49 protein-coding genes and 1 riboswitch (2 of these 50 cut by a window edge) are annotated in these 56,868 nt (G+C 67.7%); of the genes, 20 read left to right on the top strand and 29 right to left on the bottom strand.

Translation table 11 applies throughout. The features are described 5' to 3' along the window. The 6 genes from CVUC_RS07885 to CVUC_RS07860 all read right to left on the bottom strand — a co-directional run. Positions 1–1,199 carry the 5' portion of a 3-hydroxyacyl-CoA dehydrogenase NAD-binding domain-containing protein gene (locus tag CVUC_RS07885; RefSeq protein WP_096032133.1) on the bottom strand. Its footprint begins 1,003 nt before the window's first position, so 1,199 of the gene's 2,202 nt are visible here — the first part of the coding sequence; it begins with the start codon at positions 1,197–1,199; the stop codon falls past the left edge of the window. A 24-nt stretch (positions 1,200–1,223) separates the two neighbouring features. Continuing rightward, a complete protein-coding gene (locus tag CVUC_RS07880) occupies positions 1,224–2,429 on the bottom strand; it encodes an acetyl-CoA C-acetyltransferase (protein ID WP_096032134.1) in 1,206 nt (401 codons plus the stop codon). Between the two features lie 66 nt (positions 2,430–2,495). Beyond that, the gene (locus CVUC_RS07875) at positions 2,496–2,879 is read right to left on the bottom strand and encodes a hypothetical protein (protein ID WP_010917967.1); all 384 of its coding nucleotides are present in this window, start codon (positions 2,877–2,879) and stop codon (positions 2,496–2,498) included. Next, positions 2,876–4,051: an acyl-CoA dehydrogenase family protein gene (locus tag CVUC_RS07870; RefSeq protein ID WP_096032135.1), complete on the bottom strand. Its 1,176-nt coding sequence runs from the start codon at positions 4,049–4,051 to the stop codon at positions 2,876–2,878. Before CVUC_RS07870 ends, CVUC_RS07875 begins: the two co-directional genes overlap by 4 nt. Positions 4,052–4,053: 2 nt before the next feature. Then, a complete protein-coding gene (locus tag CVUC_RS07865) occupies positions 4,054–5,847 on the bottom strand; it encodes an acyl-CoA dehydrogenase C-terminal domain-containing protein (RefSeq protein ID WP_096032136.1) in 1,794 nt (597 codons plus the stop codon). Between the two features lie 102 nt (positions 5,848–5,949). After that, positions 5,950–6,429 (bottom strand): MerR family transcriptional regulator, encoded by a 480-nt coding sequence (locus CVUC_RS07860; protein ID WP_010917970.1) that lies wholly within the window; start codon positions 6,427–6,429, stop codon positions 5,950–5,952. Positions 6,430–6,622: 193 nt separating this feature from the next. On the opposite strand from CVUC_RS07860, the gene CVUC_RS07855 reads away from it, so the two are divergent. Then, complete coding sequence (locus CVUC_RS07855; RefSeq protein ID WP_096032137.1) at positions 6,623–7,264, top strand: S24 family peptidase; 642 nt, start codon at positions 6,623–6,625, stop codon at positions 7,262–7,264. A gap of 34 nt (positions 7,265–7,298) precedes the next feature. Here the strand turns inward: CVUC_RS07855 and CVUC_RS07850 are convergent, their stop codons facing one another. The 3 genes from CVUC_RS07850 to pgm all read right to left on the bottom strand — a co-directional run bounded on the left by CVUC_RS07850 (position 7,299) and on the right by pgm (position 11,217). Continuing rightward, the gene (locus CVUC_RS07850; RefSeq protein WP_010917972.1) at positions 7,299–7,508 is read right to left on the bottom strand and encodes a hypothetical protein; all 210 of its coding nucleotides are present in this window, start codon (positions 7,506–7,508) and stop codon (positions 7,299–7,301) included. Positions 7,509–7,755: 247 nt separating this feature from the next. Then, on the bottom strand, positions 7,756–9,414 hold the full coding sequence (locus CVUC_RS07845) for a lysine--tRNA ligase (protein WP_096032138.1): 1,659 nt from the start codon (positions 9,412–9,414) through the stop codon (positions 7,756–7,758). Between the two features lie 162 nt (positions 9,415–9,576). Next, positions 9,577–11,217 (bottom strand): phosphoglucomutase (alpha-D-glucose-1,6-bisphosphate-dependent), encoded by a 1,641-nt coding sequence (pgm, locus tag CVUC_RS07840; RefSeq protein WP_205685761.1) that lies wholly within the window; start codon positions 11,215–11,217, stop codon positions 9,577–9,579. Positions 11,218–11,481: 264 nt separating this feature from the next. Then, positions 11,482–11,562, top strand: a riboswitch (ZMP/ZTP riboswitch). A gap of 25 nt (positions 11,563–11,587) precedes the next feature. Here pgm and purH point away from each other — a divergent pair. Both purH and CVUC_RS07830 read left to right on the top strand, forming a co-directional pair. Further along, the gene (purH, locus tag CVUC_RS07835; RefSeq protein WP_096032140.1) at positions 11,588–13,177 is read left to right on the top strand and encodes a bifunctional phosphoribosylaminoimidazolecarboxamide formyltransferase/IMP cyclohydrolase; all 1,590 of its coding nucleotides are present in this window, start codon (positions 11,588–11,590) and stop codon (positions 13,175–13,177) included. 121 nt (positions 13,178–13,298) lie between these two features. Continuing rightward, positions 13,299–14,051: a dienelactone hydrolase family protein gene (locus tag CVUC_RS07830; RefSeq protein WP_096032141.1), complete on the top strand. Its 753-nt coding sequence runs from the start codon at positions 13,299–13,301 to the stop codon at positions 14,049–14,051. A 53-nt stretch (positions 14,052–14,104) separates the two neighbouring features. Here the strand turns inward: CVUC_RS07830 and CVUC_RS07825 are convergent, their stop codons facing one another. Further along, positions 14,105–18,928 carry an NAD-glutamate dehydrogenase gene (locus CVUC_RS07825; protein ID WP_096032142.1) on the bottom strand — a complete coding sequence of 1,608 codons (4,824 nt, stop codon included), beginning with the start codon at positions 18,926–18,928 and terminating at the stop codon, positions 14,105–14,107. A gap of 337 nt (positions 18,929–19,265) precedes the next feature. Then, entirely contained in the window at positions 19,266–20,375 is a 1,110-nt protein-coding gene (locus CVUC_RS07820) for an AI-2E family transporter (protein ID WP_096032143.1), read from the bottom strand. 103 nt (positions 20,376–20,478) lie between these two features. Here CVUC_RS07820 and CVUC_RS07815 point away from each other — a divergent pair, with 103 nt between their 5' ends. Continuing rightward, a complete protein-coding gene (locus CVUC_RS07815) occupies positions 20,479–22,023 on the top strand; it encodes a helicase HerA-like C-terminal domain-containing protein (RefSeq protein WP_096032144.1) in 1,545 nt (514 codons plus the stop codon). 79 nt (positions 22,024–22,102) lie between these two features. Here the strand turns inward: CVUC_RS07815 and CVUC_RS07810 are convergent, their stop codons facing one another. The 7 genes from CVUC_RS07810 to CVUC_RS07780 all read right to left on the bottom strand — a co-directional run bounded on the left by CVUC_RS07810 (position 22,103) and on the right by CVUC_RS07780 (position 29,968). Then, entirely contained in the window at positions 22,103–24,532 is a 2,430-nt protein-coding gene (locus CVUC_RS07810) for a bifunctional diguanylate cyclase/phosphodiesterase (RefSeq protein ID WP_096032145.1), read from the bottom strand. A gap of 64 nt (positions 24,533–24,596) precedes the next feature. After that, on the bottom strand, positions 24,597–25,580 hold the full coding sequence (gene galE / locus CVUC_RS07805) for a UDP-glucose 4-epimerase GalE (RefSeq protein ID WP_096032146.1): 984 nt from the start codon (positions 25,578–25,580) through the stop codon (positions 24,597–24,599). Positions 25,581–25,784: 204 nt separating this feature from the next. Beyond that, positions 25,785–26,678: a DMT family transporter gene (locus CVUC_RS07800; RefSeq protein WP_096032147.1), complete on the bottom strand. Its 894-nt coding sequence runs from the start codon at positions 26,676–26,678 to the stop codon at positions 25,785–25,787. After that, on the bottom strand, positions 26,675–27,565 hold the full coding sequence (locus CVUC_RS07795) for an SDR family NAD(P)-dependent oxidoreductase (RefSeq protein WP_096032148.1): 891 nt from the start codon (positions 27,563–27,565) through the stop codon (positions 26,675–26,677). Before CVUC_RS07795 ends, CVUC_RS07800 begins: the two co-directional genes overlap by 4 nt. Positions 27,566–27,663: 98 nt before the next feature. After that, on the bottom strand, positions 27,664–27,873 hold the full coding sequence (locus tag CVUC_RS07790; protein WP_012639876.1) for a hypothetical protein: 210 nt from the start codon (positions 27,871–27,873) through the stop codon (positions 27,664–27,666). A 72-nt stretch (positions 27,874–27,945) separates the two neighbouring features. Continuing rightward, entirely contained in the window at positions 27,946–28,866 is a 921-nt protein-coding gene (locus tag CVUC_RS07785; RefSeq protein WP_012639877.1) for a WecB/TagA/CpsF family glycosyltransferase, read from the bottom strand. A 103-nt stretch (positions 28,867–28,969) separates the two neighbouring features. Continuing rightward, positions 28,970–29,968, bottom strand: coding sequence for an NADPH:quinone oxidoreductase family protein (locus CVUC_RS07780; RefSeq protein ID WP_096032149.1), 999 nt, complete (start codon positions 29,966–29,968; stop codon positions 28,970–28,972). A gap of 89 nt (positions 29,969–30,057) precedes the next feature. On the opposite strand from CVUC_RS07780, the gene CVUC_RS07775 reads away from it, so the two are divergent. The 4 genes from CVUC_RS07775 to CVUC_RS07760 all read left to right on the top strand — a co-directional run bounded on the left by CVUC_RS07775 (position 30,058) and on the right by CVUC_RS07760 (position 32,766). Beyond that, positions 30,058–30,936, top strand: a complete 879-nt coding sequence (locus CVUC_RS07775; protein WP_096032150.1) for an isoaspartyl peptidase/L-asparaginase family protein — start codon at positions 30,058–30,060, stop codon at positions 30,934–30,936. 53 nt (positions 30,937–30,989) lie between these two features. Further along, entirely contained in the window at positions 30,990–31,448 is a 459-nt protein-coding gene (locus CVUC_RS07770; protein ID WP_096032151.1) for a hypothetical protein, read from the top strand. Between the two features lie 525 nt (positions 31,449–31,973). Then, positions 31,974–32,270 carry a hypothetical protein gene (locus CVUC_RS19700; protein ID WP_125469908.1) on the top strand — a complete coding sequence of 99 codons (297 nt, stop codon included), beginning with the start codon at positions 31,974–31,976 and terminating at the stop codon, positions 32,268–32,270. Then, positions 32,263–32,766 carry a hypothetical protein gene (locus CVUC_RS07760; RefSeq protein ID WP_096032153.1) on the top strand — a complete coding sequence of 168 codons (504 nt, stop codon included), beginning with the start codon at positions 32,263–32,265 and terminating at the stop codon, positions 32,764–32,766. Before CVUC_RS19700 ends, CVUC_RS07760 begins: the two co-directional genes overlap by 8 nt. Before the next feature lie 54 nt (positions 32,767–32,820). Here CVUC_RS07760 and CVUC_RS07755 read toward each other — a convergent pair whose 3' ends face one another. From CVUC_RS07755 to CVUC_RS07740, 4 genes are all read right to left on the bottom strand, one after another. Then, entirely contained in the window at positions 32,821–33,102 is a 282-nt protein-coding gene (locus tag CVUC_RS07755) for a hypothetical protein (protein ID WP_096032154.1), read from the bottom strand. A 5-nt stretch (positions 33,103–33,107) separates the two neighbouring features. After that, positions 33,108–34,838 carry a heparinase II/III family protein gene (locus tag CVUC_RS07750; protein ID WP_096032155.1) on the bottom strand — a complete coding sequence of 577 codons (1,731 nt, stop codon included), beginning with the start codon at positions 34,836–34,838 and terminating at the stop codon, positions 33,108–33,110. Positions 34,839–34,847: 9 nt separating this feature from the next. Beyond that, positions 34,848–35,507: a ribulose-phosphate 3-epimerase gene (gene rpe, locus CVUC_RS07745; protein ID WP_012639879.1), complete on the bottom strand. Its 660-nt coding sequence runs from the start codon at positions 35,505–35,507 to the stop codon at positions 34,848–34,850. A 106-nt stretch (positions 35,508–35,613) separates the two neighbouring features. Beyond that, positions 35,614–36,903 (bottom strand): RsmB/NOP family class I SAM-dependent RNA methyltransferase, encoded by a 1,290-nt coding sequence (locus tag CVUC_RS07740; protein WP_096032156.1) that lies wholly within the window; start codon positions 36,901–36,903, stop codon positions 35,614–35,616. Positions 36,904–37,019: 116 nt separating this feature from the next. Here CVUC_RS07740 and CVUC_RS07735 point away from each other — a divergent pair, with 116 nt between their 5' ends. Both CVUC_RS07735 and ggt read left to right on the top strand, forming a co-directional pair. Further along, a complete protein-coding gene (locus CVUC_RS07735) occupies positions 37,020–37,244 on the top strand; it encodes a DUF1674 domain-containing protein (protein WP_096032157.1) in 225 nt (74 codons plus the stop codon). Between the two features lie 87 nt (positions 37,245–37,331). After that, positions 37,332–39,029 carry a gamma-glutamyltransferase gene (ggt, locus tag CVUC_RS07730; protein ID WP_164468033.1) on the top strand — a complete coding sequence of 566 codons (1,698 nt, stop codon included), beginning with the start codon at positions 37,332–37,334 and terminating at the stop codon, positions 39,027–39,029. Between the two features lie 127 nt (positions 39,030–39,156). On the opposite strand, the gene pyrF is transcribed toward ggt, so the two are convergent. Continuing rightward, positions 39,157–39,858, bottom strand: a complete 702-nt coding sequence (gene pyrF / locus CVUC_RS07725) for an orotidine-5'-phosphate decarboxylase (protein WP_096032159.1) — start codon at positions 39,856–39,858, stop codon at positions 39,157–39,159. A 97-nt stretch (positions 39,859–39,955) separates the two neighbouring features. On the opposite strand from pyrF, the gene CVUC_RS07720 reads away from it, so the two are divergent. After that, entirely contained in the window at positions 39,956–40,654 is a 699-nt protein-coding gene (locus CVUC_RS07720) for a MarC family protein (protein WP_010917995.1), read from the top strand. 47 nt (positions 40,655–40,701) lie between these two features. Further along, complete coding sequence (locus tag CVUC_RS07715) at positions 40,702–41,967, top strand: UbiH/UbiF/VisC/COQ6 family ubiquinone biosynthesis hydroxylase (RefSeq protein ID WP_096032160.1); 1,266 nt, start codon at positions 40,702–40,704, stop codon at positions 41,965–41,967. A 115-nt stretch (positions 41,968–42,082) separates the two neighbouring features. Here CVUC_RS07715 and CVUC_RS07710 read toward each other — a convergent pair whose 3' ends face one another. The 4 genes from CVUC_RS07710 to CVUC_RS07695 form a co-directional block, all read right to left on the bottom strand. Next, on the bottom strand, positions 42,083–42,280 hold the full coding sequence (locus CVUC_RS07710) for a Trm112 family protein (RefSeq protein WP_096032161.1): 198 nt from the start codon (positions 42,278–42,280) through the stop codon (positions 42,083–42,085). Positions 42,281–42,289: 9 nt separating this feature from the next. Beyond that, positions 42,290–42,967, bottom strand: a complete 678-nt coding sequence (locus CVUC_RS07705; protein ID WP_096032162.1) for an LON peptidase substrate-binding domain-containing protein — start codon at positions 42,965–42,967, stop codon at positions 42,290–42,292. Between the two features lie 15 nt (positions 42,968–42,982). Further along, positions 42,983–43,882 carry a thioredoxin gene (gene trxA / locus CVUC_RS07700; RefSeq protein WP_096032163.1) on the bottom strand — a complete coding sequence of 300 codons (900 nt, stop codon included), beginning with the start codon at positions 43,880–43,882 and terminating at the stop codon, positions 42,983–42,985. Positions 43,883–43,991: 109 nt separating this feature from the next. Beyond that, the gene (locus tag CVUC_RS07695; protein WP_010918000.1) at positions 43,992–44,498 is read right to left on the bottom strand and encodes a prolyl-tRNA synthetase associated domain-containing protein; all 507 of its coding nucleotides are present in this window, start codon (positions 44,496–44,498) and stop codon (positions 43,992–43,994) included. A gap of 76 nt (positions 44,499–44,574) precedes the next feature. Between CVUC_RS07695 and CVUC_RS07690 the strand changes: the two genes are divergently transcribed. The 4 genes from CVUC_RS07690 (at position 44,575) to CVUC_RS07675 (ending at position 49,740) form a co-directional block, all read left to right on the top strand. Then, positions 44,575–45,321: a DUF6065 family protein gene (locus CVUC_RS07690; RefSeq protein ID WP_096032164.1), complete on the top strand. Its 747-nt coding sequence runs from the start codon at positions 44,575–44,577 to the stop codon at positions 45,319–45,321. A gap of 122 nt (positions 45,322–45,443) precedes the next feature. Continuing rightward, positions 45,444–46,016, top strand: a complete 573-nt coding sequence (locus CVUC_RS07685; protein ID WP_096034708.1) for a hypothetical protein — start codon at positions 45,444–45,446, stop codon at positions 46,014–46,016. 2 nt (positions 46,017–46,018) lie between these two features. Continuing rightward, positions 46,019–46,324 carry a winged helix-turn-helix domain-containing protein gene (locus tag CVUC_RS07680; RefSeq protein ID WP_096034707.1) on the top strand — a complete coding sequence of 102 codons (306 nt, stop codon included), beginning with the start codon at positions 46,019–46,021 and terminating at the stop codon, positions 46,322–46,324. 86 nt (positions 46,325–46,410) lie between these two features. Beyond that, positions 46,411–49,740 carry an amidohydrolase family protein gene (locus tag CVUC_RS07675; protein ID WP_096032165.1) on the top strand — a complete coding sequence of 1,110 codons (3,330 nt, stop codon included), beginning with the start codon at positions 46,411–46,413 and terminating at the stop codon, positions 49,738–49,740. Positions 49,741–49,878: 138 nt separating this feature from the next. Here the strand turns inward: CVUC_RS07675 and glmM are convergent, their stop codons facing one another. Further along, complete coding sequence (glmM, locus tag CVUC_RS07670) at positions 49,879–51,225, bottom strand: phosphoglucosamine mutase (RefSeq protein WP_096032166.1); 1,347 nt, start codon at positions 51,223–51,225, stop codon at positions 49,879–49,881. A gap of 161 nt (positions 51,226–51,386) precedes the next feature. Here glmM and glmS point away from each other — a divergent pair, with 161 nt between their 5' ends. The 4 genes from glmS to CVUC_RS07650 are packed head-to-tail and all read left to right on the top strand — an operon-like array spanning position 51,387 to position 56,425. Next, positions 51,387–53,207: a glutamine--fructose-6-phosphate transaminase (isomerizing) gene (gene glmS, locus CVUC_RS07665; protein WP_096032167.1), complete on the top strand. Its 1,821-nt coding sequence runs from the start codon at positions 51,387–51,389 to the stop codon at positions 53,205–53,207. A 10-nt stretch (positions 53,208–53,217) separates the two neighbouring features. Then, positions 53,218–55,461: a tetratricopeptide repeat protein gene (locus CVUC_RS07660; RefSeq protein WP_096032168.1), complete on the top strand. Its 2,244-nt coding sequence runs from the start codon at positions 53,218–53,220 to the stop codon at positions 55,459–55,461. Then, positions 55,449–55,910, top strand: a complete 462-nt coding sequence (locus tag CVUC_RS07655) for an SAM-dependent methyltransferase (RefSeq protein WP_010918009.1) — start codon at positions 55,449–55,451, stop codon at positions 55,908–55,910. Before CVUC_RS07660 ends, CVUC_RS07655 begins: the two co-directional genes overlap by 13 nt. Beyond that, a complete protein-coding gene (locus tag CVUC_RS07650; protein ID WP_096032169.1) occupies positions 55,907–56,425 on the top strand; it encodes a GNAT family N-acetyltransferase in 519 nt (172 codons plus the stop codon). The genes CVUC_RS07655 and CVUC_RS07650 overlap by 4 nt, the downstream gene beginning before the upstream one ends. Here CVUC_RS07650 and CVUC_RS07645 read toward each other — a convergent pair. Next, on the bottom strand, positions 56,422–56,868 hold the 3' portion of the coding sequence (locus CVUC_RS07645) for a hypothetical protein (protein WP_096032170.1). It continues 12 nt past the right edge of the window; 447 of the gene's 459 nt are visible here — the last part of the coding sequence; the start codon falls outside the window, past its right edge; the stop codon is at positions 56,422–56,424. The two genes, CVUC_RS07650 and CVUC_RS07645, sit on opposite strands and share 4 nt — an antisense overlap.

The raw sequence follows: 56,868 nt of genomic DNA, 5'->3' as shown, positions 1-56,868 counted from the left end.
ACGTGGGCGTAGTCGGTGGTCGGGGTGATCAGGGCCAGGACCGCGTCGGCCTTGTCCTGAGTCATCTTGCCGCGCGACACCGCCTTCTTCAGCAGGTTCTCGGCGTAGCCCTTGCCCTTCTCGGCCGCCTCTTGGCTCTGGTCGATCAGCACGGTCTCGATGCCGGCCATGGCTTGGACATAGGCGATGCCCGCGCCCATCATGCCCGCGCCCAGCACGGCGACCTTCTTGGCTTCCGACGGCGGCACATTGGCCGGACGGCCCGAGCCCTTGCCCAGTTCCTGCAGGGACAGGAACAGGGTGCGGATCATGCCCTTGGCCTGCGGCGACATCATCGTCTTCAGGAAGTAGCGGGTCTCGATGCGGATGGCCGCGTCGAACGGCACCTGCGTGCCTTCATAGACCGCCTTCAGGATGTTCAGCTGGGCCGGATAGTTGCCATAGGTCTGCTTGCGCAGCATGGCGTTGCCCATGATGAACACCTGGCCGCCGGTCGGGGTGTAGGGACCGCCGCCGGGCAGCTTGAAGTCTTTCTTGTCCCACGGCGCGACCGGATCGCCCTTGGTCTTGACCCAGGTCTTGGCGGCCTCGACCACCTGGTCGACCGGCACGACCTCGTGCACGACCTTGTTGGCCAGGGCCTCGGCCGGCTTCATCGACTTGCCTTCCAGCAGGTACGGCGCAGCGGCCATCACGCCCATCAGGCGCGGCAGGCGCTGGGTGCCGCCGGCGCCGGGCAGGAGGCCGACCTTGGCTTCGGGCAGGGCCAGCTGGATCTTCGGGTGGTCGGCGACCACGCGATAGTGGCAGGCGAGCGCGATCTCGAGACCGCCGCCCATGGCCAGGCCGTTGATCGCGGCGGCGACCGGCTTGCCGCAGGTCTCCAGGCCACGGAAGGCCTTGTTGAGGGCGAAGCCGGCGTCGAAGGCCGCCTTCAGCGCCGCTTCACCGCCCGCCGCGCCGCCGGCCATGCCGCCGCCGCCGCCCAGTTCGCCCAGGTCCGCGCCGGCGCAGAAGCCGGTGGTCTTGCCCGAGGTGATGACGACGCCCTTGATCTCGGCGTCGGACTTGATGCGCTCGACGATCTCGCCGATTTCCTTGATGACCGACGCGGTCAGGGTGTTCATCGAACGGCCGGGCACGTCGAAGGTGACGAGGGCCACGCCGTCGGAGTCGACCTCGATCTTGAAGTTTTCCATGTGACTAGTTCCTGATCGAGAGGTTTAGACGCGTTCGATGACCGTGGCGGTGCCCATGCCGGCGCCGACGCACAGGGTGATCAGGGCGGTTTCCTTGTCCGAGCGCTCCAGCTCGTCGAGGACGGTGCCCAGGATCATCGCGCCGGTGGCGCCCAGCGGGTGGCCCATGGCGATGGCGCCGCCGTTCACATTCATCTTGTCGTGCGGGATGTCCAGCGCCTGCATCATGCGCAGCACGACCGAGGCGAAGGCTTCGTTCAGCTCGTAGAGGTCGATGTCCTTGACCTCCATGCCCAGCTTCTTGAGCAGCTTTTCGCTGACCAGGGCCGGACCGGTGAGCATGATCGAGGGTTCCGAGCCGATCGAGGCCGCGCCCTTGATGCGGGCGCGGGCCTTCAGGCCCAGGGCCTCGCCCATCTCCTTGGTGCCGATCAGCACGCCGGCGGCGCCGTCGACGATGCCCGAGCTGTTGCCGGCGTGGTGCACGTGGTTGACGCGCTCGACCTGCGGATAGCGCTGGGTGACCACCGCATCGAAGGCCATCTCGCCCATGCCCGTGAACGAGGGGTTCAGCGAGGCCAGGGTCTGCATGGTGGTGGAGCCGCGGACCGTCTCGTCATGGTCCAGCAGGGTCAGGCCCAGCTGGTCCTTGACCGCGATGACCGACTTCTTGAAGCGGTTGTCCGCCCAGGCGGCGGCGGCGCGCTTCTGGCTCTCGACGGCGTAGGCGTCGACGTCGTCGCGGGAGAAGCCATACAGGGTGGCGATCAGGTCGGCCGAGACGCCCTGCGGGGCGAAATAGGTCTTGAAGGCCGAGGAGGGGTCGGTCGGCCAGGCGCCGCCGTCGCTGCCCATCGGCACGCGGCTCATGCTCTCGACGCCGCCGCCGATGGCGAGGCCCGCTTCACCCGAAGCGACCTTGGCCGCGGCCATGTTCACCGCTTCCAGGCCCGAGGCGCAAAAGCGGTTGATCTGCACGCCGGCGACGCTCTCGGCGTAGTCGGCGGTCAGGACGGCGGTGCGGGCGATGTCGCTGCCTTGCTCACCGACCGGCGAGACGCAGCCCAGAACGACGTCATCGACCTTGCTGGTGTCCAGGCCGTTGCGGTCGCGCAGGGCTTCCAGCACCTGGGTGGCCAGCGACAGGGCGGTGGTCTCGTGCAGCGAGCCGTCCTTCTTGCCCTTGCCGCGCGGCGTGCGCACGGCGTCAAAGATGTAAGCGTCAGCCATGGGATGGCTCCTTCCTGCGAAGCGTTGTTCGTGTTCGTGGCGCGGCCCTAGAAGCGGGTCGCGTGGTTATGGTTTCCAGTTGCCGATCGGGTACTTGCCGATCGGTTCGCACTTGAGGCCCCGCGCCGTGACCTTGGCGCGGTAGTAGAGGCGCGAGCCGAACTCCGGCGGCGGCAGCTCGCACGCGGTGAAGCCCGGGGTCCTGACCTCGAGCTTCCACTCGGCGACCTTGGAGCGCAGCAGCGTGTTGCAGATGTCCTTGCCCGCCGGCTGCAGCGGCAGCTTGAACGCGCCGGGCTGCGGCCGCTTGCCCACCAGCTCGCCGGAGAAGTTCAGAGGGCGTGGGCCCTGGACGGCGCGCACACAGACCACGGCCGAGCGGGCGTCCTTAGCCGCGGGCTCAGCCGCGGCCGAGCCGGCCAGCAGGCCGACCAGCAGCGTTACGATCATAGCGTCCTCGCGATCAGGAGTTTCATGATCTCGTTGGTGCCGCCGTAGATGCGCTGGATGCGGCTGTCCTTGTACATGCGCGCGATCGGGTACTCGTTCATGAAGCCGTAGCCGCCGAAGAGCTGCAAGCAGCGATCGACGATCTTGTTCTCCAGGTCGCTGACCCAGTACTTGGCCATCGAGGCGGTGGCCGCGTCGAGCTTGCCCTCAAGATGCTGGCCGATGCAGTGGTTGACGAACACCTTGGCGACGGTCGCCTCGGTCTTGCATTCCGCCAGCACGAACTGGGTGTTCTGGAAGTCGATGATCGCCTTGCCGAAGGCCTTGCGGTCCTTGACGTAGGCGATGGTCAGCTCCAGCGCCCGCTCGATCGTGGCCATGCCCTGGACGGCGATGTTCAGGCGCTCCTGCGGCAGCTGGCCCATCAGCTGGAAGAAGCCCTGCCCCTCGTCGGTTCCGAGCAGGTTCTCGGTCGGAACCTTCACGTCGTTGAAGAACAGTTCCGAGGTGTCCTGGGCCTCCTGGCCCAGCTTGTCGAGGTTGCGGCCGCGCTCGAAGCCTTCAAGAAGGCCATCTGGGCCGTCGGTCTCGACGAAGATCAAGGACGTTCCGCGCGCGCCGCCGGCGGGATCGGTCTTGGCGACCACGCAGATCAGGTTGGCGGTCTGGCCGTTGGTGATGAAGGTCTTGGAGCCGTTGATGACGTACTGATTGCCGGCCTTCTTGGCGGTGGTCTTGATGCCTTGCAGGTCAGAGCCGGCGCCCGGCTCGGTCATGGCGATGGCGCTGACCAGCTCGCCGGTGGCCATGCGCGGCAGCCAGCGCTGCTTCTGCTCCTCGGTGCCGTAGTGGACGATGTACGGCATGACGATGGCGTTATGCAGGCTGGCGCCGAAACCATCGACGCCCTTCTTGCCCAACTGCTCCATCAGCACGACCTCGTGCCGGTAGTCGCCGCCGGCGCCGCCGTACTGCTCGGGCGTGGAGAGGCCGAGCAAGCCCGCCTCCCCCGCCTTGGTCCACATGTCGCGGTCGACGCAGTGGTTCTTGCGCCACGTCGCCACGGTCGCTTCAGAAGCGTGCTCGTCGAAGAATTTGCCGACCGCGTCCTCGAAGATCGCGATGTCTTCCTCGGCCATGAAGGCCGGCTTTTCAACGTTGAGCACGCTCATGATCAGAAAGCCTCCGCAGGCAGCGCCATCAGGGTCGCTGAACCGGTCTTCAGCTTGGCCAGATGCGACGCAGCGTCAGGCAAGATGCGTTCGATGAAATAGCGACCGGTCGTCAGCTTGGTCGTGAAGAATGGGTCGGACGAACCGGCCGCGATCTTGGCGTTGGCGGCCTTGGCCATCAGCGCCCACATGTAGGCCAGGCCCGCCAGGCCGAAGAGGTGCATGTAGTCGGTCGAGGCCGCCCCGGCGTTGTCGGGGTTCTGCAGGCCGTTCTGCATCAGCCACATCGTGCCGTCCTGCAGCTGGGCCTTCACGCCGCCCAGGGCTTCGATGAACGGCTTAAGGGATTCGTCAGAGTCGTTCTCGCCGATGAACTGGTCGATTTCCTGGAAGAAGGTCATCACCGCACGGCCGCCCTTGGCCGCCAGCTTGCGACCCACCAAGTCCAGGGCCTGCACGCCGTTGGTGCCCTCGTAGATCAGGGCGATGCGGCAGTCGCGCATGAACTGGCTGACCGGGAAGTGCTCGGTGAAGCCGCTGCCGCCATGCACCTGCACCGCGTTGGAGCAGACCTGGAAGCCCTTGTCGGTCAGGTAGCCTTTCAGCACCGGCGTCATCAGGCCCATATAGTCAGAGGACTTCTCGCGCACCGCCGGGTCGGGGTGAACGTGCGAGAGGTCGCCGTGCAGGGCGGTCCAGAACAGGAAGGCGCGGCCACCCTCGATCAGGGCCTTGCTCTCCAGCAGCATGCGACGCACGTCCGGGTGGACGATGATCGGGTCGGCCGGGCCTTCGGCGTTCTTCGGGCCGGTCAGCGAGCGGCCCTGCAGGCGGTCCTTGGCGAAGGCGACGGCGGCCTGATAGGCCGCTTCGCCCTGGGCCACGCCCTGCATGCCCACGCCCAGGCGCGCCTCGTTCATCATGACGAACATGATCTTGAGGCCCGAGTTCTCCTCGCCGATCAGGTAGCCGACAGCCTCGTCATACTGCATCACGCAGGTGGCGTTGCCGTGGATGCCCATCTTCTCTTCGAGGCCCACGCACTTGGCGCCCGCGTTGCGCGGACCCACCGAGCCGTCGGCGTTGGGGATGAACTTCGGCACGATGAACAGGCTGATGCCCTTCACGCCGGCCGGCGCGCCTTCGATGCGGGCCAGGACGAGGTGGACGATGTTGTCGGCCATGTCGTGCTCGCCGGCCGAGATCCAGATCTTCTGGCCGGTGATCTTGTAGCTGCCGTCGGCCTGCGGAACCGCCTTGGTGCGCAGGAGGCCCAGGTCCGTGCCGCAGTGCGGCTCGGTCAGGTTCATGGTGCCGGTCCATTCGCCGGACACCATCTTGGGCAGGAAAGTCTGCTTCTGCTCGTCCGAACCGCCGACATGGATGGCCGAATAGGCGCCGTGGGCCAGGCCCGGATACATCGAGAAGGCCATGTTGGCCGAGCTCGACATCTCGCTGAACGCCAGGTTCACGACGTGCGGCAGGCCCTGGCCGCCATAGGCGGGGTCAGAGCCGATCGCGGTCCAGCCGCCCTCGCACATCTGCTTGTAGGCGTCCTTGAAGCCCGGCGGCGTGGTGACGGTGTTGGTGACCGGATCCAGCTTGCAGCCCGTCTTGTCGCCGACCGTGTTCAGCGGCGCCAGCACCTCGCCCGTGAACTGGGCGGCGGCCTCGAGGATCTGCTCGACCACGTCGAACGGCGCGTCGGAGAAGCCCGGCAGATCGCCGTGTTGATCGATATTGAGCACGTCGCGCAGGATGAAGGCGTGATCGCGAACGGGCGGCTGATAGGTCATGGAACGGTCCTGCCAGGGAACTTAAGAGGAGTGATCGGGAGGAAGAAAGACGGGCGGCCGCCGCGCGCGCCTTGGCGGCGGCGTCGGCGGCGCGAAACGGCCCTACTTGCCCAGCATCGCTTCGGCGTGGCCGTCGAGGCGGGCGCGCAGCACCTGCTCGTAGTCGGCCGCGCGGGGCAGCAGGTCGGGGCGGATCTCGGTGAGCCGCCGTTCGAGGCGGTTGCAGGCCTCGCGCAGCTCGATCAGGGCGTTGTCGATGTCGTCGCGCTGTTGCTCCAGCGCGGTGGCGCGTTCGCGGAACTTCTTCAGCGAGCGGGCCATCTGCGCAGCGCCCTCGTCGTTCTCGTCATAGAGGTCGAGGAGCTCGCGGATCTCGGTCAGCGACAGGCCCACGCGCTTGCCGCGCAGGATCAGCTGCAGACGGACGCGGTCCTTGTGGGAATAGACGCGGTTGAGGCCTTCACGGGCGGGGTTCAGAAGCCCCTTGTCCTCGTAGAAGCGCAGGGCGCGGGGCGTGGCTTTGAATTCATTGCACAGCTGGCGGATCGTGAAGGTCCGCTCGGGGCGTCGCAGGTCGGCCATGGATGGAAACCTCCCAAGGAAGAGGGCCCGGCTACTGCGGCCCGGCCGCTTTGTTATCGCTGATCACCCTAAACCCGATCTCGTGACGTCGTCAACGCTTACGTAAACGTCAACTGTAAGGCGGGCGATAGGTTTACTTTCCTAGCCCCGCTGGCGTACCCTTCCCGGCGAAGGCCGACTGGAGGAGGAGCCGATGGCGACCCTGTCTCACGGCGAAATCTGGCGCGCGATCGACGCCCTGGCCGAGCGTTTCGACATGACGCCCTCGGCCATGGCCAGGATGGCGGGCCTGGACCCCACCAGCTTCAACCGCTCCAAGCGCGGTTCGGCCGAGACCGGCCACGCGCGCTGGCCCTCGACCGAGAGCCTGTCCAAGCTGCTGGAGGCGACGGGAGTCAACTTCTCGGAGTTCGCCGCCCTGACCGAGCGATCGCCGGTCCGCACGCCCGGCCGGCGCGGCGCGCCGCTGATCGACCTGGCCCAGGCGGGCAAGGACGGCTTCTTCGATGAGGCGGGCATGCCTGTCGGCGCGGGCTGGGACGAGGCGCCGGCCCCGGATCTGGGCGAGGGCCTTTTCGCCCTGGAGGTGACGGGCGATGACCTCGCGCCCGTTTATCGTGACGGCGACCGGCTGCTGGTCTCGCCCACGCTGGAGCCGCGCAAGGGTGACCGCGTGGTGACGCGCACCCACGGCGGGGAGGTTCTGGTGCGGGAGCTGGGCCGGGTCACCGCGCGGAGCATCGAGCTCTTGGCCCTGGACCGCGTGAGCGGCGAGCGCCTGCTGTCACGCGACGAGGTCGCCTGGATCGCGCGGATCGTCTGGGTCAGCCAGTAGGCCGACCCGACAGATCGCTCAGGTCAGAGAGAGATCAGGTCCGCGGGCAGCTGGCGTGGCTGTCCAGCAGCCAGGCGATCAGCGGGCCGGCGGCCGGATCGGCGCACGACACGTCCACGCGATAGGAGTTCCAGGTGTCGTTGTGCGCAGCCTCGACCTGGGCGTCGGGGAACTGTTGCACGATGCCGCCGAGCAGGGAGTCGAATTCTTCGCGGTCGGACGGGCGCAGGGTGAAGGAAGCCATGGGACTAAACCTTGAGGACTAATCTTGGTTCTGATGGTTCCAGCCTAGACTCCGAAACGTGGGCATACCCTTAATCCCGGCTTCAGGCGGGGTTCATCCTCGCGGACACGGTGTCGCAGGTCGCGCGGATTCATCCAGCGCGGGCACGCGGGGGCTTTGGGTGTTCGCGTCACGTGAGTCCTTCTCCCCTTGCGGGAGAAGGTGTCGACGCCAGGGCCCCCCTCTCCCACAAGGAGGGGGGCCATGATCAGCCCAGCTTTTCCTCGATCAGCGCCACCGTCCGGTCGATCCCGAAGATCGCGGCGAACGAGCCGAAGCGCGGGCCTTGGCTCTGGCCCAGCAGCACTTCGTACAGGGCCTGGAACCAGGCGCGCAGCGGGTCGAAGCCGTGGGTCTTGCCGACTTCGAACACCTCGTTCTGGATCAGCTCGGCGTCCTGGGTCCCGGCCGGCATGGCCTTCAGCTTGGCCAGCAGGTCCAGCATGGCCGCGCGCTCCTGATCGGTCGGGGCGCGGAACACCTTCGAGGGCTTCACGAAGTCCTCGTAGTAGTTGATCGCATAGCCGGCCAGACGGTCCAGCAGCGGCTGGGTCTCTGGGCTGGCGCCCGGAATGTAGCGCGACAGGAAGCCCCAGAGGATTTCCTTGGTCGAGGCGTCGGCGGCCGAGACGAGGTTCAGCATCAGGCTGAACGACACCGGCGAGCCCTGCTGCGGCGGCTTGCCGCCGTGGATGTGCCACACCGGATTGTCCAGCTGCTTGGCCGGCTCCTGGCGGCCAAAGCCGTCCAGCTGCTGCAGGTACTCGTCGCTGGCCTTGGGGATGACGTCGAAATAGAGCTTCTTGGCCGACTTGGGGCTCTGGAACATGTAGTACGACAGGCTCTCGGGCGCGCCATAGCGCAGCCAGTCCTCCATGGAGAGGCCATTGCCCTTGGACTTGGAGATCTTCTGGTTGTTCTCGTCCAGGAAGAGCTCGTAGTTGAAGCCTTCCGGCGGAACCCCGCCCAGGGCCTTGCAGATCGCGCCCGAGGCCTTGACCGAGTCGATCAGGTCCTTGCCGCTCATCTCGTAGTCGACGCCCAGCGCCGTCCAGCGCATGGCCCAGTCGGGCTTCCACTGCATCTTCACGTGGCCGCCGGTGACGGGGACCTCGACCTTCGAGCCGTCCTCGTCCTCGAAGACGATCGTGCCCTTCTCGACGTTGCGCTCCAGGGTCGGGACCTGCAGCACCTTGCCGGTCGAGGGGCTGATGGGCAGGAACGGCGAATAGGTCGCCCGGCGCTCTTCGCCCAGGGTCGGCAGCATGACCTTTTGGATCGCGTCGAAGCGCTCCAGCGCCGTCAGCAGGGTCGCGTCGAACAGGCCGCCACGATAGCAGTCGGTCGAGCTGACGAACTCGTACTCGAAGCCAAAACCGTCCAGGAACGCGCGCAAGCGGGCGTTGTTGTGGGCGCCGAAGCTGTCATGGGTGCCGAAGGGGTCGCGGACGACGGTCAGCGGCTTGCCCAGGTCCTCGATCAGCGGCTGCTTGTTCTCGATGTTGTCGGGAACCTTGCGCAGGCCGTCCATGTCGTCGCTGAAGGCGATCAGGCGCGTGGGTATGGCCTCGTCGGTCAGGGCGCGGAAGGCCTGACGCACCATGGTCGTGCGCGCCACCTCGCCGAACGTGCCCAGGTGCGGCAGGCCCGACGGCCCATAGCCGGTCTCGAAGATCACGGCCTTGGAGAGAGCCGGATAGGCTTTCACCGCCTCGTCCGTCTTGCCGGCGTCGATCAGGGCCTTGGCGGCTTCCTGGTCGGCGCGGTCGGTGAGGCGCACGCGCAGGACGCGGGCGATCGTGGCGCGCGCCTGCTCGAAGGGCCAGGAGCGGGCGTCACGGGCGAGGGGGGAGAGGCCTTCAAACATGCCGGGCGTATAAACCGCGCGAGGGCGGAGGGCTAGGGCGGAGCCGATACTGTCATCCCGGAAGCCTCGCAGAGGCTATCCGGGACCTCGGAAAGCGCGGCGCTTGCGGCGGTCCCGGCTCGACGCGCTGCGCGCTTGGCCGGGATGACAGTTTCAAAGGCCTCAGCCTTTCAACGCCCCCGCCACCACCTCGCGGGCCTCGGCCTGGACCTGTTTCAGGTGATCGGGGCCCAGGAACGACTCCGCATAGATCTTGTAGACGTCCTCGGTGCCCGAGGGCCGCGCGGCGAACCAGGCGTTCTTTGTGCAGACCTTCAGGCCGCCGATCGCCTCCCCGTTGCCGGGGGCGGCGGTGAGGATGTCGGTGATCGCCTCGCCGGCCAGAGTCTTGGCCGAGACGTCGCTGGGGCTGAGCTTGGACAGGCGCGCCTTCTCCTCGCGGCTGGCCGGGGCGTCGACGCGGGCATAGGCCGGCGCGCCATACTGATCGGTCAGGCCGGCGTAGAGCTGGCTGGCGCTCTGGCCCGTCACCGCCTGGATCTCGGCGGCCAGCAGGGCCAGGGTGACGCCGTCCTTGTCGGTGGTCCACACACCGCCGTCGTGGCGCAGGAATGACGCACCCGCCGACTCCTCGCCGCCGAAGCCGACCGAGCCGTCCAGGAGGCCCGGCACGAAATACTTGAAGCCGACCGGCACCTCCAGCAGGCGGCGGCCCATCCCGGCCACCACGCGGTCGATCATCGAGGACGAGACCAGAGTCTTGCCGACGGCGGTGTCTGCGCCCCAGCCGGGACGATGGCTGAATAGGTACGAGATAGCCGCGGCCAGGTAGCGGTTGGGGTTCATCAGCCCACCGTCGGGGGTGACGATCCCGTGGCGGTCGGCGTCGGCGTCGTTGCCGGTGGCCACGTCATAGAGCGCGCCGCCCTTCATGATGCCGATCAGATTGGCCATGGCGCTGGCCGACGAGCAGTCCATGCGGATCTTGCCGTCGGTGTCGAGCGGCATGAACGCCCAGCGCGGGTCCACCGCCTCATTGACCACGGTCAGGTCCAGGCCGTGGCGCTCGGCGATCGCGCCCCAATAGGCGACGGCCGCGCCACCCAGCGGGTCGGCGCCGATCCGCACCTTGGCTGCACGGATGGCGGCCATGTCGATCACCGCCGGCAGGTCGTCGACATAGCGGCCCAGGAAATCATAGGCGCCGACGGCCTTGCGGGCGGCCTCGAAGGGAACGCGCTTAACGCCCGAGAGGCTCTGCGCGAGCAGTTCGTTGGCCCGCGCGGCGATGGCGGAGGTGGCGTCGGAACCCGCCGGACCGCCCGACGGCGGATTGTACTTGATGCCGCCGTCGCGCGGCGGGTTGTGCGAGGGCGTCAGCAGCAGGCCGTCGGCCTGGCGTCCGCCTTGCCGGTTGTGGGTCAGGATGGCGTGCGACACCGCCGGCGTCGGGGTGAAGCCGTCGCGGGAGTCGACCAGGGCCTCGACGCCGTTGGCCGCCAGCACCTCCAGCACCGAGCGCCAGGCGGGCTCGGACAGGCCATGGGTGTCACGGCCGACGAACAGGGGACCGGTCACGCCCTGGGCGGCCCGGTATTCGACGATCGCCTGGGTGACGGCCAGGATGTGCGCCTCGTTGAACGCGCCGTCCAGGCTGGAGCCCCGATGGCCCGAGGTGCCGAACACGACCTTCTGCGCGGGATTGGAGACGTCCGGCTTGATCTCGAAATAGGCGCCGATCAGCGCGTCGAGATCGACAAGATCTTCGGGAAGAGCGCGAAGGCCGGCGCGGTCGTGCATCAAGTCACCAGGTAGAGTTTGGACGTATCGATTAGCGTGAAGTCCTAAAGCGCGCGGGAGACAATTTCACGAACTATCTGATTTCGCTCCTTCCCCGGAGAGGGAGGAGATGTGAGCGAAAACCCCCCCGTGGGGGAGGTGGTCCGAAGGACCGGAGGGGGGAGGGGCAAGCTCGGCAGGACTTCCCCCTCCGTCGGCTTCGCCGACACCTCCCCCGCTGGGGGGAGGATCGTTGATTGACTCCCCCGCCCGCCCTCGTATTTTCCGCCGCGTTCGCGTGACTGGCGCTAGTGATGGGGAACCATCGGGGAGCGTGGACATCATAAGCCGCGCGCCTGGGCTCCCTTTCTGAAACACACCAGAGGAGTCCGCCGTGCCCGCCGCCCCCGACTATCCGTCCGCCCCTGATCTCGTCGCGCCCAAGCGCGCCCTGCTGTCGGTCTCCGACAAGACCGGCCTCGTGGAGGCCGCCCAGACGCTGCACGAAGCGGGCGTCGAGCTTGTCTCGACCGGTGGCACCAAGGCCGCCATCGCCGCCGCCGGGATCCCGGTGAAGGACGTCTCGGACCTGACGGGCTTTCCCGAGATGATGGACGGCCGCGTGAAGACCCTGCACCCGGTGGTGCATGGCGGCCTTCTCGGCGTTCGGGATGCGCCCGAACATGCGCAAGCCATGGCCGACCACGGCATCGGCGGCATCGATATCCTCTATGTGAACCTCTATCCGTTCGAGGCGACCGTCGCGAAGGGCGGGTCCTATGCCGAGTGCGTCGAGAACATCGACATCGGCGGCCCGGCCATGATCCGCTCGGCGGCCAAGAACCACGGCTATGTCGCCGTCTGCACCGATCCATCGGACCTCGCCGAGGTGCTGGAAGCCCTGAAGGCCGGCGGGACGACGCTGGCTTTGCGCCAGCAGCTCGCGGCCCGCGCCTATGCCCGCACGGCGGCCTATGACGCGGCGATCTCGGCCTGGTTAGCGGAAGCCCTCGGCCAGGACTTCCCGGCCCGCAAGAGCATCGCCGGGACCCTGCGCCAGACCATGCGCTACGGCGAGAACCCGCACCAGAAGGCGGCCTTCTACACCTTCCCGAACCCGCGTCCGGGCGTGGCCACGGCCACCCAGCTGCAGGGCAAGGAACTCAGCTACAACAACATCAACGACACCGACGCGGCCTTCGAGCTGATCGCCGAGTTCGACCCGGCGGCCGGTCCGGCCGTGGCGATCATCAAGCACGCCAATCCGTGCGGCGTGGCGGTGGGTTCGACCCAGCGCGAGGCCTATGAGCGGGCGCTGGCGTGCGATCCGACCTCGGCCTTCGGCGGCATCGTGGCGGTCAATTCGCGCCTGACCCGTGAGGCGGCCGAAGCGATGGTCGAGATCTTCACCGAGGTGGTCATCGCCCCCGAGGCCGACGAAGACGCCATCGCTGTCTTCGCCGCCAAGAAGAACCTGCGCCTGCTGGTCACCGGCGGTCTGCCCGATGCGCTGTCCACCGGCGACACTTTCAAGAGCGTGGCCGGCGGCTTCCTGGTGCAGTCGCGCGATGACGCGCGGATCAAGGCTTCGGACCTGAAGATCGTCACCCAGCGCCAGCCGACCGACGAGGAAGTCCGCGACATGCTGTTCGCCTTCACGGTGGGCAAGCACGTCAAGTCGAACGCCATCGTCTACGCCCGCGCCGGCCAGACCCTGGGCGTCGGCGCCGGCCAGATGAACCGCAAGGACAGCGCCCGGATCGCGGCCCTGCGCGCCGCCGATTTCGGCCTGGACCTCAAGGGCTGCGCCTGCGCCTCGGAAGCCTTCTTCCCGTTCGCGGATGGTCTCATCCAGGCGGCGGAAGCGGGGGCCACGGCGATCATCCAGCCGGGCGGCTCGATGCGCGATCCGGAGGTCATCGAGGCGGCCGACAAGCTTGGCCTTACAATGGCCTTCACGGGTGTGCGAGTGTTCCGCCACTAGAGCATCGTGCGGAAAAGTGGGAACCGGCTTTCCGCAAAAACGATGTGAAAACAGAAAGCTAGAGCGAGATGTGCGATTCATGAATCGCGCATTTCGCTCTAGATGATCCGATGAGGGACTGATGGACAGCGCCGCCTGGGGTGAAAAGGTCGCCAAGCACTCGCGGGTGTTCAAACCTGCGGGGCCCGGCCCTTTCCCGGTGGCGCTGATCCTGCACGGCTGCGGCGGCAAGACGCCGTTCCTCGAAGAGTACGCCCGCGTCGCTGTCCAGGCCGGCTGGGCGGCCGTGGTGGTCGACTCGCTTAAGCCGCGGGGGATGTCGACGCTGGACGCCAAGCTGTTTGTCTGCACGGGCGTGGCGCTGCACGGCCTAAAGCGCGCGGCCGACATCTTCGCCATGCTGGCCTGGCTGGAGACCCAAGGTTGGGCCGACGCCAACCGCGTCTTTCTGGCCGGCTGGAGCCATGGCGGCTGGACGATCATGGACAGCTACGCGGTTGGCCGGAGCGCCGCGCGGGGAACGACCCTGGTCGACGCTGATCCCGCCAAGTTGCGCGCCCGGGTCAAGGGGACGCTGCTGGTCTATCCCTATGCCGGCTATGGCTCCCTGACCTCAGCGCGCGGCTGGGATCAGGGCGGTCCGCCCGTCTGGTCGGTGCTGGCGGGCAAGGATCAGGTGGTCGGCTGGAAGGCGCCGGCCAAGGCGCTGGATCGGCTGGCGGCCGATGGGCTCAAGGTGGATCGCGTCTTCCACGCCGACGCCACCCATGCTTTCGACGATGACCGCGCCAACGATCCAAGAGCGCGCTACCGCCCGGATCTCTTCCAGGCGGTGCAGGGCTATTTCGCGGGGGCCTTGGGCCGCTGCAGCTAGAGCGTTTTCCGATCTGATTGAGTCAACCAGATCGGAAAGGGCTCCAGGCAGCCTCAGGCGGCGCTGGACAACTCGCGCAGGGCCGCGTTGGCGATCGTCAGCTTGGCGAAGGTCCAGCCACCGCCGGCCTGTTCGATGTCCTCGATCGTGCGCTTGACGGCGCGCGGACGATCACCGCGCAGGGCGGCCCAGGACGAGATGGCGGCCTTGGCCGCCGCCTCGTCCTCGCCGGCCTGGGCGTTGGCGGCGAACTTCAGGACCTGCTGGGTGATCGAGGTCTGCTCGGTCAGCATATCCTCGATCAAGCGACGCACCGCCAGACGCTCGAAGGCGTCGCCGCCCACGAACGAGCCGGCCGCGCCGCGCAGACGATCGAAGCCGAACGCCGCGCCGACCTGATGATAGAGGCGCGCGACATTTTCGACGCTCCAGCTGGAGGCGTTGGCGAGGTCGACAAGGTCGGCGGCCGTCGTCAGCGGCTGAAGAGCAGCGACGCTCAGGGCCAGCGCTTCCGGGGCGCCGTCGGCGACATAGGCCTTCACCCGCTTGGACACCGCCTTCTGCTCGAACGGCGACAGGATCGCCGGGGCCAGGGCCTTGAGCGCGGCGACCGACGGGCCATAGGCCTCAACCAGGGTCTGGACGTTGGCGGCGTCGCGCTGGGCGCGGCGCGCCAGCCAGAAGGTCAGGCTGCGCAGGGCATAGGCCAGCGCCTTGTAGAGCGCGGTCTGGCCCTCGGCGGAGGCCTTGTTGTCCAGGCCGTTGACTTGATCCCACAGACCGTCGATCCCGAGGATCTCGCGGGCGGCGGTGAAGCCGACCACCACGGCGTTGACGTCGGCGCTGGCGGCGGCCTTCAGGCGGCTGACAAAGGTCGGGCCGCACATGTTGACCATCTGGTTGCCGACCACGGTGGCGATGATCTCGCGCTTCAGCCGGTGCTTCTGCATGGCGTCGGCGTACTGATCCAGCGCCTTGGGGAAGTAGCCGCGCAGGGTGCGCTCGAACCAGGGATCATCGGGCGACTGGCTGGCGACGATCTCGTCGAACAGATCAAGCTTGCCGTAGGCCAGCAGGACCGCCAGCTCAGGACGGGTCAGGCCACGGCCCGCCGCCTTGCGCTCCAGAAGCGTCGTATTCGTCGGCAGGCCCTCGACCCGGCGATCCAGCCGGCCGCGCTGTTCCAGATTGACCATGTAGCGGATCTGGGCGTCGACCTCACTGACCGCGTCGCTTTCCAGCAGCGTTAGGGCCAGGGTCTGATCATAGTTATGCTCAAGGACGTGGTGGGCCACGTCATCGGTCATCGAGGCCAGGAGCGTATTGCGGCTTTCGCGATCCAGCTGTCCGCCGCGTTCCAGGATCCCGGTCAGGATCTTGATGTTGACCTCGTGGTCGGAGCTGTCGACCCCGGCCGAGTTGTCGATGGCGTCGGTGTTGATGTGACCGCCGGCCTGAGCGAACTCGATGCGGCCGGCTTGCGTCAGGCCCAGGTTTGCGCCTTCGCCGACCACTTTCACCCGCAGGTCCGAGCCGTTGATGCGGATGGCGTCATTGGCCTTGTCGCCGGCGTCGGCGTTGGTCTCGCCCTTGGCCTTCACATAGGTGCCGATGCCGCCGAGATAGAGAAGCTCAGCCTTCGACTTCAGGATCGCCGTCATCAGCTCGGCGGGAGACACGGCCTCGGCCTTGATCTCCAGCATGGCGCGGACCTCGGCCGAGAGCGGGATGCTCTTCAGGCTACGGGCGAAGACGCCGCCGCCGGCCGAGATCTTCGACTTGTCATAGTCCTCCCACGACGAGCGCGGCAGCTTGAACATCCGGTCGCGCTCGGCCCACGAGACGGCGGGATCGGGGTTCGGGTCGAGGAAGATGTGGCGGTGGTCAAAGGCGGCCAAAAGCTTGGTCTGCTTGGACAGCAGCATGCCGTTGCCGAACACGTCGCCCGACATGTCGCCGACGCCCACGACGGTGAAGGCCTCGGTCTGGATATCCTTGCCCAGCTCGCGGAAGTGGCGCTTGACCGCTTCCCAGGCGCCGCGGGCGGTGATGCCCATCACCTTGTGGTCATAGCCGACCGAGCCGCCTGAGGCGAAGGCGTCGCCCAGCCAGAAGCCGTAGCTTTCGGCCACGCCGTTGGCGATGTCGGAGAAGGTCGCCGTGCCCTTGTCGGCGGCGACGACCAGATACGGGTCCTGGGCGTCATGGGCGATGACCGATGGCGGCGGCACGACCTGATTATCGCTGTCGATATTGTCGGTCAGGTCCAGCAGGCCCGACAGGAAGGTCTTGTAGGCCCGGATCGCTTCGGCCTGGATCGCGTCGCGATCGCCGCCGCGGGGCAGTTGCTTCGGATAGAAGCCGCCCTTGGAGCCGACCGGCACGATGACCGCGTTCTTGACCTGCTGAGCCTTAACCAGGCCCAGAACCTCGGTACGGAAGTCGTCGCGACGATCCGACCAGCGCAGACCGCCCCGGGCCACCGGGCCAAAGCGCAGGTGCACGCCCTCGACATGCGGCGCCGAGACATAGATCTCGCGGTAGGGCTTGGGCGCCGGGAGGTCTTCCAGTTCGCGGGAGGCGATCTTGAAGCTGATATAGGATTTGGGCTCTCCGTCGGCGCCAAGCTGATAGAAGTTGGTGCGCTGGATCGCGCCCACCAGGGCCGCCAGGCGGCGGAGCACGCGGTCGGCGTCGAGGCTCTCGACGGCCTGCAGCGCCTCGACAATGCTGAACTGAACAGCCTCAGCCTGTTCTCGCCGGGTCCTGAGGTCGGCCCTGATTGCCGGATCGAACTTGACGCGGAAGAGATCGAGAATGAGCCGTGCGACCATCGGGTGGTCGCGAAGCGCCGCTTCTTGAACCTGCTGGCTGGGGTCCAGCCCAGACTGCTGCCGGTAACGTGCGAGGGCGCGCAACAGCGCAGCTTCCCGCCAACCCACGGCCATTTCGAGCACGATGCGGTTGAAACCATCGTTCTCCGTGGCGCCGGTCCAGATCGCGATGAACGCTTCTTCGAAAACCTGGCGAACTTCATCGAACACAATGTGCTCGCCGGCTGGGTCGTCCAGAACGAACTCATGCACCCAGACCGAATGCGGCCCGTCCTTCTCGTGAATGCTGAGGCGGAAGCCATCCTCGATCAGCGCCTTGAGGCCCATGCGCTCCAGGATCGGCAGAACCTCAGCCAGCGGCGCAGCCGCGCCGCGCAGATAGAGCTTGAACCGGAAGGTCCGCGGTCCGTCTTCGAAGCGCCGGAAGGCGCGTACGCGAGGCAATGCGCCTTCGGTCAGAGTCTCGATGATGTCGATGTCGGCGAGCGCTTCCAACGCATCGTACTGGTCGCGATAGCCCGGCGGGAACGCATAGCCATACTTGTCCAGAAGGGTTCGAACGCCACCCGTCGGGGCGCCGCCCGCGCGGACGACGGCTTCGAACCGGTCTTCCCAGGTCAGCGCGGTGTCCGCGATCCGGGCCTCGACCTGCGAGAGATCGGGATCGGGATGATCGCCTGGCGTGACTTCGATGATGAAATGGGCGCGCGCCAGCGGCGCGTCGGAAATCTCTGGATAGTATTCCAGAACCTTGCCGTCATAAGCGTCGGCGAGGATCGCGCCGGCCCGCGCGCAGACCTCGGTGTCGAAACGCTCGCGGGGGATATAGACGAGGACGGACGCGAAGCGGTCGAACGGGTCGAGGCGCGCGAACAGCCGCACGCGCGGGCGATCGATGAGATGCAGGACGCCCAGCGCCATCGACAGCAGCGTGTCTTCGCTGGTTTGGAATAGCTCGTCGCGCGGCCACGTCTCGAGAATGTTCCGAAGCCGCTTTTCATTGTGGCTGCCCGGCGCCTTGGCCGCGCGGCGCATGATTCTCGCCACGCGGTGACGGATCAGCGGAACTTCGACGGCGGGCGTCTCATAAGCTTCGGCGGTGAATAGGCCCACAAAGCGGACTTCGCCCGATGGCTTGCCATCGTCCCCATAGCGTCGCACGCCCACGTAATCCATGAAGCCACGGCGATGCACGCGCGAGCGAAGGTTCGACTTGGCGACCACAACAGGCGCGCCGGTCTCGAGCTGCCGCTGCAGTTGCTTGGACAGGATCGCAGGCTCGTAGGCTCTGCGAAGGACCGAGCGCGAGGAGTCTCTCAGAACGCCCAGGCTCGCTTCGGCTTCGTACAGCGGCTCCTCGGCCGCATATCCGCCATCGCTCGACCGGGGATACTCATACACCCGCGCGCCGAGGAAGACGAAGTTGTCGTCCTCCAGCCATCGCAGAAAGGCGAGATCCTCCTGGCGACCCTCCTCGCTGGTGACTCCGGGGGTCGCCGCGAGCTCGGCCACCGCGCGATGCATCAAGTCTCGCATCGCCTTGAAGTCGCCAACCGCCCGACGCACGTCGAAGAGGGTTTCGCGGATTTGTTCCAGCAGGGATTCGACACGATCCTCGCCGACAGGATCCAGATGGACTTGAATGAACGACCGCGCGATCCCGTCGATCTCGACCACAGGGTGAAACATTGCCCGGACGCGGAACCCGCTTTCCGTGATCTCGCCCATGACGCTGTCGACCAGGAAGGGTCGGTCTGGCTGTACGATTTCAAGCAGATCGCGCGCCGCGCCGGCTTCGCCTGCAGAGCGCAGCCTGACCGTCGGCTGGTCGCCTTTCAAGGTGCGCGCAAAGTCGAAGAACTCCGCCAGCGAGGCGGCGGCGGCCTTGGCCGAAAGCACGGGAGCGTCTTCGATCGCCCAATCGGCGCCGACCTGAGCCAAAAAGTCGCGCTCTTCGAGGGCCAGCTCTTGGACCGTCTTGCCGCGCGTCAGGGCATAGGCGGCGGTCAAGCTGTTGCTGGGGTCAATCTTAACGCCGCTCATTCCGTTTCCTCGAATATTTTTCCGATCTAACTACCGCATAAAGGTAAAAATTCAACGCTTGTACGAAAAGCACGCCACGGCTTTCTAACTGGCCACGCCCGGTGGATAGATCGAAGATGCGACAGCAGACTAGTTGGCTCTGCGACACATGTCGTTAACGGAACGGAAGCGCCGCCGGCTGGGGGGAAGCCGGCGGCGCAGGCCCGCTTGGGGAAGCGCGGGCGTCCTCGCGGCGATGAGACGGCGGCTTTGGCCTGCCCTCATCGGCGGTTTGTCCGGGTGGGGGAGCCGGACAAATTAGATGTAGGCGCCCAAGAACGCGGTTTAAGGGGGGCGCTCATTTCTTTTGCGCAACGTCCGCTGCGGGGATCTCGGGAACGCCCTGAGGATCGCCGTCCTCCGAGAGCAGGATCGCGATCCAGCGCGAGCCTTCGAACTGGGCGAGGATGACCATCGCGGCGACGGTGAGCGGCGTCGACAGGAACATCCCCGGCACGCCCCAAAGCGCGCCCCAGACCGCCAGAGACAGCAGCACGACCGTGGGGTCCATGTTCAGGCTGTCGCCCTGCATGCGGGGCAGAATGACATTGCCGACCACAAAAAAGATCCCCTGCAACGCGACGAAGAGGATGACCGCCGGCCAGAGACTTTCGGGAAACTGGATCAGCGCGAAGATCGGCGGCAGGAAGCAGCCGATCGCGCCGCCTAGGATCGGGATGTAAGCGGCCAGGAAGATCAGAAACGCCCAGAAGAAGGCGTTGTCCAAGCCCACGAGCGTCATGACCATGAACGCCGAGACTGCGATCATCAGGCCGGTCACGGTCTGGATCCAGAGGTATTGCTCAACGCCATCGCGAATGCGCTGGAACATTTTCATGTTCGTCTCGCGCTCAGCGTGATGGGGAAACAGCGCCACGATCTTCCGGGCGAAGCCGCGACGCGAGGCCAGGATGAAGCCCAGATAGATCAGCACCAGGATGGCGCTGGTGGCGAAGCTGTTGAAGGACTGGGCGACATCGCCGAAGTAGCGTTGCGGGTTCAGGTGCTTGACGAGGTCGCCGATCGTCGGGGCGACCGACAGTTCAAGGCCCGGCGCGAGACGCGCGATGGTCGGGGTGAACCTGGCGATGATCGCATTGAGGCTGTCGACATACTGGGAGGAGTGGTCGAAGAACTCCTTGCCGTTGTCGATGACGATCCAGACCGACATCCCAAACAGCCACAAGGACAGCACCACCGCTGTCGGCAGGGCGAGGCGCCTGGGAAAGCGCGGCGTTCGGTCGGTCAGCACCCGCGCGAAGCTGTCGATCATCACCGCCAGAAAGAGCGCCAGCGCCAGGGGGGTCAGGATATCCTGCATCCACTTCAGCGTCGCTGCGCCGGCGATGACGGCCAGGAAGACGACGGCGTTGCGGGTCGTCACCGACGGCGGGGCGGGAGCCGGCATTTGTAAAATTTCTCCAGATACGCGATCGAGATTGCGCGCGCCGATTGGCGCGGCGCAAGGCCCCGTTTAGGGTCGAACGCGCATCGATGTAAGGAGTTTGCTCATGCCGCTGTCGATCAGCGAGAACGAGATTCTGGTCGGCCTCGGCGAAGGTCCGGTCACGCAAAGGCTCGATCGCTCGAACCGGCATGGCGTGGTCGCCGGCGCCACGGGCACCGGCAAAACCGTGACCCTTCAGGTGCTGACGCAGGCGTTCTCCGACGCCGGTGTCCCGGTGTTCGCGGCCGATGTGAAGGGCGATCTCTCAGGCGTCGCCATCCCGGGAACGCCCAATGAAAAGATGCTGGCCCGCGCCGCATCGATGGACCTCGTCCTGGCACCCGCCGCGCCGCCGGTGATCTTCTGGGATCTGTTCGGCCAGAAAGGTCACCCCATCCGCACCACCATCTCGGAGATGGGGCCGCTGCTGCTCTCGCGTCTGCTGGAGCTGAACGACGTGCAGGAAGGTGTTCTGACGATCGCCTTCCACGTCGCCGACAAGGACGGGCTGCTGCTGCTGGACCTGAAGGACCTCCAGGCGGCGCTGAAATATGTCGCCGACAACGCTGATGAGATCGGCACGCAGTACGGCAATGTTGCGCCGGCGACCGTCGGCGCCATCCAGCGCAAGCTCCTGACGTTGCAGACCCAGGGGGCCGAGCACTTCTTCGGCGAGCCTGCGCTTGATCTGTCCGACATCATGCGCACCGATGCGGCCGGACGCGGCTATGTGAGCCTGCTGGCGGCTGATCGTCTGATCCAGTCGCCCAAGCTCTATTCGACCTTCCTGCTGTGGCTTCTGTCGGAGCTGTTCGAAGTCCTGCCCGAGGTCGGCGATCCGGAGAAGCCCAAGCTGGTGTTCTTCTTCGACGAGGCGCACCTGCTGTTCAACGACGCGCCCAAGCCGCTGCTGGAGAAGATCGAGCAGGTTGTCAGGCTGATCCGCTCGAAGGGCGTGGGGATCTATTTCGTCACCCAGAATCCAGCGGATATCCCGGACGGGGTGCTAGGCCAGTTGGGCGCCCGCGTGCAGCATGCCCTGCGCGCCTATACGCCTGCGGATCAGAAGGGCCTCAAGGCCGCCGCCCAGTCGTTCCGGGTCAATCCGGGCTTCGACACCGCCGAAACCATCCAGGCGCTGGGCGTGGGTGAGGCGCTGGTCTCCACGCTCGACGAGAAGGGCGCCCCCCGGATCGTCCAGAAGACCTTGATCCGGCCGCCGGCTTCTCGCCTGGGGCCGTTGACGCCGCAGGAGCGCGCCGCGCTGCATGCAGAAAGTCCGGTCGCGGGCGTCTACGACACGGCCGAGGATCGCGACTCCGCCTACGAAATCCTGCAGGGGCGCGCTGCACAGGCGCAACGGCAGGCGGAGGCCGAGCGCCAGGAGGCCGAAGCCGACCAGCGCGCCACCGCCGAGGCCAAGGTTCGGGAGCGCGAAGCCGCCCGCGAGGCGCGCGAAAGTCGCCCCCGCGCCTCGGGTCGCCAGACCATGGTCGAGGCCTTCGCGGTCACGCTGGTTCGTACGGTCGCCTCTCAGGCGGGGCGGGAGCTCATGCGCGGGTTGTTGGGCGGTCTCAGCGGTGGTGCGAGCCGTCGTCGTCGGCGCTGACCGCACCTGGACGATGGCGCAGAGCCTTATTGATCTTCGCAAGCCGTTGGGAGTGGCCAAGGCCTCTGCGCAATCGACCTTAGGCGGAACGTCTGGTCTTGCTCTTTGGGGCGATCGCGCCCGGATCGCCGGCCGTGGTCCACATCGTCAGGGCGTCGACCGGTGCGGGCCGGCCGATCGCATAGCCCTGCAGTTCGGCGCAGTCCTCCCCGCGCAGGAATAGGATCTGCTCCTCGGTCTCGACGCCTTCGGCGACGACCGGGATCTCCAGGCTGCGCCCCAGGCCCAGCACCGCGCGGACAATGGCGGTGGCGCGGTCATGCCGATGAATGTTCTCGACGAAGCTCTTGTCGATCTTGATCTTGTCGAACGGGAACGACTGCAGCGTCGATAGCGACGAGAAGCCGGTGCCGAAGTCGTCCATGGCGATCCGTACGCCGAGGGCTTTAAGCCGGCGGAGGTTGTCGAGCGCTCGCTGATAGTCCTTGAACAGCGCGCTTTCGGTGATCTCCAGCTCCAGCCGCGAGGGCGACAGGCCCGTCGTGATCAGAACCTCGTGCACCAGAGTGGGCAGGGCGGGATTATGCAGCTGGATCGGAGAAAGGTTGACCGCGATACGCAGCGGCTTCTCCCAGGCGGCGGCGTCCGCACAGGCGCGACGTAGCACCCAGTCGCCCAGCGCCTCGATCAGCCCGTTCTCCTCGGCCACCGGAATGAAGTCGAGCGGCGGTATCATGCCTCGCGTCGGGTGCTTCCACCGGACCAGCGCCTCGAAGCCGCATACCTCGCCATCCGCCGCCCGGGCGAGCGGCTGGTAGTGAACGATCAGCTCATTGTCGGCGATGCCTTGGCGAAGGTCGCGCGCCAGGTTGCGCCGTTCACGGATGGTGTCGTCCATCTCGCGCTTGAAGAAGCGATAGACGCCGCGGCCGCTCTCCTTGGCCCGATAGAGGGCCATGTCCGCATTGGCCATCAGGGCCTCGGCAGTCCGACCATCGTCAGGATACAGGCTGACGCCGAGGCTGGACCCCATGGCCAGTTCCTGACCGTCGAACGGCACCGGCGCGGCCAGCATCTCGATCAGACGCCCCGCCAGCTCCGCGGCGACGGCGGGCTGATCACCGCCGGCGATCTGGACGACGATGAACTCGTCGCCGCCCAGGCGCGCGGCGAAGGACGGAGCTTGCACAGCCGATTGAAGACGGCGCGCGGTCTCGACCAGCAGGGCGTCGCCCGCCAGGTGTCCGTGCTGGTCGTTGGCTTCCTTGAAGTGGTCCAGATCGATGCAGATGACCGCCAGGCTCTCGCCGGACGCCTCGACCCGATCGATGGCGGCGGCCAGGCGCATCTGCAGCGAGTTGCGGTTGAGCAGGCCGGTGAGGCCGTCATGTTCGGCGAGGTAGCGGATTTTCTCTTCGGCCGCTCGACGCTCGCGCAGGTCCCGCACGGCCAAGACCGTCAGGCCCGAGGTTTCGACGCGCGCCCCGTCGTCCATCAGGCGAGAAAACACCTCGACCGGGATTTCGCGTCCGCCGACCAAGGGCCGCAGGCGCCCCTCGCGGCGGACGTCTTCACGACTGGGGTCGGCCTCATCGAAGGTCAGGATCTCGCCGAAGAGCGGGCGTCCGACCAGCTCGGCGAGCGGCGCGCCCACCAGGTCGCAGAATGCGGCGTTGGCGTCGTTGATCCGCCCCGACTGCACCACCACCAGGCCTTCATAGGCCGCGTTGGCGAGACGACGGATGCGCTCGAGCGCTGACCGCGAAGTTTGGGACTCGATCGCGACCGCTCCAAGCCCCCCCAGAATGATCATGCTCGTGATCGAGCCGACGGCCAGGGTCAGCATGCCGCCGGACAGAAGCTGGTCGGGCACCGTCAGCGAGGCGTCTGGGACGATGGTGATCGCCGACATGCCGGTGAAATGCAGCATGACGATGCCCAGGCACAGCATGCCGCCGCCCACCGCCTGGCGACGGATCGTCCGCGCCGTGCCCGCCAGCAGCAGGGCCGCAGTCGCGCCACCGACCCCGAGGACGGCCGACATGCCGACGGTCGCGTGCTCCCACACCAGTTGGCCTTGGGTCACGAAGGCCGACATGCCCATATAGTGCATGGCGGCCACGCCGAGCCCGATCAAAACCCCGCCCGCGAAATCGTTCGTGGTGCTGCGCTGCGCCGACGCGACCGCAAAGCCACTGGCCATGAACAGCGCCGCAATCATCAGCGACAGGAGCGTGCCTGTCGGGCTGTAGCCGGTCTTGAGCCCGGGCGTGAACGCGACCATGGCGATGAAGTGGGTGGCCCAGACGCTGGATCCCGCGACCAGGCCGGTCAGCAGCAACCAAGCGGCCCGGACGACGCCCCGAGCGCCGCGCATGCGCGAGTAAAGACGGAAGGTCGTAAAGCAACCCGCCAGACAGACGGCGCTGGCGACAAGCACCAGCCGCAGGTCATGCTGCGTCGTCAGACAGGTCAGCAACTTGAACACGCAACGTTCCTCGAGGGTCACTCGCCTTTAAGGCTACCGGAGGAGTTACGAATAAACCCTTTCTGAGTTTTGCTCCGCTGAGCGCTCAGGGTTCCTGTTCAAGGCGCCCGCGATGCCACCGCCAGGCGGTCGAGAGGATCTCGTCCAGACTTCGGGAAGGCTTCCATCCGAGTTCGGCTCGCGCCTTGGCGTGATCACCGACCAGCACTGGCGCATCGCCGGGGCGTCGCGATGCGATCTCAACCGGAAGGGGCGCGCCGGCCACCTTACCCACGCCGTCGACCAATTCGCGGACCGTCGTCCCGGTTCCTGTCCCGAGATTGTAGGTCTCTGATGACCCCCCCACGAGCAGGCGCTTGAGGGCCGCGACGTGAGCATCCGCCAGGTCGAGGACATGGACGTAGTCGCGTACGGCCGTACCGTCGCGCGTGTCATAGTCGTCGCCGAAGATCGTGAAGCGCGGTCGCTGGCCGAGCGCCACCTGGATCGCCAGCGGTACAGCGTGGGTCTCGGGCTCGTGCCACTCGCCGATACGGCCCTGCGGGTCGGCGCCGGCGGCGTTGAAATAGCGCATTACCGCGCTCTTGAGCCCGACATAGCGATCGTAGTCGGCCAGGGCCTGCTCGACCATCAGCTTGCTGCGGCCATAGGGGTTGAGAGGCGCCTGCGGGTGGGTCTCTTTCATCGGCAGGTCGACCGGATCGCCGAAGGTCGCGCAGGTGGAGGAGAACACCACCACCTTCACGCCGGCTCGCCGCGCCGCCTCGATCAGCGTGATCGTCCCGCCGACATTGGTGTCGAAGAAGGCGCCGGGGTTCTTGACGGACTCGCCCACCTCGATGCGCGCGGCGAAGTGCAGCACCGCCACCGGCGCATAGGCGGCGAACACCGCGTCCAGGCGCGCGGCGTCTCGGATGTCGCCCACTTCCAGAGGGCCCCACTGGACATGCTCGCGATGGCCGTTCGACAGATCATCGAACACGACCGGGCGAAAACCCGCCTCGGCCAAGGCCAGGCAGCAATGCGAGCCGACATAGCCGGCGCCGCCAGTCACCAGAACTGTTTGCATCGAGGTCCCTAAGAGCAGCGCGCCATGGCTAGAGCATTTTCCGACGGGTGTGAAACGGCTATCGGATCGAAGAGGGCTCTAAACTTTTGAAAAAGAGCCCTTTTATGCGGCCTGATGGGTCCAAAAAGGGCTCTGGCGGGCTTGATCGGCGGGCGAAAGGACGCGCGCGCTTTCGCACCACGCGCCGGCGACGGCGTCCAAGCTCTAGGTCGGTTCGGCCGCAGCCTGCTTGGCAAGTTGGTGCTCTCGCCAGGAGATGAACAGCGTGGAGCCGACCACGATCACCGCGCCGACCACCGTCGCCGTCCGCGGGACTTCTTGGAACAGCAGGAAGCCCACGATCACGGCGAACACGAGCCGCGTGTAGTCGACCGGCGCCATGACGGCCGCCTCACCGGCCTCCATCCCCTTGATATAGGCCCCTTGGGTCAATGTGCCGATCACGCCCATGGCGGCCAGTAGTCCCAGGTCCGGCCAGGTCGGCCAGCGCCATACGAAGAGCGCCGGCGGGATGGCAAAGACCAGGCCCAGCACCGCCGCATAGACCAGCAGCACGAACGGGGTGTGGTCGCGGGTCATGACCTTCATCCCGGTGATGGTCAGGGCGAACAGGAAGGCGGCGCCCAGGGCGCAGAGTTGGGGCCAGCCGAGCCAGGCCTCGACGCCCCCCGCGCCGGGCTGCAGCATGATCAGCACGCCGACAAAGCCCACCAGCGCCGCGCTGATCCGCCGCGGCCCGATCGGCTCGCGCAGCACAAGGCCCGCCAGCGGCACCAGCCACAGCGTCCGCGTGAACGACAAGGCGTTGGCGTCCGCCAACGGCAGTTTCTGATAGGCGTAGAAGCTCATGATCAGCGCCAGCACCCCGGCGCTGGACCGGAAGATCACGATGCCGGGACGAGTCGTGCGGAACGCGCCGCGCCAGTCGCGTGCGATCAGCGGCAGCAGGACGAGGACGCCCGCCAGCTGCCGGTAGAAGGTCTGCAGGGCCGCCGGATAGTCGTCGCCCAGGAACTTGATCAGGGTGGTCATCACCGTGAAGCCGACCGCAGAGGCCAGTATCCACAGCGCGCCGCGCAGATTGGGGCTGAGCGTCACCCGGTCCCGCCAGCCGCCAGCAACTGGGCCCGCATCTGTTCGGCTTGCTCCGGCGTGATGCCCATGGCCGCCAGGATCGGCGAGGGCGTGTTGATGTCCCAGGCGCTGCGCGGACCCACGGTGATGCCTCCGTCGACGACGATGTGCGTGCCCGTCACGAATCGCGAGTCGTCGCTAGCCAGATACAGGGCCGCCGCCGCGATGTCCTCCGGCAGCCCCGATTTCGGGATCGGCTGGATCTTCGGCCCGATGGAGGCGATCTGGGCGGCCATCTGGTCGGCGACCTCGCGCGGCAGGCCCATCGAGGCGCCGAAGATCGAGGTGGCGATCAGGCCGGGGCAGATGGCGTTGACGCGGATCTTCTGCGGCGAAAGCTCGGCCGCCGCGCAGCGGCTCATGTGGATCACTGCCGCCTTGGCCGAGGAATAGGCCAGAGGCCCAAAGCCCGCCTGCAGCCCGGCGATCGAGGCGGTGTTGATGATCGAGCCGCCGCCGCGTTTTTGCATCAGTGGGAGGGCGTGCTTCATGCCCATAGCCGGCCCGCGCACCAGGAGGGCGAAGGTCTTGTCCCAGGCCTCGGCGGTCAGTTCGGGCACGCCCGCCGGCGTCCCCCCGTGCCCGGCGTTGTTGAAGAGGATGTCCAGGCCCCCGAAGCTGCTTTCCGCCAGGGCCATGGTCTTGGCCAGATCGTCATCAGAGGTGACGTCGCACCGCGCAAAGCGGACCTGATCTGGAAAGCGCTGCTCCAGCATGCGCCCCTTCTCGTCCTGCAGGTCGGCGGCGACCACGCAGGCGCCCTCGGCGACGAACAGTTCGACCGTTCCCAGCCCGATGCCCGAGCAGCCCCCGGTGATGACGGCGACCTTGCCGTTCAGACGTCCGACCATCGTTTCTTCCTCCGCGCCCCGACCTCGTGCGGGTCAGTGATCAATGATCATATTCGCGGAGCGAGTCGGGATTGGCTAGGGGGCTTTGCGGCGGGGGCTCAGCTTTTGAGGCCTTCAGGCGCGGGACGGCGAGCGAGGGGCTCCATGCGGCGTCCCAGGTGGGTGACGGCGAGCCAGAGCATGCACGGGACCAGCAGCACCGCCCAGGCCAGGCCCAGGCTGACCAGGCCCAGAGCGGCCACGGCCCGATGGGCGAAGCTGGAGCGCTCCTTGGCCTCCAGGGTCATGACACGGATATCCAGGCCCATCAGACTTCAAGCCCCCTGAAGTTCAACAGCATGACGTTCCCGCCGCGAACGGCGCCCACTGGAGTCGTCATGTTAGCGCGCCGCCTCGTTGCGGGCGCGGATCTGCTCCCAGCGGGCGTTTTCCGCCGCGCGGGACTCGCCCGTCGTCGAGCGTCTGGACAGCGCCCGCACGACGTCGCCGCAGGCCGGGCCGATCAGCGACCAGGGCTCGATGCAGTAGCGGAAGAACAGGCGCTGCGGATCCGACATCAGGCGGAACAGCCACTCCATGCCCAGCGGACCCATCCAGCGCGGCGCGGCCTTCTGGACGCCCGCCTCGTAGTCGAAAGCCCCGCCGACGGTGAAGGTCGCCGCCGGGCCATAGGCCTGATGGTTCTCCAGCGTCCAGATCTCCTGGCGCGGCATGCCCATGCCGACCAGCACGATGTCCGGGGCGTAGTCGCGGATCTTGGCCACGACCGCCGTGTTTTCGGCCGAGCCCTGCGTCGCATCGAAATAGCCGTGATGGGTCTCGATGCGGGCGTTCGGCCAGTCCTGGCGGATTCGCTCGACCGCCTTTTCGCCCACGCCCGGCGCGCCGCCGACGAAGAAGACCTTCCAGTTCTTCTCGCTGGCCAGGGCCCAGAAGGCGTCGCGCCAGTCCAGATAGGTGCAGCGGTGGAAACGCCGGCTGGCGCGGCCCACCAGGCGCGCCCAGAAGATCAGCGGCACCGAGTCGACCTCGATCAGGTCGGCGGCCTTGTAGAACTGGCCGATCTGGTGGTCCTTGCCGATCAGGTATAGGCTGTGGAGGTTGTGGTTGGCGACGATGGCGTTTTGCCGCGCCTCCAGCTTGCCGGTGACGAAGTGGAAGACCTCCTCGGGGCGCACCAGGTCCATGGTCCCGCCCAGAACGTGCACGCGCTCCTCCGGACGCCGCGACAGCCGGTAAGGGCGGCGCGGCGCGGCCGGGGCGGCCTCGTTGAGGCCGCTCTGCTCTTGAGGAACGAACATCTCCGCAGAGTCTCCTAGTCTTGGAGACATTCTGCGGAGAGAACCTGTTTCCTTCGCTAAAAAGGATACTTAGCGGGATTTAACCACGTCTTCGACGCCCCCTTCAGTCGACGGTGATGACCACCTTACCCATCGCCTTGCGGCTGGAGAGGTGAGCGATCGCCTCGCCGGCGCGGGCCAGCGGGAAGCGCTCGGAGACGTACGGACGGATCTTGCCGGCGGCGTAGAGGTCCATCAGTTCCTTGAGGTTCTGGGCGTGGCCCTTGGGGTCGCGCGCCACCGCCGCGCCCCAGAACACCCCGACGATGTCGCATGACTTCAGGAGGGTCAGGTTCAGCGGGATCTTCGGGATGCCCGACGGGAAGCCGATCACCAGGAAGCGGCCGTTCCAGCCCGCCGCGCGGATCGTGGCCTCCGAATAGTCGCCGCCGACCGCGTCATAGGCCACGTCCCAGCCGTCCCGGCCGCAGGCGCCCTTGATCAGGTTGGCCAGTTCCTTCTGGCCGTCCTTGTCGAACGGGCCGCGCGGATAGACGACGCCGCTGTCGGCGCCGTGCTTGATGGCCAGATCGATCTTCTCCTGGCTGGAGGCCGCAGCGATCACCTTGGCGCCCATGGCCTTGCCCAGCTCCACGGCCGCCAGGCCCACGCCCCCGGCCGCGCCCAGCACCAGCAGGGTCTCGCCGGCCTTCAGCACGCCGCGCTCCTTCAGCGCGTAGTACGAGGTGCCGTAGGTCAGGACGAAGGCGGCCGCCTCGTCGAAGGGCATGTTGTCGGGGATATGGGTGCAGCGGCCCTCTTCCAGGGCCAGCTTCTCGGCGTAGCCGCCCCAGCCGGTCGAGGCTAGCACGCGGTCGCCGACCTTGAAGCGGGTCACGCCCTCGCCGACCGCCGAGATCACCCCCGACACCTCGCCGCCCGGCGCGAACGGGCGCGTCGGCTTGAACTGGTACTTGTCCTCGATGATCAGGACATCGGGATAGTTCACGCCGCAGGCCTTGACGTCGATCAGCACCTGGCCTGCGCCGGCGACGGGATCGGGCAGCTCCTCCAGCACCAGGGTCTCGGGACCGCCGACTTCCTTGCTGAGCACCGCCTTCATGATCGCCTCTCCCCAAATCTTTTCGCTAAAAGGATATTCTTGGCTAAGAGCCCGGACGCTAGCGCGGGACGCCGAGCCAAGGAAGCAGAATGTCAAACAAACGTTTTAGTCTCGCCCTGCATGGCGGCGCCGGAGCCAAGCGCGGCCACGACTACGGCGTCGAGATCGCCCATATGCGCGGCCTCGTCGAAGCCGCCCGCGATCGTCTGGCCGCCGGCGCCGGCGCGCTCGACGTGGCGGTCGAGACCGTGGTCGGCCTCGAGGCCAGCGGTCTCTACATCGCCGGCAAGGGCGCCTCGCCCAACGCCGACGGCGAATATGAGCTCGACGCCAGCCTGATGGACGGCCCCACCCTGCGCGCCGGGTCGGTCGCCGCCCTGCAGGGCTTCAAGAGCCCGATCCTGGCCGCCCGGGCGGTGATGGAGCACACTCCGCACGTGATGCTGGCCGGCCAGGGGGCCATCGCCTTCGCCCGCGAGCAGGGCCTGGAGCCCGTCGAGGATCCCGACGCCTGGTTCACTCGCGCCGGCGCCTTCGAGGACAATCATCCGCCCGACGCCCTGCCCACCGGCACCGTCGGCTGCGTGGTCCGCGACGGCGAAGGGCGCCTCGCCGCCGCCACCTCCACCGCCGGAGTGTTCGGCAAGCGGCCCGGCCGGGTGGGCGACAGCCCCATCATCGGGGCCGGGGCCTGGGCCGACGGCCACGCCGCCGTCTCCTGCACCGGCCAGGGCGAGTATTTCATCCGCGCCGCCGTCGCCGCCCAGATCGCCCACCGCGTCCGCTTCGGCGGCGAGGCCCTGGACGCGGCGGCCCAGGCTGCGATCGACAGCGTCGCGGCGCTGGGCGGTCACGGCGGACTGATCGCGGTCGATCGTGACGGCAACATCGCCATGCCCTTCGTCTCCAGCGGTCTGAAACGCGCCGCCCTGCTGCCGGGCGGAACCATCGTCAGCGCGGCGTTCTAGAAATCCTCCCCCAGCGGGGGAGGCGGCGCGAAGCGCCGGAGGGGGAAGTTCGGTTGAGCCGGCCTCTTCCCCCTCCGTCGGCTGCGCCGACACCTCTCCCGCTGGGGGGAGGATTTCGGACACGCCACCGCTGCTTCACGCGGCCAGCCGCTGAAGTCATGGAAAGGGACGCGGAGCGCCGGACATCCGTCCGGAAGAATTTGATAAACACCGTTTCGACGAAGCCCGACGCTCCGCGCAGCCGTTATCCGCCAGCCTCCCGGGAAGGTGGCCCTGTTCGGGCCTTACCGGGACCCGGGCGTATCCGTTTCCGGAAGCGCCCGGCGATCGAAGAGGGACGAACCCTTTCCCCCGACCACGCCGACGGCGGGCGGGTGAGCCCAGCAAGCTCAGCCCCGGACCGTTCGAGTACCCCCCTCGAACCTATCCCCGCTCGACCGCCCCCCGCCGCCACGATGGTCGCTGGCCATGCGCCCTTTCCTCGCGACGAGGTGGGACCATTGTGCGGGTGATCTCAACGCCGGGGACAAGTCGGCGCGTAAAAGTGACAAGGCGTTGATTGCATTGGATTCCGCTTCGCCAATTCCGAGCGTTCACGCCCGCCAATCCCCGTAAAGTCGGTTCCCTCTCCCAGAGGGAGAGGGTGGCCGCGAAGCGGTCGGGAGAGGGGTTTCAAAGCCGCCGCCCTGCCGGCGCTCCGGCGCACGGCTTACTCCCTCTCCCCGACCCTCTCCCTTTGGGAGAGGGCTCGCCTAGCCGACTGCGTGCTGGGCAAGCCGGCCGATCCGGAGACCGCGCAGGTGTTCAGCCTGGCAGAGCATGGGGTGGGGTACGTTTGCGGCGCCATACCTACAAAACGCCCCCTTTCTCCGTCATTCCCACCCTTGTAGCGGGAACCCCTGGTTCAGCCGATACGTGAGACGCCAGTGGACCCTACATTTCACGGCAAGATGATCGCATGGATCGGGTCAGGTTGCAGGCGCGCTCGCTGAGTTTGACGATTTGACAGCGACGTCACGAATGGCCAGATTCGGTGCATGGTCGCAGCCCTAGACATCGTCCATTTTGGCCGTGAGGTCGCCGAACGTGCTAAGCAGTTCGATCGCGACGTCACACCCGCGCGCGTCTACGTTTATGAGGATCCTAATTCCGGGGAGAGCGGGGCGGTGATCATTCAGGTCGCCGTCAAGCGCGGCCAAGACCGCACCGACTGGACAAGAAAGCGTCTGCGTTTCTCTCAAGCTGTGCGAGACCTGCTGCTCAAGCACGGCGATGAGCGATTGCCTGTCGTTCAAATCTTCGCGCCCGAGGAGTGGGCGAAGCGAAATGATTGACCCTCAGGGTCTGTTCTCCACCGCGCGTCTGTTGCTGGGGAGTGAGAACAAGGGTGCCCCGAACCAGGCGCGCCTGCGCCGCGCCGTTTCAACTGCCTACTATGGGCTATTCCACGTTGCCCTGAAGACTGCGAGCGATGTGCTTGTGGGAGTGAAGCATCGTCAGACACCGCGTTACGAGACGATCTACCGCTCGTTCGATCATCAGAAGATGCGCAAAGGTTGTGAAGCCGTCGACAAATCCACGTTGGATGCGAAGGCGCAGAAGGCCATGGGCGCTCAGTTCGTCTCGCCTGAAATTCGGGATTTCGCTAGCGCCTTCACCGCGTTGCAGGAAAGGCGCCACTGGGCAGACTACTCGACGTCTGGGAAGATCACCCGAGGCGAGGCCCAGGACTTGATCGATCAGGCAGAACTTGGCGCAGCGCAACTCAAGGCGGCCTCCACCGAGGAGCGGAAAAACTTCCTTGCCTTTCTGATGGCGAACGCTCGATAGGCGGGACTGCCGTGCGGGTCCATTTGATTTCCGACGAGGCGCGTTAGCAGCTTTCTATCCCGCCCGCTCCCGAACCCCCCGAAACACCATCGCCATCTCGATGTGCGTCTGCACGAACCCACGCTCGAACAGCACGGTCAGCAGGCGGTCATAGGCGTCGTCGTGGTCGCTCATCGGCACGCTCCCCGGCGCCCGGGCTTCCCGCTCGACCAAAGCCAGGGCCTCCGGCGCCTCGGCGCGCAGGGCGGTCAGGACCTCATCGATCTCCTCGGCCGTGTATTCCGGCGGCGCATGCGCGCGGCCGGGATCGATCGGCGGGCGGCGGGAGAAGCCCACGGCGGCTAGCCCTCGGCCTTGGTCAGTTTCCAGCGGATCTTGGCCCCGACCTCGGGGCGGACCTGGCTTTTCAGCACGATCTGGCCGGCCTTGCGGGCCAGGCCGTGGTCGAAGTGGGCGCTGGGGGCGATCTCGACGTCGACGGCGTCATTGCGCAGCCACCAGCCGATATTGCTGGGCCCGCGGATCAGCACGCTCTTGCCGTCGCGGGCGATCGAGGCGCGGGCGTCGGGGTGCAGGTGGAAGCGCACGGCGAAGGGCAGGTAGCGGCGCGGGCCTTCCGCAGCCTTCGGGTCGAGGGCCAGGGGCGAGAGGCTGTCCTCGCCGCGCAACTCGTCTTGCACCGCATCGAGGAACAGGCGACGGGCGTGGGTCAGGCCCAGATGTCGCCAGCCGTCGTGGACGATGTCCAGCCAGACGCCGCCGACATCGTCGTGGCGCTTGGCCTCGACCTTGGCCGCGCCGTCGACCAGCCAGGGCCCCAGCGCCTTGGCCCGGAAGCCGGACAGGGGCCGACCGGCCGAGCCGTCGCCGACCGATACGGTGGAGGCGGCGTCCGACAGGCGAAAGGCGTGGGCGCCGGCGGCCTCGGGGCTCCAGCCGCAGCTGGTGATCAGCCGGTCCTTGGCGCAGACGATCTCGAAGGCGGCCGGTTGGGCGCAGGCGTTGACGCTCAAGGGGCCGACCGGGGGCGGGCCGCAGTCGGCGATGACCTCGATGCTGCCGCCGATCATCTTGTGATAGCCGCTGTGGGGGGCGGCGTTCAGGCTGCGGGGGCCGGCGTCGTCGTGGGCGAGGGCTGCGGCGATCCGCGCCGGGCCCACCGTCTCGCCGCCGTGGAAGGCCGCCAGGTGGCCATCGCCCAGGGTGAAGAACCGCGTGGCGCTGGACAGGCGGTCGATGGCCCGCGACAGGGCTTCTGGGCTGGGGCGGCCGCGCTGGCCCAGGGCGTCATCGAGGGTCAGAAGGTCGAACAGGAGCTCGACCCCGGCCTCGGGGCTGCGGGTGGCGTGGCCGCCGTCGCCCAGCACCATGGCGTCCAACTGCGGGACCAGGGCCTTCAGGGCGGCGTCGATCAGCGGCTCGCCCGGCTTGCCGGCCAGAACGCAGCCGGCCAGGCCCGCAGCGACGGCCCGTTCCAGGGTCCGTTCGGGCGCGCGCGTGATCTCCAGCAGGTGACGGCCCTGGCGGGCCAGATCGAAGACGAGATCGGCGACCTCGGCGTCGCTGGCCTCGGCGGCCAGGGTCTTGGCGGCGCAGGCCAGGTGATGCACCCGCCGCTCCAGGCATTCTGGCCCCCAGGAAAAGGCGTTCCACTTGCCGAACACCCGTCGCCAGTCGTCGATCAGGCGCAAAGCGCGGCGGGCACCGTCCGGACCGACGGCGACCAGGTCCGGCAGCCAGTCGAAGCGGTGCAGGCTGACGGCGAAGCGGCGCGAGGGGCTTGCGGTGTCGAACGGATCGCCGTCAACGCCCAGGCGCAGGGCGCCGCCGTCCAGGGTCAGGGCGCCCGACAGGATCTTCTGGCCGTGGGCCGGGTCGACCGGGCGCGGGTCATGGGGACGGGCGGACAGGCCCTCGGGCCGGGGCAGGGCGATCTTCAGGCGATGGGGGCCCGACCCGAACCACTCGCGCTCGACATGGCCGGCGGCCTCGGCGCGGATGGCCTTCCACAGCACGCCGCCCCGCAGACGCGCGGGGAAGGCCAAGCCGAGGACGGGGGGCTTACCGGCCATCGCGATCCGTCAGCCGCCCTTCAGCGCGCGGATGTTGTCGGCATAGGCGGCCGGACCGCCCTTGAAGACCGCCGAGCCGGCGACGAGGGCGGTGGCCCCGGCGGCCACGCACTGCGGGGCCGTGACCGGGGTGACCCCGCCGTCGACCTCGATGATGATATCAAGGCCGGCCTTGTCGACCATCTTGCGCAGGGCCTCGACCTTGCGTAGCTGGCCCGGAATGAAGCTCTGGCCGCCGAAGCCCGGGTTCACCGACATGACCAGCAGCAGGTCGACGTCCTCGAGGATCCACTCGACGTGGTCGATCCCGGTCGAGGGGTTGAACACCACGCCCGCCTTGGCGCCCAGCTCGCGGATGCGCTTGAGCGAGCGATGCAGGTGCGGACCGGCCTCGGGGTGGATGCTGATCAGATCGGCCCCGGCGGCGCGGAAGGCTTCCAGGTACGGATCGGCCGGGCTGATCATCAGGTGCACGTCGAACGGGATCTTGGCGTGCGGCCGGATGGCTTTGACGATGTCGGGACCCAGGGTGATGTTGGGCACGAAGTGGCCGTCCATCACATCCACGTGCACCCAGTCGGCGCCGGCCGCCTCGATGGCGGCGACTTCCTCTCCGAGCTTGGCGAAGTCGGAGGCGAGGATGGAGGGGGCGATGATCGGCGCGGTCATGGCCCTGGGATAGCGGGCCAAACCCCTTCTGTCATCCCGGGCGAAGACCCGGGACCACAGGAAATGCTCAAGCTTGCCGCGATCCCGACCTTCGCCGGGAAGACATTCAGAGCTTACGAAACCGTGCGGCGAAGAAGCCGTCCTGGCCGTCGTCGCGGTGGTGCGGCAAAAGGCGCAGGGTCCCGCGCGGGGTGAGGCTGGCCTCCGGGAAGCCGGCCGACGGCGCCTCGGCGGCGGTGATCGGCTCCAGCGCGACGTCCTGGCGACGGGCCAGGAAGGCCTCGACCTGGGCCTCGCCCTCCTCGGGCTCCAGCGAACAGACGCAGTAGACGAGGCGCGCGCCGGGCTTCAGGCGATCGGCGGCGGCGTCGAGGATGCGGGCCTGGACATTGGCGAGGCTGGCCACATCGCCGGGGCGCGCGGCCCACAGCACGTCGGGATGGCGGCGGAAGGTGCCTGTGGCGCTGCAGGGGGCGTCCAGCAGGATGGCGTCGAAGGTCCGGGTATCGTCCCAGACGGCGGCGTCGGCGGCGACGATTTCAGCCGAGAGGCCGGTGCGGGTCAGGTTCTCCGACAGACGCTTGAGGCGCGCGGCCGAGCGGTCGAGCGCCACGACCTGCGCGCCTGCGGCGGCCAGCTGCAGGGTCTTGCCGCCCGGGGCGGCGCAGAGATCGAGCACGCTCGCGCCCGGCTGGATGTCCAGCAGGCGGGCGGGCACGGCGGCGGCGGCGTCCTGCACCCACCAGGTTCCGTCCTCGAAGCCCGGCCAGGCGGCCACGTCGCCCTTGCGGCGCAGACGCAGGGTCCCGCCGGGCAGGACCTCGGCCTCCAAGGCCTCGACGAGCGGGGCCAGATCGACGCCGGGCTTGGCCGACAGATCGGTGGCGGGCTCGATGGCGATCTGGCCGGCGATCTGGCGGGCGGTGGCCTCGCCGAACGCGGCGACCCAGCGGGCGTACAGCCACGGCGGGGCCAGCAGGCTGGGGTCATCGGCAGGCGGCGCATCGCGCAGCAGGCCGCGCAGCACGGCGTTGACCAGGCCCTTGAACGGGCGGCTGGTCTTGTTGGCGCCGGCCAGCTCCACCGAGGTGGCCACGGCCGCGAAGGCGGGCACCTCCAGATAGAAGGCCTGCGCCGCGCCCAGGCGCAGCAGGTGCATCACCCGATCCGGCGGGGCCTTCTGCAGGCGCGCCGTCAGGGCGCGGTCGATCGGGCCAAGATGGCGCAGCACGGCCATGGCCAGGGCCCGGGCGAACGCGCGCTCGCGCGGTTCCAGGAAGCGGAAACCGTTGGCCGAGGCGGCTTCGTCGAGGCCGCCGCGACGCGACAGGGCCGCGTCGATCAGGGTCAGGGCGGCTTCCCGGGCGGGGAGGCCGTCGTTCAGTTCTTGAGTCACCGCCCCGCCGTGCCTCGGGACGCGCGCCGACGCAAGTCTATTGTCGCCCGGCGGCGTGGACGGGGATGATTGTCGGCGGCCAGGATCGCTCTATATCGACGAGGCAAGGAGCCGCCATGACCGACACCCCGACCCCCGAAACGGACGCCGCGCCCGAGGTTCCCGGCGCCGCGCCCGGCAAGACCCTGACCCCCGCCGCGCGCCGCGCGCTGGAGGAAGCCGCCGCCCGCCGCGCCGCCGAGGCGGCTCTGTCCCTGCCGCCGGAAGAGGGCGGCCGCGACGGCCCCGAACCCACCCGCTTCGGCGACTGGGAGAAGAAGGGCGTCGCCGTCGATTTCTAGAGGACGGTTCCCCGGCCTCTGACGCTTCGGCCGTTGCCCGCTCCGCCCAATCGGCTAGCGTGGCGGAACGATCTCCTGGAGGCCGCCTTGCGCCTGTTCGCTCCCCTCGCCGCCGCCCTTTCGGCGGCGCTTCTGCTTGTCGCGCCGAGCGTCGAGGCCAAGCCGAGGTCCGCCGCCGCAGCGGTCCGGGCGCTGGAGGCGGGAGCCGTGGCCTCGCCCGACCAATACGGCGCCCTCGCGGCGCAGGAGGTTCTCAAGGCCGGCGGCAATGCGGTCGATGCGGCGGTGGCCACCGGCTTCGCCCTGGCCGTCACCTATCCCGAAGCCGGCAATCTGGGCGGGGGCGGGTTCATGACCGTCTACATGGACGGCAAGCCCTACTTCCTCGACTACCGCGAGACCGCCCCGGCGGCGGCCAGGGCCGACATGTATCTGGGTCCCGACGGCGAGCCGGTCGAGGGTCTGTCGCTGTACGGCGGTCTGGCGGCGGGCGTGCCGGGCACGGTGCGCGGTCTCGCCATGGCCCATCAGCGCTTTGGCAAGCTGCCTTGGGGGCAGGTTCTGGCCCCGGCCATCCGCTATGCGCGGGACGGCTTCGTCGTCGATGCGCATCTGGCGGGGGTGCTGGCCGACGGGCCGCCGCCTGAGTTCGCCAAGACCAACTTCCGCACCTACTTCGCGGCGCACAAGGCCGGGACGCTGTTCAAGCAGCCTGAGCTGGCCGCCACCCTGGAGCGGATCGCCCTGGTCGGCGACCGGGCGTTCTATGAGGGCAAGACCGCCGACCTGATCGTCGCCCAGATGGCGCGGGGCCCGGTGAAGGGGCTGATCACCAAGGCCGACCTTTCGACCTACAAGGCGGCCTGGCGGACGCCGCTGGTCGCCCAGTGGCGCGGCTATGACGTGATCACCGCCCCGCCGCCCAGCTCGGGCGGGATCGCCCTGATGCAGCTGCTCCTGATGAAGCAGAACCTGGCGCCGATGTTCCAGGGCTTGGCCCTGAACGATCCGCAGTATGTCCACCTGCTGGCCGAGATCGAAAAGCGCGTCTACGCCGACCGCGCCGAGTATCTGGGCGATCCGGATTTCGTGAAGGTCCCGGTCTCCAACCTGATCGACCCGGTCTATGTGGCGCGGCGCGCCAAGGAGGTCGATCCCGCCAAGCCTTCGGCGACCAAGGCCGTCCAGCCGGGCCTGGAGAAGCACGAGACCACCCACTATTCGATCGTCGACCAATGGGGAAACGCCGTCTCCAACACCTACACCCTGAACGGCTCGTTCGGCTCGGGCGTGGTGGTCGAGGGCGCGGGCTTCATCCTCAACAACGAGATGGACGACTTCTCGGCCAAGCCCGGCGCGCCCAACATGTTCGGCGTGGTCGGCGGGGCGGCCAACGCCATCGCGCCCGGCAAGCGCCCCCTGTCCTCGATGACCCCCACGATCATGACCAAGGACGGCCGGGTGGCCATGGTGATCGGCACGCCCGGCGGCTCGCGGATCTTCGCCTGGGTCTTCCAGGTGCTGGCCAATGTCTATGACCATGGTCTGAGCCTGAAGGCCGCCCAGGCCGCGCCGCGCTTTCACCATCAGCTGTTGCCGGAGAACGTGATCTTCTACGAACGCTCGGGCCCGCCCTCGGCTGACCTGAAGGCGGCGCTGGAGGCCCGGGGCTATAGCTGGACCGAGAGCTTCAGCGGCGATGTCGAGGCGATCCAGGTGCTGGATCGCGCGCCGGTTCCCGAGCCCGACCCCCGTGCGCGCGGGGTGGGGCTGGTGGTGAAGTAGCTTGTCACTTGCCCCCACCTGACCTGCTCACGCAGGTCGTCCGCCCCAAAGGGGGCGGAAGGTGATGCAGCGATCCTTCCTCCCCCTCCGGGGGAGGAGCGCGAAGCGCGGAGGGGGCGAGCGTGGACTAAATCCCCGCCATCTCCGCCACCACCTTCAGCGCCGCCTCGCGCGGGTCGTTGGCCGCGGTGATCGGGCGGCCGCAGACCAGGTGGGTGGCGCCGGCGCGCAGGGCGTCGGCGGGCGTGGCGGCGCGGGCCTGGTCGTTCTTGGCCGACCATTCGGGGCGCACGCCGGGGGTGACGATCAGGAACTCGGGCTTGCCCGCCGCGTTGGCGATCTCGCGGGCCAGGGCCGCTTCGTGGGGCGAGGAGACGATGCCGTCGACGCCGCAGGCCAGGGCCTGGCGCACGCGGCGCTCGACCAGATCGCGGGCGGTGAAGGCGTAGCCCATCTCCACGAGGTCAGCGTCGGTCAGGCTAGTCAGCACGGTCACGGCCAGGATCTTCAGGGACGAGTCGCCGCGCGCCTTGACCGCCGCCTGCATCACCTGCGGCTCGGCGTGGACGGTCAGGAGGTCGCAGCCGCTGGTCGCCAGCACCCGGGCCGAGCGCTCGACCGTGGCGCCGATGTCGTGCAGCTTCCAGTCGAGAAAGATCGACTTGCCCGAGGCCTTCAGGTCGTGAGCCAGGCCCATGCCGTCGCTGGCCAGCAGCTCCAGGCCGATCTTGTAGAAGCTGACCGCGTCGCCCAGGCGCTCGACCATGGCGCGGGCGTCGTCGACGGTGGGCAGGTCCAGCGGCACGATCAGGCGCGGGTCGGCGGTCATGGGAGTCCCCGATGTTTTGGTCGCAAGGGTTGGCGCGCGCGACGGTCGGCCCTAGGAAAGGGCAAGCTCAGGCGCATCAGAAAGGTGGGGACGTCGAATGACCGAGGCCAATCTTGCCGTCAACTTCTTCGTCGCCCTGTTCGCCCTGATCGACCCGATCGGCAACGTGCCGCTGTTCGCCGCCGCCACCCTGGGCGCGGCCGCCGCCGGACGTCGGATGGTGGCTGTCTATATCGGCCTGTTCATGGCCGCCTTCCTGATCTTTTTCTACTTCACGGGCGTGGGCCTGCTGGAGTTCTTCGGCATCTCGATGCCGGCCTTCCGGATCGCCGGCGGCATCATCCTGTTCATCCTGGGCCTGGACATGGTGCGCGACGACTTCACCACCATGTTCGCCGACGCCGCCGAGGGCATTGAGGATCAGTCGCCCCGCGCCTACGCCAAGCAGCGGTTCGAGCGGCTGATCGTGCCGTTCGCCATGCCGTTGCTGATCGGGCCGGGCTCGATCTCGACCGTGATCATCTACGCCGCCGAGGCCAAGGACTTCGGCGCGGCGGGCATGGGCATCGGGGTCGCGGTGATCGCGGCCGTGTCGCTGGTGACGGTGCTGACCTTCTGGGCCTCGCCGCTGGTCAGCAAGGTGCTGGGCCGCATCGGCATGAGCATCGTGGTCCGCGTGCTGGGCCTGATCCTCTGCGCCCTGGCGGTGCAGTTCGTCCTGGTCGGTGTGGCCGACGCCACGCGCGGCCTGATCAAGAACGACGCCAAGGCGCCCTACGCCGAGAGCCATAAGTAGGGACCCGGCTCTGGACAGCGACCGGCGGCGAGGCCCATATCGCCGCCATGCGCGCCCCCAACGCCCCTTCGCACGACGCTGATGTGATCATCGCCGGCGCCGGCATGGCCGGCTCCACCCTGGCCCTGGCTCTGGCCTCGGGCGGCCTGAGGCCGCTGCTGGTCGATCCTGCGCCCTTCGAGGCCCAGCTGGCCCCGACCTTCGATGGTCGCAGCTCGGCGATCGCCTATTCCTCGTTCCGTCAGTGGCGGGCGATCGGCGCGGGCCAGGCGCTGGAGCCGCACGCCCAGCGCATCGAGCAGATCCTGGTCACCGACGGCCGCACGCCCGGCGCGGCGGCCCGCAAGCCGCTGCCGGCCTTCCTGCGCTTCGACTCCAGTGAGATCTCCGGGCGCATCGAGGGCGAGCCGCTGGGCTATCTGGTCGAGAACCGCCAGATCCGCGCCGCGCTCTCCAAGGCCGTCATCGACAAGAACATCCCGGTGATCGCGCCGATGGCCGCCAAGGCCCTGTCGGTCGAGCCCGGCGCGGCAAAGCTGACCCTGTCGGACGGCCGAGTGCTGACCGCGCCCCTGGCCGTCAGCGCCGAGGGGCGGGGCTCGGTGCTACGCCGCGCAGCCGGTATCGGCGACATCGGCTGGAGCTATGGCCAGAGCGGCGTGGTCTGCACCGTCAGGCTGGAGCGCCCGCACGAGGGCGTGGCCCACGAATACTTCCTGCCCAGCGGCCCGTTCGCCATCCTGCCGCTGACCGACAATCGCGCGAGCCTCGTGTGGACCGAGAGCACCGCGCGCGGCGAGGCCTTGCGCCAGGCGGGCCCCGAGGCCTTCCACGCCCACCTGATGCGCCGGTTCGGCGACTTCCTGGGCGCGGTGTCGATCGAGGGGCCGATCTTCGTCTATCCGCTGTCGCTGTCCCTGGCCGAGCGCATGGTCGCCCCGCGTCTGGCCTTGATTGGTGACGCCGCTCACGGCGTGCACCCGATCGCGGGTCAGGGCCTGAATCTGGGCCTCAAGGACGCCGCCGCCCTGGCCGAAGTGCTGGTCGAGGCGGTGCGCCACGGCGAAGACATCGGGGCCGAGGCCGTGCTGGAGCGTTACGCCCGCTGGCGGCGGTTCGACACCGTGACCAATGCGCTGGCCTTCGACGCCTTCGTGCGGATCTTCTCCAACGACAACCCGCTGCTGCGGCTGGCGCGGGGCGCGGGTCTGGCGGTGGTCAACCAGATCGCCCCGGCGCGCCGCTTCTTCATGCACGAGGCCGGCGGCGGGGTGGGTGATCTGCCCAGGCTGTTGCGGGGGCAAGCGCTGTAAAATCCTCTCCCTGTGGGAGAGGTGTCGGCGAAGCCGACGGAGAGGGGAGAGGCAGGTCCCGTAGACCTTCCCCCTCCGGTCGCTGCGCGACCCCCTCCCCCATCGGGGGGAGGATCTAAGCCTCCAGTTCCCGCGCCTCTTCGGGCAGCATGATCGGTACGCCGTCGCGGATCGGATAGGCCAGCTTGGCCGCGCGGCTGATCAGTTCGCCCTTGGCGCGGTCGTAGTCCAGCGGGCCGCGGGTCACGGGGCACACCAGCACTTCCAAGAGGCGCGGATCGACGTCGATGAGGGGGGCGGAAGCTTCGGTCATGGACTCTGTCTACTGGATCGATGTCGGTTCGTCATCGTCGCCGGCCGCCGCGTCGATCTCGAGCAGGGCGGTCAGGGTGGCCTTGCGCTCGAAGATGGTCTCGGCCTCGAGCAGGGCCTGTTTCTCCATCGGATCGAACGGCAGCGCCATGGCGAGGCTGTTGATCAGGGCGTCGGAGGGGGCGGCTTCGGCGTCGCTCCAGTCGATGGCCAAGCCTCGATGGTCGAGATAGCGCCGAAGGGCGATCATCAGGCGATCGATCTCGCTGGCTGTGCGCGTGCCGGCCGCGTCCTCGCGCAGATCGGCCTGATAGGGCGCGAAGTCGGCCCGCACCTGGCGATAGGGCGTGCGCACGGGCAACTCCTCCCCGGTCCGGAAGCGACAGACGCCGGTCAGGGTGATCAGATAGCGGCCGTCGCTGGTCTCGGCGAAGCTGGTCACCCGGCCCGCGCAGCCCACCGGGGCCAGGGCCGGGCGCTGCGGATCGCCCTTGCCGCCCGGCGAGGGCCGCGTCTGGATCATGCCGATCATCCGCTCGCCCGACATGGCGTCGTCCAGCATGTTCAGATAGCGGGGCTCGAAGATGTTCAGCGGCAGCTGGCCGCCGGGCAGCAGCAGGGCGCCGTCCAGCGGGAACACCGGGATCACCAGGGGCAGATCGTCGATCTTGCGGTAGGCCACCGGCATCCAAGGCTCCTTGGGCTAGCTGAAGAGGATCGAGGACAGCTTGCGCCGGCCCTGCTTGGCCACTTCCGACGTCGGGCCGGCGGCCTCGAACACGGTCAGCAGCTGCTTGCGCGCGGCGTCGTCGTTCCAGGCGCGGTCGCGGGCGATGATGGTCAGCAGATGGTCGGCGGCGTCCTGCAGGTGACCCACGCCCGCCAGGGCCTTGGCCAGCTCCAGCCGCGCCTCGTGGTCATCGGGATCGGCGGCCAGACGCTGTTCGAAGGCGGCGGTCTCCGACGGCGCTTCGGCCGCCAGGGCCAGGGCCGCGCGGGCTGCGTCGAGATCGGGGTCCTTGGCGTCGGCCGGGGCCATGGCCACCACCTCGGCGGCGCCTTCCGGGTCGCCGTTGGCCAGATAGACCCGGGCCATGCCGCCCAGGGCCTTGGCGCTGGTCGGGTCGATCTGCAGCGCCTGGGCGAAGGCCTGGGCCGCGCCGCCCAGATCGCCGATCTCCAGCGACTCCTTGCCCATGGCGATGATCTCGTCGAGGGCGCCGCCCTCGGCGGCCCCGGCCAGCTTTTCCACGAAGGCCCGGACCTGGCTCTCGGGCAGGGCGCCCTGGAAGGCGTCCACCGGCCGGCCGTCGACAAAGGCGTAGACGGTGGGGATCGACTGCACGCGAAGTTGGCCCGCAAAGCCCGGGTTCTTGTCGACGTCGATCTTCACCAGCTTGACCGCGCCCTTGGCGGCGTTGACGACCTTCTCGATCGTCGGGGTCAGCTGGCGACAGGGACCACACCACGTGGCCCAGAAGTCGACGATCACGGGCTGGGTCTTCGAGGCCTCGATGACGTCGGCCATGAAGCTGGCGTCGGTGCCGTCCTTGATGTGGTCGCTTTTCGAAGAGGGCGCGGGCTTTTCGCCGATCAGGGACATCGGGGTTCTCGTACTCGGAAATTGGGGGAACGCTTTCGCCGTCAAGATGGTCTCTGATCGGCCCGCGCGCAATGACCCGTTCGTCGTTTGGGAGGGTGCGAGGGCGACGCTAGCCGACCACTTCCATCGCCGCGAAATCGACGATCATCGGCTCAACGCCCAGGGCGGCGAGGAACCTGCGCAGGCCGGCCTGGCTGACGGCGGTGGTGGCGTCGTTCTTCAGCGGGTGGAAATTGACCGGGTCGCTGTCGGCCAGGGCCTTGTCCAGCACGAAGCGGACGCGCTTTTCGGTGTCGTTGATCAGGCCAAAGGCGGTGACCGAGCCGGGCGTCACGCCCAGGGTCTCCAGCATCATCTCCTGCGGCCCGAACGACAGCCGGCCCGAGCCGATCACGTGATGCAGCTTCTTCAGGTCGATGGTCGTCTCGCCGAGCGCCGAGATCAGCCACAGCTGGCCCTTGGCGTCCTTGAGGAACAGGTTCTTGGTGTGGCCACCGGGCATGGCGGCCTTGATCTCCAGCCCCTCCTCGACGCGGAAGACGGGCGGATGGTCCAGGGTCTTGTGATCGACCCCGTGGGCGTCGAAGAAGGCGAAGAGGTCAGCGCGGGTCTTCATGCGCCTCTACTAGACGGCGCAAGGCCGCGAGCGCTAGACCTGACGAAAGGGCAGGAAGAACAGACAAAGGACCGGCATGGAACTGGAGTGCTATCCCACCGAGAACCGTCCGCCGGAAATCGTGCCGGGACGGCCGCAGCGCGCTTGGATGGACCGGTTCGCCGAGCGCCATCCCTATCGCTGCCTGCCGCTGACCATGGCCAACACCACGGGGTGGGACATTCTCTGCCCGGTCGGCTTTACGGCCACCTGGGACGGCGGGGCGCACCAGGAATGCATCAAGTTCCAGCCCGACCACCCCTATCCGGGCTTCCATGACTTCGTGAAGTCGCACTTCACGCGGGGTGTGGTGACGTTCCACACCGGCTATCTCTTCCGCACGCCGCCGGGCTGGTCGCTGATGGCCATGGGGCCGCCCAACCACGTCAAGGACGGGATCCAGCCGCTGGCCGGGGTGATCGAGACCGACTGGCTGCCGTTCCCCTTCACGATGAACTGGATCTTCACCCGGCCGGGCACGGTGCGGTTCGAGAAGGGCGAGACCTTCTGCTTCATCATGCTGATCCAGGACAAGCCGATGGAGGCCTTCCAGCCGGTGATCCGCTCGATGAACTCCAATCCCGAGCTGCGCCGCCAATACGACGTCTGGGCCGAGAAGCGCACCGAGTTCAACAACCTGATCTTCAAGCGCGACCCCGAGGCCACCAAGGAGGCCTGGCAGCGCTTCTACTTCAAGGGCGAATACCCCGAGGAGATCCAGGCCGAGGCGCCCAGCCACCACGTCAACAAGCGCCGGATGAAGGCCCCGAAGCTGGGCATCTAGGCGGGACCCTGGGCGCGGCGCGACGGCCGCCCCCCCGCACGCAAGCGTTCAGAGGACTCTGCTTGACAGAGTATCTCTCGAGATCTAACTCTGATCTACAGAGCGCTCTGATGCGCCCGAACCTGGAGGGTCTCATGACGATCAGCCGAAATGACGCGGCCGCCGCACTGTCCGATATCGAGAACACGCAACGCCGGGGCATGACCCTGCGCGGCTACCGGCTCGGCGGGCCGATCCTGATGCTATGGGCGCTGATCTGGGCGACCGGCTACCTGACCATGGGCCTGGCCCCGCCTGAGCTCTGGCTGCCCGTCTGGCTGGGCCTGGATGTCGTCGGCGTCGCCGGCGCCCTGCTTCTGGCGCGGACCGGCAAGCCTGCAGCGGCCGGCGCGCCTCCGGGCATGACCTGGCGCCTGCTGGGCGGCTCGCTGGCCCTGATGATCTTCGCGCTCAGCGTCTTCTGGGTGATGAAGCCCACCGAACCCGCCGCCGCCATGGCCTTTCCGGGCCTGCTGATCGGGGTGATCTACGCCGTGGTCGGGTTCTGGGCCGCGCCGCGCTATGCGGTGATCGGGGCCTTGATGTTCGCCCTGACCCTGATCGGCTATTTCCTGTTCCAGCCCTGGCTGGCCTTCTGGATGGCGGCGGCGAGCGGCGCGCTGTTCCTCAGCGGCGTCTGGCTGTGGAGGCGCTGAGCGTGGCGGGATCCGACGACATCATCCACCAGCCGCTGCGCCTGAAGATCATGGCCGCCCTCAGCGCCGAGAAGGGCCAGCCGCTGGATTTCCCGCGCCTGAAGACCATCACCCAGGCGACGGACGGCAATCTGGGCAGCCATTTGGCCACCCTGGAAAAGGCCGGTTATGTGGCGATCGAGAAGGACTTCGTGGGCAAGCGCCCCCGCACCCAGGCCAAGCTGACGCCGCAGGGTCGCAAAGCCTTCCGCGCCCATGTCGACTATCTGCGTAGCGTGGTCGAGGCGGCCGAGGACGAGGGCGGTTAACCGAGGAACCCCGGCCGTGACACTGACCACCTTCCCCCCTAGGGTCACGCCCAAATCGTGCCCATCAGGTGTTCGGGGGAAATCAAATGGATCGTCGGCTGACGGCGCTGGCCGCCTTGTTGTTGATGTCGGGCTCGGCCCTGGCCCATCAGGCCTTGGCGCAAACGGCGCCGGCCGGCGCGCCGGCGGCGGCGACCGCCAAGCCTGACAAGCCCGAGAAGTGGAACGTCAACGCCCCGCCCGGCGTCGCGACCCGCGAGGTGCGCATCAGCGTCGACAACGGCACCTGGATGAATGTCGACGTCTCGCGCGACGGCAAGCTGATCGCCTTCGACATCCTGGGCGATATCTACACCATGCCGATCGCGGGCGGGACGCCGACCCGCATCGCCGAGGGCCTGGCCTATGACCAGCAGCCGCGGTTCTCGCCCGACGGCAAGCGGATCGCCTTCACCTCCGACCGGGGCGGCGGCGACAATATCTGGGTGATGAACCTCGACGGCGGCGACAAGCGCCAGGTGACCAAGGAGGAGTTCCGCCTTCTCAACCAGCCCAGCTGGAGCCCGGACGGCCGCTTCATCGTCGCCAAGAAGCACTTCACCACCGGACGCTCACTGGGGACCGGCGAGGTGTGGGTGTATCACGTCTCGGGCGGCGGCGGCGTCCAGCTGGTCAAGCGCGCCAGCGAGCAGCTGCAAAAGGAACTAGGCGAGCCGATCTATGCGGCCGACGGCAAGAGCGTCTTCTATACGCGCAACGTCACGCCCGGCCCGATCTTTGAGTACGCGCAAGACTCCAACACCGCCCTGTTCGACATCGAGCGCTATGACCTGGAGACCGGCGAGGTGACGACCGCCGTCTCGGGCCTGGGCGGCTCGGTGCGACCCAGCCCGTCGCCGGACGGCAAGAAGATCGCCTTCGTCCGCCGCGAGCGGACCAAGTCCAAGCTGTATGTGAAGGACCTGACCTCGGGCGAGGAGCGCAAGATCTATGACGCGCTGGATCAGGACGTGCAGGAAACCTGGGCGGTCACCGGCGTCTATCCGAACATGGCCTGGACGCCCGACGGCGCGGCCGTGGTGGTCTGGGCCGGCGGCAAGATCCGGCGGGTCAATGTGGCGGACGGCGCCTCCAGCGTGATCCCGTTCAAGATCGACGACACCCGCGTGGTGATCGACGCTATTCATCCCGAGGTCGCGGTCGCGCCGGATCGCTTCACCACCAAGATGCCGCGCTGGGCCAGCGTGTCGCCCGACGGCAAGTCGGTGGTGTTCGAGACCCTGGGCAAGTTGTGGATCAAGTCGACGGCCGGCGGCGAGGCCCGTCGTCTGGTCAACGGCGACGAAGACGCCTTCGAGCTCTATCCGTCGTGGTCGCGCGATGGCCGCACGATCGTCTTCGTCAGCTGGACCGACGCGGGGCTGGGGCGTTTACGCACCGTGCCCGCCGCTGGGGGCGTCGCCAAGGACGTCATCGCCCAGCCGGGCCACTATGGTGCGCCGCGCTTCTCGCCGGACGGCAAGACCATCGTGTTCGAGCGCCGTCGCGGCGGCGGCCTGACCTCCGGGCGCTGGTCGCAGGATCCGGGGATCTACCGGGTCGCCGCTGCGGGCGGGACGCCGGTGCGGGTCTCGCGCGGCGGTTCTGAGCCGCAGTTCGGCGCAGCCAACGACCGGGTGTTCATGCTGATGTCGAGCGGCGACAAGCGCCAGCTGGTCAGCACCGACCTGAACGGCCAGGCCAGGCGGGTCCACGCCAGCGGCGACATGGTCAACGACTTCCAGGTCTCGCCGGACGGTCGCAACGTCGCGTTCCGCCAGAACTACGAAGCCTTTGTCATGCCGCTGATGCCCGGAACCCAGGAGGTCGCGGTCGATCAGAAGGGCGGCGCCCTGCCGGTGACGCGCGTCAGCGCCGAGGGCGCGGAGTTCATCCACTGGTCCAGGGACGGCAAGCAGGTCCACTGGAGCATGGGTCCGACCCTGTTCACCGCCGAGACGGAGGCGCTGTACGCCAGCGCCCCGGCCGCCGAGGGGGCCGGCAAGGACGACGGCAAGTTCAAGCCCGTGAAGACCGGCCTGTCGCTGTCGATGGAGGTCGCCGCCGACAAGCCGACGGGCGTCGTTGTCCTGACCGGCGCGCGCGTCGTGACCATGGCCGACACGTCCGGCGGGATCATCGACGACGGCGTCATCGTGATCAAAGGCGACCGCATCGTCGCGGTGGGTCCCAAGGTCAGCACGCCGGTTCCCGCCGACGCCAAGGTGGTCGACGTGACCGGCAAGACCATCATCCCTGGCCTTGTCGACGCCCACGCCCACGGGCCGCAGGGGACGGACGACCTGATCCCGCAGCAGAACTGGTCGGCCATGGCCAATCTGGCGCTGGGCACCACGACGATCCACGATCCCTCGTCGCGGGCGTCGATGATCTTCCCCGCCGCCGAGCTGCAGCGCGCCGGCAAGATCCTGGCCCCGCGCACCTTCTCGACCGGCGAGATCATCTATGGGGCCAAGGCCGCCGAGGTCTATGCTGAGATCAACAGCCTGGACGACGCCCTGGCCCATGTGCGCCGGCTCAAGGCGCAGGGCGCGCACAGCGTCAAGAACTACAACCAGCCCCGCCGGGACCAGCGGCAGATGGTCGTGGTCGCGGCCCAGAAGGAAAACATGGAGGTCGTTCCGGAGGGCGGGTCGCTCTACAACATGGACGTGACCCTGATCCAGGACGGCAACGCCACCGTCGAGCACAACGTGCCGGTGGATCGCTTCTACGACGACATCGTCAGCCTGTGGTCGCAGACCAAGACCAACTACACCCCGACCCTGGTCGTGGCCTATGGCGGTCCGGCCGGTGATCCCTACTGGCGTCAGCACATGGACGTCTGGAGGCATCCGCTGTTGTCCAAGCACGCGCCGCCGGCGCTGCTGGCCGCCCAGAACGTTCGCCGGACCGCAGCCCCCGAGGAAGACTATGTCGACGGCGCCGCCGCGCGCGAGGCCAAGAAGCTGGCCGATCGCGGCGTGCAGGTGGCCATCGGCGCCCATGGCCAACAGGCGGGCCTGGGCTCACACTGGGAGATGTGGTCGTTCGCGCGCGGCGGCTGGAGCCCGGTCGAGGCCCTGGCGGCCGGTACGATCAACGCCGCCCGCTCGCTGGGCTACGCCAAGGACGTCGGCTCGCTGGAGATCGGCAAGCTGGCCGACCTTCTGGTGCTGGACGCCGACCCGACCGTCGACATCCGCAACAGCGACAAGCTGCACCGCGTGATGCTGGGTGGCCGGCTCTATGATGCGGCGACCCTCAACGAGACCGTGACCGGCCAGCGCGTGCGCCAGCCCTACTGGTGGGAACGCTCGGGAGAGGTCTGGAGCGGCGGCTCCGGCGGCTCGGGCCACACTGACGACGTGGGGTGATGAAACCTGTGTCATCCCGGCTGTAGCGCAGCGAAGCGCCGGGACCCAGGGGCCGCTTGCGCCGCGCTTCTTCACCCCCTGGGTCCCGGATAAGCCCTGCGGGCTTTCCGGGATGACACGACTAGGGGGCGGGCCTCCTTAGGCCGCCTTCACCGCCGAGGCGATCGACTTGACGACCCTCCTCACCAGGGCCGGGTCGTCGCCCTCGGCCATGATGCGGATCAGCGGCTCGGTGCCTGAGGCGCGCACGACGATGCGGCCCGCGCCGTTCAGCTGGGCCTCGCCGTCGGCGATGGCTTCCTTCACCGCCGCCGCCTCCAGCGGCTTGCCGCCGGCGAAGCGGACGTTTTCCAGCAGCTGCGGCACCGGCTCGAACTGACGGCCCAGCGCGCTCATCGGCTTGTCGGTCTCGACCATGACGGCCAGCACCTGCAGGGCAGCGATCAGGCCATCGCCCGTGGTCGAGAAGTCCGACAGGATCAGGTGGCCCGACTGTTCGCCGCCCACATTGAAGCCGCCCTCGCGCATGCGCTGCATCACATAGCGATCGCCCACAGCGGTGCGCTCCAGCGAGAGACCCATAGTGTTCAACTGGCGCTCGAGGCCCAGGTTCGACATGACCGTGGCCACGACGCCGCCGCCCTTCAGGGTCCCGGCCTTGTGCGAGGCCGCAGCGATGATCGCCATGATCTGGTCGCCGTCGACGACCACGCCCTTCTCATCGCAGATCACCAGGCGGTCGGCGTCGCCGTCCAGGGCGATGCCGATGTCGGCGCGGTACTCGCGCACCATCTTGGCCATAGCCTCGGGATGGGTCGAGCCGCACTCCTCGTTGATGTTGGTGCCGTCGGGCGAGACACCCAGCGTGATCACCTCCGCACCCAGCTCGTAGAGGGCGGTGGGAGCCACCTTGTAGGCCGCGCCATTGGCGCAATCGATGACAATGCGCAGGCCCGACAGGTTCAGGTGGCGCGGGAAGGTCGCCTTGACGATCTCGACATAGCGGGCCTGGGCGTCGTCGATCCGCTTGACGCGGCCCAGCTCGCGGGGGGCGGCCAGGCCTTCCTGCAGGCCCTGGTCCATCAGCGCCTCGATGCCCAGCTCCTGGGCGTCCGACAGCTTGTAGCCGTCGGGACCGAACAGCTTGATGCCGTTGTCGGCGAAGCTGTTGTGGCTGGCGCTGATCATGATGCCGAGGTCGGCGCGCATCGAGCGGGTCATCATGGCCACGGCCGGGGTGGGCAGCGGGCCGAACAGGCGCACGTCCAGGCCTACGCTGGTCAGGCCCGCCACCAGGGCCGGCTCGATCATGTAGCCCGACAGGCGCGTGTCCTTGCCGATCACCACCAGATGGCGGCGTTCGTCCTGCGAGCGGAACAGCTTGCCGGCCGCCAGACCGACGCGCAGGGCCACCTCGGCCGTCATCGGATGCTTGTTGGCCTGGCCCCGGATGCCGTCGGTGCCGAAATAGGCGCGCTTGCTCATGGTCGTGCTGTCGTCTCTTTAGGGTCGTCGTCGGACCGCGAAACGATCCGAAATGCAGATTTATGCGATGCGGTCTTTAGCCAGTGCTAAAGGCGCCTCACGGAAATTCGCGTGTCGGTAGGCATAATCCTGTCGGCGCGTTCTACAAGGGATCATGGCCCATGTGCGGCATTATCGGCATCGTCGGAAAAGAACCCGTCGCCGACCGGCTGATCGAGAGCCTCAAGCGGCTGGAGTATCGCGGCTATGACTCCGCCGGTGTCGCAGGTGTGGTCGGTGGAAAGGTCGAGCGCCGTCGGGCCCAGGGCAAGATCAAGGCGCTCGAAGCCGTGCTCGCCGATGAGCCCCTGACGGCGACCACCGGCATCGGCCACACCCGCTGGGCCACGCACGGCGCGCCCAATGTCCGCAACGCTCACCCGCATACCGCCGGCCGGGTGACCCTGGTCCACAACGGCATCATCGAGAACTTCGCCGAGCTGAAGGCCGAACTGGCCGCCGCCGGGCGCACGTTCGAGAGCGACACCGACACCGAGGTCATCGCCCAGCTGATCGACGTGGCGCTGGCCAAGGGGCTGGCGCCGCTCGACGCCTTCAAGGCCACGCTGGACCGGCTGACCGGGGCCTACGCGCTTGCGGTGCTGATCCAGGGCGAGGCCGACCTGCTGCTGGGCGCGCGTCGCGGCAGTCCCCTGGTGGTCGGCGAGGGCCAGGGGGAGATGTTCCTGGGCTCGGACGCTCTGGCCGTCGGACCGTTCACCAACCGGGTGATCTATCTGGAGGAGGGCGACTATGTGGCCCTCGACCACGACAGCCGCCGCATCTTTGACGCCTCGGGCGCGCCGGTCGAGCGGCCCGTGCGCGTGGTGCCGACCTCGTCGGTCATGCTGGAGAAGGGCAACTACCGGCACTTCATGGAAAAGGAGATCCATGATCAGCCCGAAGGCTGCCAGCGCACGATCGCGGCCTATGTCGACACCCTGACCTCGAAGGCGGCCGTGCCGGGCGATATCGACTTCGCCACGCTGGATCGCATCCAGATCGTCGCCTGCGGCACCTCCTATATCGCCGGCGTGATCGGCAAGTACCTGATCGAGCAGCTGGCCGACCTGCCCGTCGATGTCGAGATCGCCTCGGAGTTCCGCTATCGCACGCCCGCCCTGCGGCCCGGCTCGCTGGTCGTGGCCATGTCGCAGTCGGGCGAGACCGCCGACACCCTGGCGGCCCTGCGCTACTGTAAGGCCAAGGGCATGAAGAGCGCAGTCGTGGTCAACGCCCAGGAATCGACCATGGCCCGCGAGGTCGACGTGGTCTGGCCGATCCATTGCGGTCCCGAGATCGGCGTCGCCTCGACCAAGGCCTTCACCGCCCAGGTCAGCGTGATGATCGCGCTCGCCATCGCCGCCGCCAAGGCGCGCGGAACGATCGACGCCGCCGAAGAGCAGCGCCTCGTGAAGGTGCTGTTGGAAGCCCCGCGCCTGATCGCCGAGGCCATCGGCCTGGAAGACGCCATCAAGGAGATCGCCGCCGACGTCGCCAAGGCCCGCGACGTGCTCTATCTGGGTCGCGGTCCGATGTCGGCCCTGGCCCTGGAAGGCGCGCTGAAGCTGAAGGAAATCAGCTACATCCACGCCGAGGGCTACGCCGCCGGCGAGCTGAAGCACGGCCCGATCGCCCTGGTGGACGACCAGACCCCGATCGTCATCCTGGCCCCCTATGACAGCTATTTCGAGAAATCGGCCTCGAACATGAGCGAGGTGATGGCGCGCGGCGGTCAGGTGATCTTCATCACCGACACCGAAGGCGTGAAGCACGCGCCGGCCGGCGCCAAGGTGGTGGTGACGGCCCCGGCCAGCGACCCGCTGGTCTCGACCCTGGTGATGTCGGCCCCGATCCAGCTTCTGGCCTACCACGTCGCCGTGGTGAAGGGCGCGGACGTGGATCAGCCACGCAACCTCGCCAAGTCGGTGACGGTGGAGTAGGGCCTCGGGGATGAGGCTGACCGTCGATCAAGCCCTGGCGCAGGCGATCGCGGCCCATCGCTCCGGACAGCTTCAAGACGCCGAGCGACTTTATCGCGCCATACTGGACGCCGCCCCAGGTCACGCCGACGCGAACCACAATCTCGGCGTCCTGGCGGTGGGCGTCGGCAAGCCTCAGGCGGGACTGTCGTTTTTGAAGGCGGCGTTGGAGATCAATCCCGCCCAAGGTCAGTTTTGGGTCAGCTACATCGATGCCTTGATCGCAGCGGGGTTGCCTGCGGCCGCCCGGGACCATCTTGAGCAAGCCAAGCGCAGGGGTCTAACGGGAGACGCCGTTGAGCGCTTGGAGAAGCGACTAGACCCTGCTTCGCAGCCGCCGCAGGCGCTGCTGGACTCTGTTGTCGCGCAGTATCGTTCGGGGAACCTTGCAGCGGCCGAAAGCCAAGCCCATGCCCTGACGCTCAGTTTCCCCAATCATGAGCTTGGCTGGAAGGTTCTTGGCGCGGTCTTTAGCGTGACGGGCCGTTCGGAGGAATCGCTGGCGTCGATGCGCCAAGCTCTAAGTCTCAACCCGCAAGACGCCGAAACCTTCAAGAATCTGGCGATACTCCTGTTGAAGCTCAAGCGGGCTGAGGAGGCGGAGGCGGCGTGCCGTAGCGCGCTCGCCCTAGCTCCAGACTATCCTCAGGTCCATCTTACTCTGGGCAATGCTCTGATCGACCTCGCGCGGGCGGCCGAGGCCGAGGAGAGCTTCAGGCAGGCTATCCGGCTGAAGCCAGACTATTCGGAAGCCCATTGCAATCTCGGTTGCGCACTCAAGCTCTCCGGTCGCCTGACCGAGGCGGAGACGTGTTTTAGGCGGGCCATCCAGTTGAATCCGGCTGATGCCCAAGCCCACAATAATCTCGGCGATGTGTTTAAGGACCTGGGTCGCTTTGCGGACGCGGAGGCCTTCTACCGCGCCGCGATTGGACTGAAGCCGGACTATCTCGAAGCTCACAGCAACCTGCTTTTGTGCCTGAACTACTTCGAGACCTCGTCGCCCGACACCTATCTCGCAGAGGCCAAGCAATATGGTTCGGTGGCCTCTGCGGCCGCGACGCCCAAGTTCAGCGCTTGGTCGATCCAGCCAGAACCTCGGAGACTTCGGGTCGGGTTCATCTCTGGCGACCTGAACAGTCACCCGGTGGGCTATTTCAGCGAAAGCGTGTTCCAGCATCTTGACCGTGACCGTTTCGAGCTGTTCGCCTTCCCAACGACCCCCAAGACCGATGCACTGACATCCAGAATCTCGCCGTTCTTCGCTGGGTGGTGTCCGATATTCGGAATGGATGATCATGCCGCCGCGACCGCAATCCACACGCAGGGCGTTCACGTTCTTGTAGACTTGTCGGGACACACCGCTGACAATCGCCTACCGGTCTTCGCATTCCGTCCGGCCCCCGTGCAGGCTTCCTGGCTGGGCTATTTCGCCACGACGGGCTTGCCGGAAATGGATTACTTCCTCGGTGACCGATACATGGTGACAGAGACCGAGCAGCAACGCTTCACCGAGACGCTCTGGCGGCTGCCGGAGACCTGGCTTTGCTCGGCGCCGCACGAACGATCCATCCCCATTAACCCGCCGCCGGCCTTGACGAACGGGTTCATGACATTCGGCTGCTTGGGCAATCTCTCAAAGATGAACGGCGAGGTCGTTGCGCTCTGGTCACAGATTCTGCGCGCCGTCCCCGAGTCCAAGCTGCTGCTCAAGGCCAAGCCGTTCGTCGACGCGCAAGTCGTCGCGGACATCCAAGCCCGTTTTGCGCGCGAAGGCGTCTCCAGCGATCGGCTGATATTGGAAGGCCCGTCGTCGAGAGCCGAGTACTTCGAGACCTACAACAGGATAGACTTGGTGCTGGACACCTTCCCGTATCCCGGAGGAACCACCTCAGTGGACGCCTTGTGGATGGGGGTTCCGGTGCTGACCTTGGCGGGTGATCGCTTTCTGGCGCGACTCGGGGAGTCGATAGCGCGGAACGCCGGTCAGTCGGCGTGGGTCGCTCGTGATAGAGCAGACTATCTCGCCAAGGCCGTCGCGTTCGCCGCAGTCAGGGATGTCGCGCATGACCGGCCCGCCCTCCGGCGCAGCGCGCTGACGACGCCCTTGTTTGACCCTGAACGGTTTGCGCGCGACTTTGGCGACACGCTTTGGGGAATGTGGAGCCAGGGCCGTCCGCACCCTCTGCCCAAGGATGCCCCATGTCGATCCTGATGACGCCTATCGGTCGGGTCCAAGGCGGCCGCACCGTTCCCGAAGACGACGACTGGGGCGACAGCCGCGCCCGGATCGTTCTGGATCCCGCCCGCTTTGACGATGAGGCGCTGATGGGGCTGGACAGCTTCAGCCACGCCGAGATCGTCTATGTGTTCGACAAGGTCGGCGACGATCAGATCGTCACGGGCGCCCGCCACCCCCGCGGCAACAAGGACTGGCCGCGCATCGGCATCTTCGCCCAGCGCGGCAAGAACCGGCCCAACCGGATCGGCGTCACGGTCTGCGAGATCGTCTCGGTCGCGGGCCGGGTTCTGGAGGTGCGCGGGCTGGACGCGATCGACGGCACGCCCGTGCTGGACATCAAGCCGGTGATGAGCGGCTTTGCGCCGCGCGGCGAGGTCCGCGAGCCCGACTGGGCCAAGGCGATCATGGAGCAGTACTGGTGAGCGCGGGCCTCGTCGTTTCCCGGGCCGGCGCCGACGAGGCGGCGATCATCGCCAACCTGATGCAGTTCTATCTCCACGACTTCTCGGAGCTGTGGTTCGACCGCGCGGTCGAGGGGGAGCTGGGTCCCGACGGGCGCTATTCAGGCTATCCCGGATTGGAGACCTACTGGCGCGATCCTGTTCGCGAGGCGTGGCTGTTCCGGATCGGAGGCCTGCCGGTGGGCTTCGCCCTGGTCAACGACTTCGCCCACTCCCCTACGCCGATCGACCGGGCGGTGGCCGAGTTCTTCGTGGTTCGCAAGCATCGCCGGCGCGGCGTGGGACTGGCGGCCGCCCACGCGCTGTTCGGCTCGGCCTGGGGCGTGTGGGAGGCGGCGACGGTGCGCCGAAACACCGCCGCGCGCGCCTTCTGGCGCCGGGTGGCCGAGACCTATCCGGGCGTGCGGGATGTGGTCGAGGAAGACCGCCAAGACGCCCGCTGGGACGGCGAGGTGCTGACCTTCCGGGTGGGTTAGCGCTGACGCAGTTCGGGGCAGGCGTCGGGTTCGGCGGTCCAGCTGACGCTGGCGACCTTCCAGGCGCCCTCGGTCTTGGCCAGGGTGAAGACATTGACCCCGCAATGGACGGTCTTGCCCTCGCGCGTAATCTCGAACGGCCCCGTGACCGTCGCCAGGGCCCCGCGCCGCACGACGACGGGCGACCACATCCATTCCTTCAGGCCGGGCGCGACCTTCTTGCCGAAGCTGTCCTCGAAGGCGAACCGGCGGACATCGATCGTACCATCGGGCTTTGTCGACAAGGCCATCATCGCGATGTTGGGCAGAGCCGCAGCGCGCATGGCGGCGGGGTCGGCGGCCTCAAGCCCGTCGAAGAAGGCCTGGGTGGTGGCGAGCACGGCCTTGTCCTCGGCGTCTGCGGGAACGGTCGTGAGGTTCAGGGCGGCGGCGAGGCCGATCGC

It is taken from the genome of Caulobacter vibrioides (genome assembly GCF_002858865.1).
GTDB lineage: Bacteria > Pseudomonadota > Alphaproteobacteria > Caulobacterales > Caulobacteraceae > Caulobacter > Caulobacter vibrioides.
The sequence above is the reverse complement of the archived record's forward strand: the minus strand, read 5'-3'. Positions and strand labels throughout refer to the sequence as shown.

What these genes read in the sequence shown, in the direction of transcription:
- CVUC_RS19700 (WP_125469908.1), top strand. Translation starts at nt 31,974, where the DNA reads ATGGTCGCAGCCCTAGACATCGTCCATTTTGGCCGTGAGGTCGCCGAA.
- CVUC_RS07760 (WP_096032153.1), top strand. Translation starts at nt 32,263, where the DNA reads ATGATTGACCCTCAGGGTCTGTTCTCCACCGCGCGTCTGTTGCTGGGG.
- glmM (WP_096032166.1), bottom strand. Translation starts at nt 51,225, where the DNA reads ATGAGCAAGCGCGCCTATTTCGGCACCGACGGCATCCGGGGCCAGGCC.
- CVUC_RS07790 (WP_012639876.1), bottom strand. Translation starts at nt 27,873, where the DNA reads ATGGGCCTGGATATCCGTGTCATGACCCTGGAGGCCAAGGAGCGCTCC.
- CVUC_RS07820 (WP_096032143.1), bottom strand. Translation starts at nt 20,375, where the DNA reads ATGCCGGCTCCCGCCCCGCCGTCGGTGACGACCCGCAACGCCGTCGTC.
- CVUC_RS07865 (WP_096032136.1), bottom strand. Translation starts at nt 5,847, where the DNA reads ATGACCTATCAGCCGCCCGTTCGCGATCACGCCTTCATCCTGCGCGAC.
- CVUC_RS07655 (WP_010918009.1), top strand. Translation starts at nt 55,449, where the DNA reads ATGTCGATCCTGATGACGCCTATCGGTCGGGTCCAAGGCGGCCGCACC.
- CVUC_RS07715 (WP_096032160.1), top strand. Translation starts at nt 40,702, where the DNA reads ATGCGCGCCCCCAACGCCCCTTCGCACGACGCTGATGTGATCATCGCC.
- CVUC_RS07830 (WP_096032141.1), top strand. Translation starts at nt 13,299, where the DNA reads ATGGACAGCGCCGCCTGGGGTGAAAAGGTCGCCAAGCACTCGCGGGTG.
- CVUC_RS07870 (WP_096032135.1), bottom strand. Translation starts at nt 4,051, where the DNA reads ATGAGCGTGCTCAACGTTGAAAAGCCGGCCTTCATGGCCGAGGAAGAC.
- CVUC_RS07860 (WP_010917970.1), bottom strand. Translation starts at nt 6,429, where the DNA reads ATGGCCGACCTGCGACGCCCCGAGCGGACCTTCACGATCCGCCAGCTG.
- CVUC_RS07845 (WP_096032138.1), bottom strand. Translation starts at nt 9,414, where the DNA reads ATGTTTGAAGGCCTCTCCCCCCTCGCCCGTGACGCCCGCTCCTGGCCC.
- glmS (WP_096032167.1), top strand. Translation starts at nt 51,387, where the DNA reads ATGTGCGGCATTATCGGCATCGTCGGAAAAGAACCCGTCGCCGACCGG.
- CVUC_RS07795 (WP_096032148.1), bottom strand. Translation starts at nt 27,565, where the DNA reads ATGGTCGGACGTCTGAACGGCAAGGTCGCCGTCATCACCGGGGGCTGC.
- CVUC_RS07675 (WP_096032165.1), top strand. Translation starts at nt 46,411, where the DNA reads ATGGATCGTCGGCTGACGGCGCTGGCCGCCTTGTTGTTGATGTCGGGC.
- trxA (WP_096032163.1), bottom strand. Translation starts at nt 43,882, where the DNA reads ATGTCCCTGATCGGCGAAAAGCCCGCGCCCTCTTCGAAAAGCGACCAC.
- CVUC_RS07875 (WP_010917967.1), bottom strand. Translation starts at nt 2,879, where the DNA reads ATGATCGTAACGCTGCTGGTCGGCCTGCTGGCCGGCTCGGCCGCGGCT.
- CVUC_RS07660 (WP_096032168.1), top strand. Translation starts at nt 53,218, where the DNA reads ATGAGGCTGACCGTCGATCAAGCCCTGGCGCAGGCGATCGCGGCCCAT.
- CVUC_RS07695 (WP_010918000.1), bottom strand. Translation starts at nt 44,498, where the DNA reads ATGAAGACCCGCGCTGACCTCTTCGCCTTCTTCGACGCCCACGGGGTC.
- pyrF (WP_096032159.1), bottom strand. Translation starts at nt 39,858, where the DNA reads ATGACCGCCGACCCGCGCCTGATCGTGCCGCTGGACCTGCCCACCGTC.
- rpe (WP_012639879.1), bottom strand. Translation starts at nt 35,507, where the DNA reads ATGACCGCGCCGATCATCGCCCCCTCCATCCTCGCCTCCGACTTCGCC.
- CVUC_RS07750 (WP_096032155.1), bottom strand. Translation starts at nt 34,838, where the DNA reads ATGGCCGGTAAGCCCCCCGTCCTCGGCTTGGCCTTCCCCGCGCGTCTG.
- CVUC_RS07880 (WP_096032134.1), bottom strand. Translation starts at nt 2,429, where the DNA reads ATGGCTGACGCTTACATCTTTGACGCCGTGCGCACGCCGCGCGGCAAG.
- CVUC_RS07850 (WP_010917972.1), bottom strand. Translation starts at nt 7,508, where the DNA reads ATGGCTTCCTTCACCCTGCGCCCGTCCGACCGCGAAGAATTCGACTCC.
- CVUC_RS07705 (WP_096032162.1), bottom strand. Translation starts at nt 42,967, where the DNA reads ATGCCGGTGGCCTACCGCAAGATCGACGATCTGCCCCTGGTGATCCCG.
- CVUC_RS07815 (WP_096032144.1), top strand. Translation starts at nt 20,479, where the DNA reads ATGCCGCTGTCGATCAGCGAGAACGAGATTCTGGTCGGCCTCGGCGAA.
- CVUC_RS07825 (WP_096032142.1), bottom strand. Translation starts at nt 18,928, where the DNA reads ATGAGCGGCGTTAAGATTGACCCCAGCAACAGCTTGACCGCCGCCTAT.
- CVUC_RS07690 (WP_096032164.1), top strand. Translation starts at nt 44,575, where the DNA reads ATGGAACTGGAGTGCTATCCCACCGAGAACCGTCCGCCGGAAATCGTG.
- CVUC_RS07855 (WP_096032137.1), top strand. Translation starts at nt 6,623, where the DNA reads ATGGCGACCCTGTCTCACGGCGAAATCTGGCGCGCGATCGACGCCCTG.
- CVUC_RS07710 (WP_096032161.1), bottom strand. Translation starts at nt 42,280, where the DNA reads ATGACCGAAGCTTCCGCCCCCCTCATCGACGTCGATCCGCGCCTCTTG.
- CVUC_RS07735 (WP_096032157.1), top strand. Translation starts at nt 37,020, where the DNA reads ATGACCGACACCCCGACCCCCGAAACGGACGCCGCGCCCGAGGTTCCC.
- galE (WP_096032146.1), bottom strand. Translation starts at nt 25,580, where the DNA reads ATGCAAACAGTTCTGGTGACTGGCGGCGCCGGCTATGTCGGCTCGCAT.
- CVUC_RS07780 (WP_096032149.1), bottom strand. Translation starts at nt 29,968, where the DNA reads ATGAAGGCGGTGCTCAGCAAGGAAGTCGGCGGTCCCGAGACCCTGGTG.
- CVUC_RS07720 (WP_010917995.1), top strand. Translation starts at nt 39,956, where the DNA reads ATGACCGAGGCCAATCTTGCCGTCAACTTCTTCGTCGCCCTGTTCGCC.
- CVUC_RS07785 (WP_012639877.1), bottom strand. Translation starts at nt 28,866, where the DNA reads ATGTTCGTTCCTCAAGAGCAGAGCGGCCTCAACGAGGCCGCCCCGGCC.
- CVUC_RS07775 (WP_096032150.1), top strand. Translation starts at nt 30,058, where the DNA reads ATGTCAAACAAACGTTTTAGTCTCGCCCTGCATGGCGGCGCCGGAGCC.